The organism is Catellatospora vulcania (assembly GCF_009720385.1).
Taxonomy (GTDB): Bacteria; Actinomycetota; Actinomycetes; order Mycobacteriales; family Micromonosporaceae; genus Catellatospora; species Catellatospora vulcania.
In genome coordinates this window covers 169,141-226,811 of record NZ_ML769301.1, presented here as the reverse complement: position 1 = coordinate 226,811, position 57,671 = coordinate 169,141, and the positions used below count along the sequence as shown (strand labels likewise).

Sequence of the window (57,671 nt, the reverse complement as noted above, 5' to 3'; positions counted from 1 at the left end):
CGGGCAGATGCACATCAACACCGGCTACCGCCGCCAGGCCCGCAACCTGGTCCGCCACCACACCGACGTGTTCGAGCCCTACGACGCGATCGTCGCCCCGTCCGGCTCGTGCGTCGGCTCGGTCCGCCACCAGCACGCCGTGATCGCGCGCGGCGTGGGCGACGAGCGCCTCGCCGACCGCGCCGCGCAGCTCGCCACCCGGACCTGGGAGCTGTCGGAGTTCCTGATCGACGTGCTCGGCGTGGAGGACGTCGGCGCGTACTTCCCGCACCGGGTCACCTACCACCCCACCTGCCACAGCCTGCGGATGCTGCGGGTTGGCGACAAGCCGCTGCGGTTGCTGCGCGCCGTACGCGGCATCGACCTGGTCGAGCTGCCCGCCGCCGACCAGTGCTGCGGCTTCGGCGGCACGTTCGCCCTCAAGAACGCCGGAACGTCGGCCGCGATGCTCGCCGACAAGATGGGCCACGTGCTGGCCACCGACGCCGAGGTCGTCACCGCCGGCGACGCGTCCTGCCTGATGCACATCGGCGGCGGCCTGTCCCGGCTGGAATCCGCAGTCCGCCCCCTGCACCTGGCCGAGGTCCTCGCCGCCACCGACGGGAGCAGGCCATGACCACGTTCCTGGGTATGCCGCACGCGCCCCGCGGCGTCGGGCAGCTCCGCGGCGACGAACCCTTCCCCGCCGCCGCCGACAAGGCCCTGGCCGACCGGCAGCTGCGCCGCAACCTCGGCCACGCCACCGCCACCATCCGCGACAAACGCGCCCGCGCCGTCGCCGAGGTCGCCGACTGGGAGCAGCTCCGCCTCGCCGGTGAGGCGATCAAGGCCGCGACCATGGCCCGGCTCGGCGAACACCTCATCGAGCTGGAGGCCGCGGTCACCGCCCGCGGCGGGCACGTGCACTGGGCCCGCGACGCCGTCGAGGCCAACCGGATCGTCACCGACCTGGTCCGCGCCACCGGCGCCACCGAAGTCGTCAAGGTCAAGTCGATGGCGACCCAGGAGATCGGGCTCAACGAGGCCCTGGAGTCCGCGGGCATCACCGCCGTCGAGACCGACCTGGCCGAACTCATCGTCCAGCTCGGACACGACAAACCCAGCCACATCCTGGTCCCGGCCATCCACCGCAACCGCACCGAGATCCGCGACATCTTCCTGCGGCACATGCCCGGCGTCGACCCCGACCTCACCGACGACCCGCGCCGGCTGGCCATGGCCGCCCGCGCCCACCTGCGCGCCAAGTTCCTCACCGCCCGGGTCGCGATCTCCGGAGCGAACTTCGCCGTCGCCGAGACCGGCACCGTCACCGTCGTGGAGTCCGAGGGCAACGGCCGCATGTGCCTGACCCTGCCCGACACCCTCATCACGGTCATGGGCATCGAGAAGGTCGTACCCGCCTGGACCGACCTGGAAGTCTTCCTCCAACTGCTGCCCCGGTCCTCGACCGGCGAGCGGATGAACCCCTACACCTCGACCTGGACCGGCGTCACCCCCGGTGACGGCCCGCAGGAGTTCCACCTCGTGCTGCTCGACAACGGGCGCACCGCGGTGCTCGCCGACGAGGCCGGACGCAGCGCGCTGCACTGCATCCGCTGCTCGGCCTGCCTGAACGTGTGCCCCGTGTACGAACGCACCGGCGGGCACGCCTACGGCAGCGTCTACCCCGGACCGATCGGGGCGATCCTGTCCCCGCAGCTGACCGGCATCGAGGACAACGCCTCCCTGCCGTACGCGTCCAGCCTCTGCGGCGCCTGCTACGACGTGTGCCCCGTCCGCATCGACATTCCTTCGATCCTCGTGCACCTGCGCGGCGAGCACGTCGACGCGCGTGCCCAGCGAGCGCTGCCCTCCCCCGAGGCGCTGGCCATGGCGGCCGCCGCGTGGACGATGGCCGGTCCGCGCCGGTTCCGGCTCGGCGAGCGCCTGCTGCGGCTCGGGCGCCTGCTCGCCCGCGGCGGCCGTATCCGCCGCCTGCCGCCGCCGCTGTCGGCCTGGACCGCCGCCCGGGACCTGCCGGAACCGCCCGCGCAGACGTTCCGGCAGTGGTGGCGCACCCGGCCCGGGGACGGCCGCCGGTGAACGCCCGCGACGAGATCCTGAGCCGGATCCGCACCGCGACCGGCCCCTCCCCGGTGATCCGGCCGGTCCCCCGCGATTACGCCGTCGCCGGCGCTCACGCCCCGGGCGCGCCCGAACTGCTGGACCTGCTCGCCGAACGCCTGCGGGACTACCGGGCAACCGTGCACCGTTGTACGCCGGGCGACCTCGACGCCACCCTCGCCGAGGTGACCCGGGGCTGGCGGGTGGCAGTGCCGGACTCCTCGGCGATCACCGTGCCGGGCGCGGTCGCCGACCGGCCCGCCCTCAGCCACGCCGACCTCGACGGCGTCGACGCGGTCCTCACCGGCTGCGCGGCGGCCTGCGCCGACACCGGCACCATCGCGCTGGACGGCGGCGCGGACCAGGGCCGGCGGGCGCTGACACTCGTCCCCGACCGGCACGTCTGCGTCATCCACGCCGACCAGGTCGTGCAGACCGTCCCCGAACTGCTGCGGCGGCTGGACCCGCGGCGGCCGCTGACGTTCATCAGCGGCCCGTCCGCGACCAGCGACATCGAACTCGACCGGGTCGAGGGCGTGCACGGGCCGCGCACGCTCATCGCCGTCGTCGTCGGGCCGGCCGGCACGACTGGCAATAATGTCCACCGTGAGCAGGGATGAGGAAGCGATGGCGGTGACCGGCATCAAGGAGGTGGCACGGCGGGCGGGAGTGTCCCTGGGCACCGTCAGCAACGTGCTCAACCGCCCCGACTCCGTCGCCCCCGCCACCCGCAAACGGGTGCTCGACGCGATCGACGAACTCGGCTACGTGCGCAACGACTCCGCCCGCCACCTGCGCGCGGGCAGCAGCCGTACGGTCGCGATCGTGGTGCTGGACGTGTCCAACCCGTTCTTCACCGACGTCGTGCAGGGCGCCGAGGCCGTCGTCGAGGCCGCGGGCGGGATGCTGGTCGTCTGCAACAGCGGGCAGGACCCCGCCCGCGAGGGCCGCCACCTTGCCACCCTCGAGGAGCAGCGGGTCCGCGGCCTGCTCATCACCCCGGTCGAGAACGGCCGCCACGAACGCCTGGAACGCCTGGTGGACCGCGGCATCCCGGTGGTGCTGGTGGACCGCGGCTCCGGCCAGCTCAACCGGTGCTCGGTCGCGGTCGACGACGTGCTCGGCGGTCGGCTCGCGGCCACCCACCTGGCCGAACTCGGCCACCGGCACATCGCGTTCGTCGGCGGGCCGGTCGCCATCCCGCAGGTCGCCGACCGGCACGCCGGGGCGGCGGCCGCCCTCGCCGAGCACGGCGGCGGCGTCGATCTGGAGGTCTTCGAGACGAAGTCGCTGTCGGTGACCGCCGGGCGGCAGGCCGCCGAGGACATCTGCGCCCTGCCGCACAGCAGGCGGCCCACCGCGATCTTCTGCGCCAACGACCTGCTCGCGCTGGGCGTGCTGCAGGGGCTGACCATCGGCGGGCTGCGGGTGCCCGAGGACATGGCCCTGGTCGGCTACGACGACATCGAGTTCGCCGCCGCGGCCGCGGTGCCGCTGACGTCCGTACGCCAGCCCCGCGAGCAGCTCGGCCGCACCGCAGCCCAGCTGCTGCTCGAGGAGGCCGACACCGACGCCGCCCACGGCCACCGGCACGTCGTCTTCCAGCCGCAGCTGGTGGTGCGCCAGTCGACCGCCACCGCCGGGCCACGCCGACGAGGCCGCTGACCTGCCCGGAGCTGATCACGGGGTCCCCCACCGTGCGGACACTAGATCGTCCGGCTCGCGCTCCGGTATGCTACGGCGCCTCCGCTCATCCGGGTGACATCACACCGCAGGACGAACGCTTGTCCCACAGCTTTACGCCGCCTACCTGGCGGTTGTTCGCCGACGCGCCGGGCGGGCCGCCGTCTCGCCGCGGACGACGTACCTTTGCGGGATGGGTTTCGGTGTTCGGTTGAAGCAGAAGCTGCGCACGTTCATGCAGCGCCCCGGTACGACGGTCAGTCTGGACCGTTATGAGGCAATCCTCCCGAGGATCCGGGACCTGGAGGATGAGCTGGCCGCGTTGACCGACGCGGAGTTCACCGAGCGGGCGCTGTCGCTGCGCGACGACGTGAGCGGGCCGGTCGACGGCGAGCCGCTGGTGACCCTGACCGAGCCGCGGCCCATCGACGAGCGGGACCTGATCGAGATCTGCGCGATGGGCCGCGAGGCCGGTCGCCGCGCCCTCGGCGAGCGTGCCTTCGACGTGCAGCTGCTCGGGGCGATGGCGATGCTGCAGGGCAACGTCGTGGAGATGGCCACCGGCGAGGGCAAGACGCTGGCCGCGGTCGTCGCCGCCTTCGGCTACGTCGTGCGCGGTTCGCGGGTGCAGGTGCTGACCGTCAACGACTACCTCGCCGACCGCGACGCCCGCTGGATGGGACCGGCGTACCGGCTGCTCGGCCTGACCGTGGACGCGGTCGGCGAGAGCACCGGCCACGACGAGCGCGCTGCCGCGTACCGGTGCGACGTCACGTACGTGTCGGTGAGCGAGGCGGGCTTCGACTTCCTGCGCGACCAGCTGGTGCTGCGCGCCGAGGACGCGGTCATGCCCGGCCTGTACACCGTGATCATCGACGAGGCGGACTCGATCCTGATCGACGAGGCGCGGGTGCCGTTGGTGGTGGCGGGCAGCCTCGCCGACGGCGGGTCGGACGCGAGCGCCGCGGCGCTGCTGGTGGCGGGGATGCGGCCGGGCCGCGACTTCGAGGTGGTCGACGAGGGCCGCAACGTGCAGCTGACTGATGCCGGCGCGGCGCTGGTCGAGCGCGCCTGGGGCGGCATCCACCTGTACGCGCAGGACAACCTGCACAAGCTCACCGCCGTCAACCAGGCCCTGCACGCGCGGGCGCTGCTGGCCGTGGACGTGGACTACATCGTCAAGGACGGCCGGATCGCGCTGGTCGACGAGTTCCGGGGCCGGGTCGCCCGCCGCCGCCGCTGGCCCGACGGGCTGCAGGCGGCGGTCGAGGCCAAGGAGGGGCTCGCGGCGACCGACGAGGGCGAGATCCTGGCCACGATCACCGTGCAGGCGTTCATCGCGCTCTACCCCACCAAGGCGGGCATGACCGGCACCGCCTCCACCATCGGTGACGAGCTGCGCGAGTTCTACCGCCTCGAGGTCGCGGTCATCCCGCCGAACACGGCCAACGTCCGGGTCGACGAGCCGGACCGGGTGTACGCGACCGTCGAGGAGAAGGAAGAGGCGCTGATGGCCGAGGTGGCCGCGGCGCACGAGACGGGACGGCCGGTGCTGATCGGCACGCTGGACGTGGCCGAGTCGGAGCGGCTCGCCGCGGCCCTACAGGAACAGGGCATCGCGTGCGCGGTGCTCAACGCGAAGAACGACGCGCACGAGGCCGCCATCATCGCCGAGGCCGGAAGCAGGGGCGCGGTCACCGTGTCCACCCAGATGGCCGGGCGGGGCACCGACATCCGCCTCGGCGGCAGCGACGGGCAGGACCGGGCGGCGGTCGCCGAGCTCGGCGGCCTCTACGTCATCGGGGCGGGCCGGCACGACAGCCGCCGGGTCGACGACCAGCTGCGCGGCCGGGCAGGCCGGCAGGGCGACCCGGGCGGCTCGATGTTCTTCGTCAGCCGCGAGGACGAGCTGATCATGCGGCACGGCGACGGCATCGGCGGCACGACCGCCGGGGACGGCCGGGTGACCGGCCCGGCCGTGCACTGGGCGGTCGGGCACGCCCAGCGCGTCGCCGAAGGGGTCGACTTCGAGATCCACCGCAACACCTGGCGGTACGGCGTGCTGGTCGAGCAGCAGCGCCAGGTGCTCGCGCTGCGCCGCAAGGCGCTGCTGACCACCGACGCGGCGGCGCAGTTGCTGCGCGACGACGAGATGCCGATGCCCGCCGACCCCGACGCGGTCAGCGCCGCGGATCTCCCGGACGACGCCGACGCCGACGACATGACCCACGCCGGGCTGGAGATGATCACGGTCGCGGAGCGGTATGCCGAGGTCGTGGAGACGATCGGCGAGGAGGCGGCCGCGGAGGCCGCGCGGCAGATCGCGCTGTACCACCTGGACCGCGGTTGGGCCGACCACCTGGGCATGCTGGCCGACGTGCGCGACGGCGTGCACCTGCGCGCGCTGGGGCGGCAGGATCCGCTGGACGAGTTCCACCGCCTGGCGGTGCCCGCGTTCAGCCGGATGCTGGCCGACGTCGACAAGGCCACGGCCGAGACATTCATGGCCGCGCGGATCGACAACCCGGACTGGACGCCTGCCGAGGCGGGCCTGGAGCGGCCGAGCGCCACGTGGACGTACATGGTGCACGACAACCCGTTCGGTTCGGAGATCGAGCGCCTGATCTCCGGCATGGCCAAGGCGCTGCTGGGCCGCTGACGTACCCGTCGCGGTGCGGCCTCCGTCCGGAGGCCGGGTGGAAGATCGCTGTTTCCGATCATGATCTGCGGTGTGACGCCAGATCATGACCGGAGACAGCGATCTTGCTTTCCGCCTCACGTACCGTGCGCGACCTGCGCCGGCTGCTCGGCGCCCAGGTGTTCATGCGGTCTGCGGGTGGCCGGGGAGCAGACCGATGAGGGTGTGGGGAGCGCCGTCGCCGAAGCACAGCGCGAAGTCGCGGGCGGCCTCGGCAGCGGCCTCGGCGCTGCGGGGGAACAGCGTCCGCTCGTACTCGCCGAGCGCGACCGCTAGGTCACCGGGGTGTGCGGCGATGGCCTTGCCGAGTTCGGCGCCGTCGTACATGGCCGACGCGGCGTCCGCGCTGTTGAACTACATCCTCGGCGTCGCCGGGCAGCACGCCGCGAACGGCCGCGCCCAGGAAACCGGGCACCAACCGCACCGACGTCCTGGAGACCGAGGCTGCGATCTGGGCGAACCTCGATCCCGGCCGCTACCCCTTCACCCGTGACGTCGCCGACCAGTTACGCGACCACGACGACCGAGAGCAGTTCCTCGCCGGCATCGACCTCATCCTCGCCGGCGTCACCCGCCCACGGCGTCAGACGACGAAGCTGTAGACCAGCGTCGCGATGCACACCACCAGCATGCCTGCGGCGTTGACGAACAGGTTGCGTCCGAAGTCGCGGGCACGGACGTGCATCGCGATCGCCGTCACGAAATAGCCGACGAGCGCGGCGCACGTCAGCACACCCAGGTACGGCACCCATATCCCGACAGTGAGACCTGCCGCGGCGGCGAACTTCACCGGCGACATCAGCCACCAGTATCGCCGCGGCCAGCCGACGTCACGCAGGCACTCGGCGATGAACCGCACCGGCCGCAGGCACAGCGCCCCGTCGGCCACCTGGATCACGGCCAGCACGACGACCGGCCACACAGGATCGGGCAGCACCTCGGCGACCTCCGATCTGGACACTCCGCTCCACCATATGCCGCCCGTAAGGTGACCGCGACGCCACCTTCCTCACCGCGCACCTCCGCCGCCCGCCCGGCGCCTGATGCGACGCCGCACCAGCCAGCCCACCCCGGCGAGGACGGTGAAAACCACCAGCGCCGCGTACCGGAAGCGGGGCGGCCACGGACCGCGGTCAGGTGACCCGGCCTCCCGTACGGACAGGCCGGGCAGCAATCCCGCCGCGACCGACATCTCCCACGGCACACAGCGCTGCATCCCCAGCTCGCACCGGTAGGAGTCGTCGAAACGGCTGAGCACCCGCGGTGCCGCCCCGTCGAGAGGCACAGCCCACAACGCGCCGGTGTCGGAGCCGTAGTCCCAGGACTGGCCGAGGATCTCCGTGTCGGACAGCCAGCCCAGGAACGTCTCGGTGTCGGCGGTGCCGCGCAGCACGGACGGCTCGTCCAGGCTGACCGTGCGCACCGCGCCCTGCTTCGAGTAGTCGCGGACGTAGGCGCGATCGGTCCCCCAGTCCTCGACCGCCCACGGCACCACGGCCAGCAACCGCCCCGACGGCGACCAGGCGTTGTGCATGGTGAGGCCGTAGCCCTGCGGCACCATCACCTCCTGCTGCCGGCTGCCGTCGAGGCCGACCAGCCACGTCTGCAGCCGGGACTGCACCACCAGCCGCTGCCCGTCCGGCGCGAACGCGGCCGCGGCCACCGGCCCGACCCCCGTCGCGGTGGCCTGCCCGGTACGCAGGTCCAGCAGCACCAGCTCGCTGTGCTCGGTGGAGCGCTGCTCGATGACGTTGCCGACCCCCATCGCCAGGTCCCCGGCGATCGGCTCGGTGTCGATGATCGAGTACGCCAGGGTGTTGCCGTCCGGGGACAGCGCCAGCGGGACGACTCCCCCGGCGCGCGGCAGGCGCACCTGCCGGGTCTGCCCGGTCTGCAGTTCCACGACCTGCACCTCGGCCACCGCGGCGCCGGGCGTGGACAGCACCACGGTGCGCCCGTCCGGGGCCAGCAGCCACGACCCGGACCGGTCGGGCCTGGCGTCGAGCTGCCGGTAGACGTCGCCGTCGGCGGACAGCACCAGCGTCTGGTAGGTGCGCAGCGTCTCGCTGTTGCCGTACCCGTAGAGCAGCAGCGCCCGCCCCGGCGGGGCGTCGCTGACCAGGCCGGTGAGCGGCGAGTAGCCGGCAACCTCATCGGGCAGTGCGGCCGCGCTCGGCGACGGCTCGGCGGGCCCGGCGTCGCGGCCGCCGGTGGGCAGCAGCAGAACGCCGGTGCCGAGCAGCAGGGCGACGACGGTGCACAGCGCGGCAGTGGCGCGGCGGCGGCGGATGTCGCGCCGGGCCGCCGGGACCAGGCCTTCGAGCAGGCCGGGCGGCAGCGGCGGTTCGGGGTCGCGCGGGGCGGCGGACAGCAGGGCCGCGAGCTGCTGGTCGTTCATGCGCGGTCTCCTACGTAGTTGGGCAGCAGGCGCCGCAGCGCGGCGATGGCATGCGACGTCTGGCTCTTGACGGTGCCCGGGGAGCAGCCCAGCGTCCGGGCGGTCTCGGCGACGTCCATGCCTTCCCAGTAGCGCAGCACGATCACGGCACGCTGGCCGGGCGCGAGCCTGGCCAGCGCGGCCATCAGGTCGAGGCGGTCGGCGACGTCCTCGGCCGGGGTGGGCACGTCCGGCGGTTCGGGGAACGGCCTGACCCGCCGCGCCCACCAGGTCTGCCGCTGGTCGAGGAAGGTGTTGACGAGCATGCGGCGCACGTAGGCGTCAGGCGAGTCGGCCGCGCTGACCCGCGCCCAGTGCCGGTACAGCCGGATCAGGGCGGCCTGCGTCAGGTCGTGCGCCTCGTCCCAGTCACCGCACAGCCGGTACGCCGTGCGGCGCAGGTCCAGCACCCGCGCCTGCGCGTACTCGGTGAACGCCTGTTCCTCGTCGGCCCGCATGCGACCCCTCTCGTCCGTACCCCTGACCGGAGCATCCCGCCGGACGGTTGTGCCGTGCGGTCATCGAATTCAGACGGCTTTGACGGGCTGCCTGAGGATCGTCTTGAGCTTGGCAGGCTCGGTGCGCCGCACGTCGCTGAGGTAGACCTCGTGATGATCGCCGTTGAAGGTCAGTCCGTGCTCGGGCAGATAGCGGTGGTGCAGCCGGTCCAGGGTCGGCCCCTCGTCGTCGTAGGAGCCGATGTGCAGGATCTGCACACACCGGCCCTCGGTGAGGCTGATCAGCCGGACGTCGGCCAGCGCCGGGTTGTCCTTCTTCCCCGCAGCCGAGGTGACGGCTGCCCGGACCATGTCCTCGGTGATCCAGTCCGGCTGGCTGATCATCATCGTCCACGCCCACGCGCCCTTGTCCCGCGTGACGAACGCGGTGGGGTCGTCGGCCCGCCACAGCCCTTCCAGCGGCCCGACCACGAAGTCGCGGTCGAGGGTCTTCTTGCTCGCGAACTTCAGCGTGTACGCCACCGTGAACAGCGCCTCGACGGCGGCGGTGTAGGCCTCGGACGTGTTCGGGTCGCCGTGGCCGTCGACCGCGATGTATCGCAGCTCGGGCACGTCGACGACGGAGAAGTCCTTCGCCGACGGCGCGTACAGCTCGCGACGTGCCTTCTTGATGTCGTACTTGTCCATCGAGTTCTCCTTCGTCAGCGCGCCGAGCGTGGCCTCGGTCCAGGCGGAGTCGGCGAGCAACATGGCTTCGCAGTAGTCGAAGATCGCCACGGCCGCGGTGGGCAGCGGCTCCTGCCCGGCCCTGGCCGCGCGCACCTCGGCGAGCTGGTCCCGCAGAGCCGCCAGACGCCGGCTCAGTCCCGCTGCCACGTCCTCCTCCGGCAGGCCCGGACTGTTGGCCATGCCGACCAGCACCCGGGAGCGCACCGGTGTCAGCGCTGCCAGCGCGTCCCTGGTGGCTTCCGCGCACAGGTCGCGGCCCGCCGCCGTCACCCGGTACGTGGCGCGCGACTTCGCCGACGGCCGCTCGGCCGGCGTCGTGGCCGCCTCGATCAGGCCGCGCCCGGCGAGCTTGTCGAGCAGGTAGTAGATGGACGAGAAACCGAGCGCCGTCCAGGTGCGCACGCCCCGCTCCTCGATGACGCGCTCCAGCTCGTACCCGTGGCGCGGCTGTTCCAGCAGCAAGCCGAGGACGGTCAGCTCGGCATCGGTCAGGATCGGCGGCATGGCGATATTCTAGTGCCAGAATACGGCCCTGCTCGACACGGGCCCCGGTGAGGAACATCGGGCAAGATGGTGCAGTGCAACGAATGCCGCAAGACGACTCCAGGCGCAAGGGACCGGGCAAATGACGACGATGCGCGCGGTCGTGCTGACCGGGCCAGGCCCGGTGGAGAACCTGGAGATCCGCGAGCTGCCGGTCCCGGAACCGCGACCCGGCTGGGTGCGGATCGCGGTGCGGGCATTCGGGCTCAACCGCTCCGAACTGCACCTGCGCCTCGGCCTGGCCGAGGGGGCACGGCTGCCGATCGTGCCCGGCATCGAGGCGGTCGGCGTGGTCGACAGCGCACCCGGCAGCGATCTTCGCCCCGGACAGCAGGTCGCAGCGCTGATGGGCGGGATGGGCCGCACCTTCGACGGCGGCTACGCCGAGTACACCGTCGTGCCCCGCAGCCAGGTCATCCCGTTCAGCTCGGACCTGCCGTGGGCGGCCCTGGGCACGGTCCCCGAGACACTGCAGACCGCGTACGGCTCCCTGACCACCGGACTGGACCTGCGAGCCGGGCAGACCCTGCTGATCCGTGGCGGCACCTCCGCGCTCGGCTACGCCACCGCCGCACTCGCCCGCGATCTCGGCGCCACGGTGCTGGCCACCACCCGGCAGCAGGAGCGGCTGGACACCCTCGCGGCACATGGCGTCGAGCACCCGATCCTGGACGACGGGTCGATCGCCGAGCAGGTCCGCCGGATCGTCCCCGGTGGCGTGGACGCCGCCCTGGAACTGGTCGGCACGCCGACCCTGCCCGACACCCTGGCCGCGACCCGGGTCCACGGCACCGTCTGCTTCGCCGGGATGCTGTCCAACCAGTGGACCGTCCCGGACTTCTACCCGATCGCGTACCTACCGCGCGGAGTGCGGCTCACCGCGTACGGCGGCGACGCCTCCGACCTGCCCGCCGAGGTCCTGCAAAAGGTCCTCGACCGGATCGCCGACGACACGGTGATTCTCGGGCCCACCCATGTCTACCGGCTGGACCAGGTCCGCCAGGCGCACCGTGACATGGAGAACAATGCCGTCACCGGCAAACTCGTCGTGCTCACCGCGCCGGACGGCCCATGACGGTCACCCCGGCGAACTCACGAGCCGATAGCCGACGTCCGCCGTGTCAGCCGCACCCGGCCGGCCGTGGCGCTCCTGCCAGGTCCCGTCGGCCAGATCGGCTCGCAGCCGCCGCATCGCCTGCTCGACCCGGGAGGGGTCGAGCTTGGCCAGCGAGGAGATCGAGGCCCGCGCCGCCGGGTCGAGATAGGCGTGCGGCCGGTTCCAGTACGCGGCCAGAAAGCCGTCGCTGCAGTCGTGCGGCACCGGCACCTCTGTCACCCGCGCCGGAGCCAGGTGCTCGGCGATGAAGTCTCTCTCGGGCAGTTCGCGCTCCGCCTCGGCGATCTCCGGCAGATAATCGGCGACCAGCCAGAAGCGCGACATGACCGCGTGATCCCAGGTGAGCACCACCTGTCGGTGCGAGACGCGGCGCAATTCGGCCAGACCGCGCGCGGGATCGGTCCAGTGATGCACGGTGAGGATCGCCAGCCCGACGTCGAAGCACTTGTCGGCGAAGGGCAGCCGCTCCGCGACGGCGCGCACCACGGGCGCGCTGCCCTGCGGCCGCTGCGCGATCATGACCGGTGAGGGCTCCACGGCGAGCACGCTCCGGTCGGCCGGCTCGTAGGAGCCTGCCCCGGCCCCGACGTTGACCACGGTGCGCGCCCTACCCAGCGCGTCGTCGATGAGCGCGGCCAGGCGTGGGTCCGGTCGACGCTGCCCCGCGTAGCCGGTGCCCAAAGTCCGGTAAGGATCATTCACGCCTGCCTTCTTACCAGCATCGAGCCGTACACGGTGTTCCACGCTGTCGACATGGCAGCCCGGGCGGCGCCGTCCCGCAGATCCGGTGCGCCGTAGGCCATCGCCGCCTCCCGCAACGCGCAGTACGCGGACTCCCACGGCTCGGCCACCACGTCCTCGCCGTCGGCGTCCACGAGCCAGGCCCGCGGGCCGCCACGGGATCGCGCACTGTGCCGTACCACCTGGTGCAGCAGCCCGAAGCCGGACCCGATCGGCGAACCCGCACCGGCTGCTCGCGGCTCGGCCAGCCAGTGTCGCCACGCGGCCCGGAAGAACTCCGGGGCGTCGCGGTCCCGGGCCCCGGCCAGCCGGTGCGCGGTGGGTTCGTCCAGGGTCTGCGCGGCTTCGACCACCCGCACCACCGCGTCGCCGTGCGCCCCGAACAGCAGCGCCGGGGACAGCTCCGCCACCACCTCGACACAGGTGGCGTTGGTGTGGCCCGCACCCAGCGAGATGCCGGCCACCATCGCGGCCAGGGCCGCCGACTCCTGCTCCGACGCCGCGGGCACCACGTCCACCCGCAGCAGCCGCCCCGGCCACCGGTTCACCAGGATCCGGCCCGGCGTCTCGTACACCACCAGCCACGGCGGCGACATCGTGGGCATGCGGACCCGGCCGCCGACCCGGGCCGCACGCTCATGCTCCGGAGCGGCATGGTCGACCCACAGGTATCCCGGCATGATCGGCCTCCCCGGCAGGTGTACGCGCCAAAGCCTAACGATGCCCACAGACGTCGGGGCCCCGCCTGCACCAGGCGGGGCCCCGACGTCGACCACGGTCACGGGCCGACGAACACCACCTTCGCCCGCCAGTCGACGCCGTCGACGGACGGCCCGCTGCGCAGCGTGAACGACCCGGTCGGCAGCCCGCCGGCCCAGGCGGTGGCAGCCAGCTCACCGGTGCTCCGGTTGACCTTGTAGAGGGTGCTGCCGGCCAGGAAGAGCCCGCCTGCGTCACCCATGCCGCCGACCCCGGCGACGGTGAACTTCTCCGCGCCGACGACCCCGCTGTCCGGGGTGAACCAGCGCCAGTGGAGCCCGCTCTGCCCGACGAGGGTGTAGTACACCCGGCCCGCGTTGTAGAACATGGCGGACACGTTCGGGATCTCGGCGTAGAAGTCCGGCGTCACCCCGGCGTACGTCGGAGAGTCGGTGCCCGATTCGACGGTGTCCCAGTAGGCGTCGTGGTACGGGTCGACCAGCGCCGCCGTGCCGAAGGCCGAGCCGTTGAAGGTACGCCGCCACAGCGCGCCGTTCATGCCGTAGAACAGCGTGCCGCCCACCCAGAAGCCGCCCCGGGCGGTCGACCAGGCCGTGCTGTCCGGGTTGGCCACGGCGCTCGCCGCGCCGACCGTGGTCGCCCCGTCGTACGACCGGACCTGCGCCTCGTCGCCGTTGCCGGCCGGCGGCGGCCCGGTCTTGACGATCTCGATGCCGTTGATCAGCGGGTTCTCCACCACGTGCCCGAAGTCGAGGTCCACCGAGCCGTCGCTGACGACGGTGAACGAGCGCATGGTGCCGACGTTGTGCCCGACCGCACCGGACAGGTCCAGGTTGGCCAGCACGGTCGTGCCGTCCAGCGCCACGTTGAAGACCCGGGAGCCGGGCGACGCGGTGCCGTCGTAGCGGTTGGCCAGGTACAGCCGGACCTCGACCTCGGTGCCGACCGGCACCGGGAACTGCCAGCTCATCTCCGGCGCGCCACCGGAATCCCAGCGCTCCGAGGAGTACAGCGCCGCCGGCGTGCCTGCCGGCACCGTGCTGTCCACGCTGGGCACCGTGCCGTACCCGGCGGTGTTGCTGACGTTGTTGTGGTAGGCGCTCGGGCCGCTGTCATCGGCCGCCCAGTCCGGTCCGCCGTCCGACGCGGCGACCGCCGACCCGCCGGCGTTGATCCGGTAGAGCACGTTGGTCGGCACCGGGACGCCGGCCTGGTACACGTTGCCGGGCAGGGTGGCCGTGGTGGTCGCATGCGGGGCGTTGCCACCGGCCGTCGAGAAGAACGCGATCCGCTCCCGGCGGTACTGGTAGTTGCCGATCCACTGGGTGTCGGAGCCCAGCCACACCCCGGCCGGGGTGACCAGGATCTCGGCGACGCCGACGCCGCGCGGGTGCCGGCCCGGGTTCCAGGACATCGGCAGGCCGTTGAGCGGATCAAGGGCGGCGATGCTGGCCCGGCCGACCGCGCCGGGGCCGGCGCTGTCGCCGCCGAAGCTGTTGTTGAGCCAGCGGATGTGACCGCCGACGTAGACCGCCTGCTCACTGATGCCGACGGAGAGCAGGGTGTCGCCACCCGCGTAGTCGACCCAGGTCGGCTGGAGTTCGGTGCCGGTGGCGGCGTTCTCCCAGCGGGCGGCGGCGTCGCACAGCGTGCCCGAGTTCGGCGCGCCGGTGGTCACCACCACGAAGTAGCTGCCGTCAGGCGAGTACGCCAGGTCCCGCATGTAGGAGTCGAACGCCCACCAGGCACAGCGCGGGGTGTACCGGCTGGTGTTCCAGTCGGCGACGGCGGCGCTCGCGCCCAGGTCCAGCTTCACGATCTGGTCGTGGAGCACCCCGTTGGCCTTCTTGAAGTTACCGATCACGACCAGCTGCTGACCGTTCGGGGACAGTGCCAGCTTGGTCGCGCCGACCCCGGCGCTGGCGCCGCTGACCCCGTCGTAGTTGTGGTTCTCGGTCAGGCTGGTGGTCAGGTAGCTGTCCAGCGCGCCGGTGGAGGCGTTCACCGAGGCGAGCCCGCCGCGCGCGAGGGTCGCGTTGCCCGCGTTGGTGAAGATGCCGCCGACCAGCAGCCGGCTGCCGGCCAGGGCGATGTCCTTGACCGCCCCGTTGAAGGCAGGTCCGGCGAAGCCCGTGACCAGCGCGCCGGTGCTGACGTTGAGCAGGGCCACCTTGCGCCGGGTCACGCCGTTGACGGTGTTGAACTTGCCCGCGATGAAGACCGTGCCCGCGGTGGGCCCGGCGATGACCGCGGAGACCTCGTCGCTGACGGTCGGCGCGAAGGCGGTGTCCACCGTGCCGGTGGCCTTGTCGAAGGCGAGGATGTAGTTGCGGGTGATGTCCACCTCGCTGCCGCGGTTGCGGACGGTGGTGAAGTCACCGGCGGCGATGATCTTCGTGCCGGCGTCGTGGACGGCGTAGACGGTGCCGTTCTTGATGTCCGGCGAGGCGGCGGAGGGCACCGCCGTGACCACCGTGGTGTGATCGGGCGCGGCGGTGGCCGGCCCGGCGGCGGTGAGGCCGACGGCGGTGACGGCGACCGCGGTCAGCGCCGCCAGGACACGACGGGTCAGCGTCGAACGATCAGGCATGGGCAACTCCGATATGACGCGGAAGACCGGCGAACCTGCGGTGAGACGGTTGCGGTCGCAGCCGTCACACCACAAAGGACCCGGGCGGGGTATGGCGCAATGCACACCCTCCGGCACCGGTCATCCGCCGTCCAGCGGCGGAGGCGCTTTCTGTCCGTACACACTGCCGAGCCGGTCTGAGAACCCGAGTCGGCACGACAGGACAGCCGAAAGGGATACACGAAAAGACGGCCGCAATGGTTATTCGGTGGACCCGCACAGGACGATTAGGGGCGGCTACTCGCTCGTCGGCCGCGGTCCTGATCGCGACCTTCTGCCGCCGGACGTGCGCCGGACGACGTCGATGATCACCTCGTCGGCCTCGAGCCGGCGGAGCGAGGGCACGTAGTCGTCGAGTTCGCCCGGCTCGAACCGGCACAGCCGCAGGCTCCACCACAGCGTGTCCCGGGGGTCGCCGTCGAGCTTGTAGGAGCCGTTCGGCAGCAGCACGGCGTAGTCGTCGTCGCGCAGTCCGAGCAGTGCCGCCCGCTCGGCGCCCGTGGCGACGTCCCAGATCCGGGCGGTGCGGTCGGCGGACACCGTGGCCAGCAGGCTGCCGTCCGGGGAGAACGCGACGCCGGTCACGAAGCCGGTGTGGCCGGCGAGTTCGGCCAGCACCTCGCCGGTTCGGACGTCCCAGATCCGGGCCGTCTTGTCGTGGGAGGCGGTGGCGACGCGGCGGCCGTCACCGCAGAAGGACACCGCCGTGACCGGTCCGGTGTGGCCCTTGAGGAGGTGGACCACCGTTCCGGTGACGGCGTCCCAGATCCGGGCGGTGTCGTCATAGGAGGCGGTGGCCAGCTTCGTTCCGTCGGAGGAGAAGGCGACCGCGGTGATGAAGCCGGTGTGACCGGGCATGGTGGCGGTCGGCTGACCCGTCGCGACGTCCCACACCCGCACCGACCGGTCGTCGGCCGCCGTCGCCACCCGCGTGGAGTCGGCCGCGAAGGCGATCGCGGTCACCGCGCCGTGGTGGTCCAGGGAGAGCGGCGCCGCCGCGCCGCCCAGGAACCAGACGCGTGCCGTGTGGTCGTCGGAGGCGGTGGCCAGCATGGTGCCGTCGGTGGAGAAGGCCGCGGCCGTGACGGTGCCGGAATGGCCACGCAGCTCCTGCCGCGCGGTGTTGCCGCTGCCCCCGTTGACGTCCCACACCTGCACGCGGTGATCGGGCATGCCGACTGCCAGCCGGTCGCCGGCCGGTGCGAACGCCGCCGAAGCCGCCCGCGCCGCGTGCCCGGCGAACGTGCTGCGCAGGCGGCCGGTGGCCACGTCCCAGGTGCGGGCCGGCCCGTCACGCGACACGGTCAGCAGCGTCCGGCCGTCGGCGGTGAACGCCACCCCGGACAGTGAGTCGGCCGTCGCCGAGACCGTCGAGCGGACCTGGCCCGTCGGCAGGTCCCAGACCCGCACCGTCTGGTCGGCCGATGCGCTGACCAGCAGCGCGCCGTCGCGGGTGAGGGCGAGCGATTTCACCGCGCCCGTGTGCGCCACCAGCGTGGACTGGCGCTGGCCCGAGGCCGCGTCCCAGACCTGCACCGTCGCGTCGTAGGAGGCGGTCGCGACCGTGCGACCGGTGGGATGGAACGCCACCGCGCTCACCGCGTCGGTGTGGCCGACCAGGGTCAGTCGCGACGTGCCGGAACTGACGTCCCAGAGCCGCGCGGTGCGGTCCTGCGACGCCGTCACGATGCGATTGCCCGCCGGGGCGAAGGCCACCGCGGTGACGAGCCCGGAGTGGCCCTTGAGCACGTGCACGGTCCGGCCGCTGCCGAGGTGCCAGATCCGTGCCGTGCGGTCGTGGGACGCGGTCGCCAGCAGCCGGCCGTCCGGGGAGAAGGCGACGCCGCTGATCGGCCGGCCGTGCCCGGCGATGGTGGCCCGAACCGCACCGGTGCCGGTCTCCCAGAGGTACACGGTGCGGTCATGCGAGCCCGTGGCCAGCAGCCGGCCGTCCGGGGAGTAGGCCACGGCCGTCACGATGGCGTCGTGCCCGCGCAGCACCAGCGGCCCCTCGTCACCGAACACGTCCCACAGTCGGGCCGTACGGTCGTCGGCCACGCTGGCGAGCTTGCGGCCGTCGGGTGAGAACGCGACCGCCGAGACGAAACCGGCGTGGCCGGTGAAGTTGCGCAGCGTACGGCCGGACGCGCGGTCGACGAACTCCACGGTGTTCATCCGCGCGACGGCGAGGAACCGGCCGTCGGGTGAGACGGCCACGGCCGCGGCGGCACCGCCGGAGGCGATCTGCACCTCGGCCGGATCCCGGCCGGGCAGCGCCACGTCGCGCAGGTGCGGATGCGCGGCCACGTCCAGGCCCACGTCGCCGAGGATCGCGGCCATCTCCCAACGGCTGTCGGCCAGCCGGGCGGCATGCAGGCTGCCGCCGATGAAGCGCACCCCGGTGAGGTCTGCGCCGTCCAGGTTGGCCCCGGCGAGATCGACCCGCAGCAGTCTCATCCCGCGCAGATTCGCCTCCCGCAGATCAGCCTGGCTCAGGTCGCGGCCGGTGAGGTCCTGCCCGCGCAGGTCCACGCCCACCAGATGCTGCTCGGTCGGCGGGTTGCCGAGCAGTGCGGCGGTGCGGTTGTGCACCTTGAGCGCGTTCTGCTTGGCGACCTCGGAGGCCTGCGGGTCGCCGAGGCTCCGGCGGGCCCAGTCCGAGGCCACCTGCGGGCCGGCGAGGTCCACGAAGAAGTCGATCATCAGGTCCGAGGCCTGGTTGTCCAGCAGACCGGACGGCGCCTGGTAGCGGCGCAGCGCCCCCGCGGCCATGTCCGCGACCAACCACTCCATCACCGACTGGTGCACGAAGCTGAACTGGCCGTCGTCGGTGCGCACGAGCAGGCTGCCCGTCCCGATCGCGTGGGCCACGTGGGAGGTCCGGATCCGCAGGTCGGTGAGCGCGGTCAGCATCGTGGCCACCTCCGCGAGCTCGTCGGCGCCCACCCCGGTCCGGCCCGACGACCACAGCCGGCTGGCGAGCAGGTCGCAGGCGTCACGGCGGGACTTGTCGAAGCGCCGCAGGACCGCGTCCTGCTCGCGCTCGTGCTCGACGCCGAGCCAGAAGTCGATCAGCTCGCGGTAGAGTTCGGCGGCGCTCAGCCGGCCCTCGCGACGCTGCACCTCCCTGAGCCGGCGCTCGTCCAGCTCGACGATGAAAGCCAGCATCCGCGGGTTCTGCGCCAATTGCAGCAGGTCTTTGACCTCGTCGAGGAGCTGGAAGCGGGTGCGGGCGGCGGCGGTGTCCCCGCCGTAGAGGTGCTCCAGGTACGCCATGATCTGCTGCTGGCTGAAGGGCTCCAGCGAGACGATGCGGCTGCCGGGCAGGTTCGCGACCCGGGCGCCGAAGGCGGTGCGGACCTGCTCGGTCGACTGGAAATGCTGGGTCCGGCTGGTGAGGACGAGCTTGGCGTCCTCGGTCACCGAATCCAGCAGGCGCTGCAGGTACTCCGCGGCGTTGTCGTAGCCCACCCGCTGTTCCAGCTCGTCGAATCCGTCGAACAGCAGCGCCAGGCGGCCGCTGGCCACCATGTAGTGGATCCGGGTGGCGGTGATGTCCTCGACGTTGTTCTCGATGAGGAACTGGGCCAGCAGCTCGTCGATGGTGTTGCGCCGGTTGAGGTGCCGCAGTTCCACCAGGATCGGCAGCAGGTCCGGCAGCTCGTCGGGCAGGGCACGGGCGAGCTGGCGCAGCAGCGCGGTCTTGCCGCGTCCGAAGTCGCCGAGGACGATGATCAACCGGGCGTTCTTGGCGCCGAGCCAGGTGGTGATCGCGCCGGCGAGGTCGTCGCGGACGCCCTGGTCGCGGGAGGTCAGCAGCCGGTACCGCTGCGGGATGTAGAAGGCGGGCGAGTCCACCTGGTCGTTGGCCAGCCGCGCGGTCTGCCGCTCGACCAGTTCTCGCAGGTCGATGAGCCCCTGGAACTCGATGAAACTGCGCAGCCACACCCCCCGGCGGCGGGCGGCCGCCGTCAGGGACCGCGAGACGGGCGGCCCGGTGTGGACCAGCTCGGACAGGATCATCGGCCGGTTGAACTCGAACTGCGAGTGGACGTCGGCGATGAAGGCGTCGACGGCGGCCTGGTCGGCGGTGCCGTTGACGATGCCGACCGGCCAGACCTGGACCCCGCCGCCGTCGGGGACGGGATTGGTGACCCGCAGGTAGCCCGCGTCCGGCCGGTCCTCGATCTGGGCGTGCGGGAACCGCGCCCGCAGCGCGCGGATGACCTGGGCGAACAGGCTGCTGTCGGTGGGTGTGCGCGGCGCGGGCACGAGCGGGTCGGCACCGTCTGCCGCGGTGTGCGCGTCGGCCTCGACGGAGCCGGTGTCGGGCTCGGCGGCGCTGAACGTGACCTGGCACCCCACCAGCTCGTGCGGCTCGCTCGCCCAGGTGTCGAAGCCGGTGGAGCTGACGCGGGGGTCACCCATCCAGCGCCGGCGGCCGGTGACGTACTGGCGCGCGTACCGGGTCAGCTCACCGGGTCGCAGGGTGATGAGCTGATACTGGTTGGGCACCTCGGCGAGGCGGTCGGCGACGTCGACCGCGGCGCTCCCGGTCGACAGGGTCAGCAGCCCGGAGGCGAGCCGGAGCGGCCGTCCGCTGTGGCCGTGCCCGTGCAGCAGGACGTTGAGCAGGTGGGCGTGGCCGAGGATCCGGTCGAGCGCGGCCGCGTCGCGCAGGTTCTCCGTGTCGTCCGCGGCCGCCCGGGGCACGTTGTGGTGGACGGCGCCCAGGCGCAGCCAGCCCTGGTTGCGGTACCCCCGCAGGCGCTGGGCGAACCAGCGCAACTGCCGTTCGGTGACCAGTCCGTGGTGGTCGGAGTCGAGGTGGCTTTCCGCCATCGTCGAGTTCATCCCCGCGACGACCAGCCGCAGCTCCGGCATTTCGAACAGGGTCCACTGCTCTTCGGGTGGGAACGCGAAGTCGGCTTCGCCGGCGTAGAACTCCTCGAACGCCTCTTTGAAGAAGCGCCACTTCGGGGTGTACGGCCGGTGCGGTTCCCGCTCGGCGCTGGCCTGCTCGGCGAAGTAGGCCTGGCAGGCCAGCCGGCTGATGTCGTGGTTGCCGGGCACGATCGCCACGTGCCGGCGCGGCACGCCGGCCTTCTCGGCCGCGGCCCCGATGAACTCCATCGCTCTGGCCAGCTCACTGGGGCGGCCCTGCTCGGCGAGGTCCCCGGTGACGACGATCAGGTCCGGCGCGATGCCGCGCTCGTCACGCAGCTGGTCGAGGTCGTCGTGCAGTTGCCCGAACAGGCTGTCCTCGTGGTCGCGGCGGTTGGCGCCGCCGTTGCCGCCGAACAGGCTGTCCTCGCCGAACCTGGCGTCCGACAGGTGCAGCACGGTGATCTGGTCGTTGTTGCGGTGCGCCTCGCCGCCGGAGCGCGGATGCGGCACGCGACCGCCGGAGGTGTCGAACAGCTGCGGCCAGGCGTGCCTGATCCGGTCGATGTTGATCGCGTAGCTGTCCCGGTTGTCGTCCTGCCCGGGCGCGGCCGCGACCAGCAGGCCGTCCACCGCCCCGGTGGCCTCGTCGCACAGCGGCGTGCCCGAGTATCCGGGCTGCACCCGCAGCGCGGAGTCGAGCGGGGAGTCCAGCTGGATGCGCTGGCCGCCGACGAGGCCGCGGACGGTGGTGGTGACCCAGCCGCCGTCCGGCCGCGGGGGCACGCCCGGGTAGCCGAAGAGGCGGACCTGGTCGCCCGGGGCGGGATGGGCCGCCGCCAGCCGGCCGGGCAGCGCGCCGACCGCGGCCGGGTCCTCCTGCAGGATCAGTCCGGCCAGGTCCTCTCCGTCGGTGCCGCGCTCGGCGGGCGGATGCCACACGTCGAGCACCGCCTCGAAGTGGCGCACCGCCTGCCGTCCGGTGGGGCGCAGCAAGGGGAACTCGACGGTGATCGGACCCTCTGGCCGGTCCTGCGCGTTCGCGGGCCGGCCCAGCGCCGCATTGACCACGTGCGCGCAGGTGACGATCTGGCGCGGCCCGAGCAGGACACCGCAGCCGACCGCGCGTCCGGCGCGGTTGAGGACGGCGACGACGAAGGTTTCCGGCCGCATGGTGACGGCCAAGGGTCACGCCTGGTCTGCGGTGGCCGCCGGGCGGGTGCCCGGCCACGTCACGTGGACGGTGAAGTGGACCTCGCTCTTGCCCGAGGCCACCACCAGGTCGGATTCGACTCCGAGCAGGATGCCGAACTCGACGGAGACTTCGGCCGCCCCGGGTGCGACCAGATTGGCGTGCAGCGCGGCCAGCGCGGGTTTCAGTCTGGCCAGGCTCTTCTCGAGGGACTCGGCCACCCGGACGATCGAGGACGGTCCGGTCGCGGCGAGTTCGGGCTCGCGCGCGATCATCGCCTTGGCGGGCTGGACGAGCATCCGCCCGCCGCTGTCGACAGGGATCTCGATCAGGTATGTCACAAGCTGCTCCACCCGTCGGACATGCGTCGTCGCTGGTAGCTGAAGTGACAGCGTTTCGCGAGTCTATAAGAGACCGTGATCGGCTGTCGAGATGTCATTGCCCGAACGGGGCGCCCAGCATTGTCGAATCCTCGATCTCGACCCCGCCCTCGTCGGGCGAGATCCGCACCGAGACCAATTGCGCCCGGCCGGGCGAGGCCGCCGCGGCCGCTTTCCAGACGGTCGGCCGCGGACGGGTGAGCTGTTCGTCGCCGAACCGGTCCTCCGACCCGTGCAACACGACGGAGAAGGAGTCAGCCAGCATGCGCCGCACCCGGGCCTCGTCGCGCAGCTGCTGCGGCGGCTGGCTGATCAGCCCGATCCGCAGCCAGTTGTCGGCCCCGAATTCGCTCATCTCCTCGGCGAACCATCGCGTCTGGTGAACGCCGAGCCAGCCGTAATGATCAGAAGCCCGATGGCTCTCGGCGATCGTCGAATTGAGTCCGGCCACGACGATCCGCAGATCGGGAATCGAGAACAGGCTCCAGGGCTGACCGGCGACGAAATCGGCGCCTTCGACGCTGGAGTAGACGTCGGAGAAGAACCGCCGATAATGGCGCCACTTGGGCCAGTACGGCGGTTCCGGCTCGACCTGGTCGGCCTCGCAGTTGTCGAAGTACGCCTGCGACGCCGCCCAGGTGACATCACGCGGGCCCGGCACCACGGCGATCCGGTGCGCGGGCAGGCCGAGTCCGGCGCGCAGCCCGGTGACGAAGGCGCGTGCCTCGTCGAACTCGCGGATGCTGCCGGTGTTGGTGAGGCTGCCCGAGATCGCGACGATGTCGGGTCTCGGCTGCCCGGCACCGTCGGCGAGAGCCCGGACCAGGTCGTCCGCGTCGCGGGCGCCGGCCCCGGTGCCGACGTGGGCCTTCTCGTAGCCGGGACCGGCCACGTGCAGCACGGTGCAGCGCCGTGACTCAAGGTCCGCCGGCGGGAACGGCACCTGGTCGGCGGCGAGCCCCCGCGGGTGTCGCCGGCGCGTGTCCGCGGGACCTTCGACGCGGGCCGTGCCGGCTGCCCCGGCCGCGGGCCGGTGCGGAGGGAAGGCCGGCTCGACCTCGGGTTTGGCGCGGCCGTGCACGGCGTGCCCGATCCGGTCGAGCAGCAGCCGGCGGGCCTGCGCGCGGTCGGTCGCCGAGGCCAGGTCCACGAAGGTGATCGTGGCCAGCAGCCCGACCAGGCGGCACTCCTCGATCCGGACGGTGATGAGCCGCTGTTCCGGGGCGTCGGGCGAGGAGCGCAGCGCCGCCTGCCATTCCATCCGCCCGTACCGGGAGCGCAGGTAGTTCTCCGACAGCACCGCGATCACGGCGCCGGACTGGCTGACGCCGCGGTCCATGAACTCGATGAAGTTGGAGCCGGCGACGAAGTCCCACGCCTGCAGCATGACCCGGTAGCCGGCGACCTCCAGTTCCCAGGCGATCCAGACCGCCCATGCCTCGTCCATCGGCGAGTAGCTGATGAAGAAGTCGAGCAACGGGTTTGATCGATAGCGGTCGACGGATCGGTCCATCTCGCCAGTGTGCCCGACGACCCACCATATCCGTAACATTCTCAACACTTCGCGTCACCACGGCGGATGTCCGGGAAGATCGCTCCGCCCTGGATCGAGCAGCGCTCCGGTCACGACCGCGATTGCTCCGTTCACGATCCACTGCTCCCCCGCCTTGGAGACACACTCGAATGGATGATCGGAGCAACTTTCCCTCAGCTATGGCGTTGTGCTCCGATGGATGCTCTCCTATAGGTTCGGCTCCGGCATCGGCCACGAGGAGGCCCCGGTGGACAGTCACGTCGATGCCCGCACCGTCGGCAGCCGCATCCGCCAGCTACGCCATGAGCGCGGCTGGTCGGCGCAGAAGCTGGCCGACGAGTGCGCCCGCCTGGGCATGAGTTCGCTCACCCGGGGCACCATCGCCAAGATCGAATCCGGCAGCCGGGCGAAGGTGCCCCTCGACGAGGTGGTGATCCTCGCCCGCGCCCTCGGCATCACCCCCGACGAGCTGCTCGCCGAGCACGGCCTGACCATCCTGCACCTGTCCGACCTGATGCTCGGCCCCGGCAAGGTCTTCGGCGCCGAACACAGCAGCCCCTGGCGGCAGGTCCTGGACGACCTCTGCGGCTGCGTCGACACCCAGCTCAACAACGGCGACTTCGGGCCGAAGATCGACCTGGTCCTGGTCAGCGGGGGCCTGACCATCGGCGGCATGCCGGCCGAGTTCGACGTGGCACGTGAGTTCCTGGAGGGCCTCACCCGCCACCTCGGCATCGGCTTCGACCGGGTGGCCGTGGTGCCGGGCAACCACGAGGTCAACCTCGCGGCGTGCCGTGCCTACTTCGCCGACTGCGACGCCGACGAGATGGAGCCGGTCGAGCCGTACTGGCCGAAGTGGCGGCACTTCACGAAACTCTTCCAGTCCTGGCCGGAGCAGGGCGCCAAGGTCCGCATCGAGGCTGAGCAGCCGTGGAGCCTGTTCGAGATCGCCCCGCTCAAGGTCGTCGTGGCGGGCCTCAACTCCACCATCAAGGACAGCCACCGGCAGACCGAGCGCTTCGGCTGGGTCGGCGAGCAGCAGGCCGAGTGGTTCGCCGACCAGATGGAGCGGTATCGCCACCGCGGTTGGCTGCGCGTGGGCATGGTGCACCACCACCCGCTGGGCCGGGCGGGCAGCCCCGAGGAGGACCTGCGCGACGCGGCGAATCTCGACGAGCGCCTGGGCCGGGGCCTCAACCTGCTGGTCCACGGGCACGGCGACGACGCCGCGGAGTCCCGCTCCGGGCTGCCCGTGCTCGGCGCCGGCAGCCCGGCGGCGCCCGCGGCCGGCAGGCCGCCCGCCCACCGCAACACCGCACAGCTGCTGCGGGTGCACGAGGACGGGTTCCGGCGGGTCGCCTGCCTGTACGACACGGCCCGCGAGCGCTGGATGGCCGGCCCTGCGGCCTGGCAGCAACGCGCCTGGGCCGACACCCATGCCACATTCCCGCGCTCGGCCGGCCACCCGCCGGCGATCGCCCCGGCCGCACCGAGCTCGACCTGGCACAACGGGAACGCGCCGAGCGTGCCCGAGGACCGCGGCAGCGCGCCGCCGCACGGCCTGGACGCGCGTCGCACGCTGCTGGACTCGATCGTCGACGTCTGCGTCGCCCGGCATGCCGGGGCCGTCGTGCAGCGTATCGACGGGCAGCCGCCGTACCTGCGGGTCACCTATTCCGACGGCGACGTCACCCGCCAGTTCCGGATCGGCGCCTGCGCGGGGCGGTTCGACCAGCCCGACGTCGACGCGTTCCTGGCCCGGGTGCACGCCGCCGACCCCGAGATCGATTCGGAACTGGTCTACCAGAGCGGCGTCTTCGAGCCGCCGGCGACGCTGCGCGACTACGCCATGCGGCGCGGCGTCCGGCTGCGCAGTTTCACCCAGTTCCAGGGGCTGCTCAACCTCGGCAGTTATGTCGCGGCGCAGACCGAGCAGCTGCGCACCGACCGCATCTACCCGCCCGCCGGTTACGTGCCGCAGCGCTACACCGACCTCGGCGCGGTGAACCGCCCGGTCCGCGAGGACCTGGTCAAGGAGATGCTGCGCACGCTCGACACCGACGACGGCCGCTTCCTGCTGCTGCTTGGCGACTTCGGCCGGGGCAAGACGTTCGCGCTGCGCGAGCTCGCCCGCCGGATCCCCGAGGTGCTGCCGCGGCTGACGCCGATCTTCATCGAGCTGCGCACGCTCGACAAGGCGCACACCATCGAGGGACTGGTCGCGGCGCACCTGGCCAACCACCGCCACGACGAGATCGACCTCAAGGCCTTCCGCTACATGCTCAGCCACGGGCGGATCGTGCTGATCTTCGACGGGTTCGACGAGCTCGTCGCCCGCGCGACCTACGCGCGGGCCGCGGAGCACCTGCAGCGGCTGCTGGCCGCCGCGGAGGGCCAGGCCAAGATCGTGGTGGCCAGCCGCACCCAGCACTTCCAGACGCACGCGCAGGTGCTCAGCGCGATCGGCGACGCCCGCGGCCTGCCGCAGCGGCGCATCCTCAGCGTGGAGGACCTGTCCCCCGAGCAGATCCGCAGCCTGCTCGTACAGCGCTACGGCGGTGACGCGCAGGCCGCCCAGCGCCGCCTGGACCTGCTCGGCCAGATCGGCGACCTGGTCAACCTCGCCCGCAACCCCCGCATGCTCGGTTTCATCGCCGACCTCGACGAGGACCAGCTGCGCGCGGTCGTCGCGGCGCGCGGCACGGTCAGCGCCGCCGCTCTCTACGGGCACATCCTCAACTCCTGGCTGCGCCACGAGGAGGCCCGCACCCAGGACATCGCCGGGGTCCCGGTGGGTCTCGGCCTCGACGACCTCTGGGTCGCCGTGACCCGCCTCGCGATCCGGATGTGGGAGAGCGACGAGGCGCTGATCGGGCTCGACGAGCTGGGCGACGTGGCCCGGACCCTCACCGGGCTCGCTGCCGGGCACCTGTCCGCGGAGCAGATCGCGCACGCGGTCGGCGCGGGCTCGCTGCTGTGGCGCACCGACGAGGGCCTGTTCGGCTTCATCCACGGCTCGGTGATGGAGTGGCTGATCGCGCGGCACATCGCCGACCTGCTGCACCACGATCCGGACCACGCGCTGCCCAAGCTGCTGGAGTGGAAACCGCTGTCGCTGCTCACCATCGACTTCGTGGCCGGCCTGGCCGATCCGCGGCTGTGCCAGGAATGGATCCAGCGGGTGCGCCGCGACGCCGGCGCGACCGACGCCGCCCGCTCCAACGCCAGCCGCATCAGCGCGCGGCTGAGCTCGTACCCGCAGTCCGACATGCGCGGCGCGGTGCTCAGCGGCCAGGATCTGACGCTGCGATCCTGGCACGGCATCGACCTGACCGAGGCCGACCTCGCGGGCGCGCAGCTGTCCGAGGCCGATCTGAGCGGGGCCACCCTGTGCCGGGCCAACCTGGCCGGCGCCGTGCTCGACCGCGCGGACCTGACCGGCGCGGACCTGACCGGCGCCGACCTGACCGGGGCGAGCCTGGTCGAGACCACGCTGACCGGCGCGCGCCTGGACGGCGCCCGGCTGGCGCGGGCCAGGTTCATCCGCGCCCAGCTGGCCTCGGCCTCGGCGCAGGACACCCGGTGGCGGCGCGCCGCGCTGGTCAACGTGCTCGCCGAGCAGCCTCTGCTGGACGCGGCGCAGCAGGCGGGGGCCGCGGTCATCCCCGGCCAGCGGGTGGAGAACGCGACCATGCCGGCCACGGTCGGCGTGCTGTTCGGGTTCCAGGAGGGCCGGCTGCCGCGACCGGTGGCCTTCGACGCCGACGGCGGCCTGCTGGCCATCGGCAACGAGGACGGCACGGTGCTGGTCTGCGACGCCGAGTCGTCCCAGCCGCTGCGGTCGCTCGTCGGCCACGAGCAGCGCACCTACGCCGTCATGTACAGCCCCACGGAGCCGGTGCTGGCGACCGGTTCGCTGGACCGCACCGTACGGTTGTGGAACGCCGACACCGGCGAGTGCACGCACGTGCTGACCGGATCCTCCGGCTGGGTGTGGCCGATGCTGTTCAGCACGGACGGTTCGCTGCTCGCCGCCGGCGACGACGAGGGCACGATGCGGATCTGGAGCGTGGCGGACGGCAGCCTGCGGGCCACGCTGCGCGACCACCGGGCGCCTATCTGGACGGCGACCTTCCACGCCTCGAACCGGCTGCTGGCCGTCGGCGACGAAGGCGGCGGCGGCCGGATCTGGGACCTGGAGACCGGCACGGTCCGCCATGAGCTCAACACCAACAACAGCATCCTGTACTGGCTGCGGTTCGACCGGGACAGCATGCTGCTGGCCGGCGGTGGCGACGACGGCGTGCTGCGGGTGTGGAATCCGGACAGCGGCGAGCTGACCCACGAACTGGTGGGGCACACCGGATCCATCTACGCGTTCGACTTCGACTCCACCGGTGGCGGGATCGTCAGCGCGGACACCAAGGGCACCGTGCTGAGCTGGGATCTGAGCGCCTCGTCGACGCCGCGCCCGCTCGACCGGCACGAGGGTTCGGTGTACCGCATCACGTTCAGCCCCGCCGGCAAGTACTTCGCCTCCGGCGACAGCGAGGGCGCGGTGCGGCTGTGGGAGGCCGAGCCGCGCTCCATCCACTATGAACTGACCCGCCACCATGCCTCGGTGTGGCCGATGATGTTCCGGCCGGACGGGGAGCGGCTCGTCACCAGCAGCAACGACTTCACCACGAAGGTATGGAACACGGTCAGCGGCAATCTCGTGTCCACGATCACCGGCCACAACCGCAGCGTGTGGAGCGTGACGTTCAGCAACGACGGCGCCATGCTCGCCACCACGAGCAACGACGGCCGGGTCCGGCTGTGGAATCCCCGTACCGGGCGGCTGCTGCGGGAGATCCGGCGCCCCCTCGACCGCCTCATCTCCGCGGTGTTCAGCGCCGAGACCTCGGTGCTGGCGACGGCGACCAACGACGGCCGGGTGCTGCTGTGGGACACCGAGACCGGCGAGGAGGGCCGGCACCTCGAGATCGCGACCGACGACGTGTGGGCCGCGGTGTTCAATCCGGACGGCACAATGATCGCCGCGGCTACCGACGAGAACACGATCCAGGTGCTCTACCGCAAGACCGGCCGCACCTTCATCACGCTGGGCGAGCACCGGGGGCGCGTACGCGCGCTGGCGTTCAGCCCGGACGGCAGGCGGCTGGCCGCCGCGGGCGACGATTCCGCGATCCGCCTGTGGGACTGGGAACGGGGCACCACGAAGGCCGTGCTGTCGCGGCACACCGGCCGGGTGTACGCCCTGGCGTTCCACCCGCACCACGCGGAACTCGCCTCGGCCAGCACCGACGAGACGGTGCTGATCTGGGATCTGGAGACCCAGACGGTCAAGAAGGTGATCGAGCCCGGGCAGGGGCGGCTGTGGTCGGTGGCCTACCACCCCGGGGGCGCGATCCTGGCCACGGCCGGCGACAGCGGGATCATCGACATCTGGGACGCCGCAGACGGATCACACCGCCAGAAGCTCGCCGTGCACCTGAACCGGGTGTGGTCGGTGGCCTTCTCCCCCGACGGCGGGCTCATGGCCAGTAGCAGCAGCGACGGCACGACCTTGCTGTGGTCGGTCGAGGACGGCGCGGTCACCCCCGTGGCCACCTTGATCGGTATGCGTGACGCCGAATGGGTGGCGTTCACCCCCGACGGTCGACACAAAGGCAAACAAGGACATTCCGGCGATTTTTGGCATATCGTTGGTATGTCCCGATTTGAGGCTGGCGAGCTGGCCGCCCACATCCCCCAGGTGACGCAGCTCGACCTGGACGCGCCGCTGTTCTGAGCGAAGTGAATCATGCGGAGCGCGCGGAATCGCCCCGCCCTATGAGGAGATGTCAGTCTATGAACCATTCGGGCCTGGAGCGGGCCATCCGAAACCGCTCCGCACACGACGTCCTGGACCTCCTTCTCGCCGGAGGCCTGCAGGACATCGCCCACGGACGCTCCGAGCTGCGCGCCGTACGGCACCCACTGGGTTTCATCTGCCTGCCGCTGAGCCGCGACCAGTCCGACGTCGGGGTCTGCGTGCACGTCTGGTCGGATGCCGACGTCGCGACCCGGACCACCTCGGCCGTCCACTGCCACAGTTGGGACCTGCTCAGCTTCCTGCTCAGCGGCTCCATCCTGAACCAGACCTACCAGGTCGACGACGACCCCGAAGGCCCGCTGCGGGTATACGAGATCCGGTCGGCAGACGGCCACGACGAGATCCTGACCTCGGCCCGCCGGGTTCGCATCACCGCCGGCCACGCCGACATCCGCAGCAGCGGCGAATACTACGAGCTGCCGGCCGGCCATTTCCACGCCTCGCTGACCCGCAGCCCGGAATCGGTGACCGTGGTGCTGGGCAGGCTGCGCGAGCACGCCAGCGACCTCAGCCTGGGCGCCCTCGACGTCGCACCGGCCGCCCGCCCCCGCATCCGGTTCGACGCCGAAGACACCGTCACGATCGTCCGCGACCTGCTGGCCCGGATGTCGACAGGCGCGCTGACGCCATGACGGCCCTGCTGACCCGGCAAGGCCCGGCACCTGCCGCGGCCGACACCAACCTGCTGAGCAGGGCTTTCGTCGAGGCGAACGTGGCGGTCTACGCCGACGGCCGACACGTCACCGCGTACGTGGGCGACCCCTACCACGCGGTTCGCCGCGACGCCGCCCGCCGCCTGCTCCACACCATGCTGGCAGCCTGCCCGCCCGGACCCGTGCTGGAGATCGGCGCCGGTGGCCACACGCTGCTGGACCGGCTGCCCGCCGCCCGGTTCCCGATCTCCGCCGACATCAGCGCCGACGCGGTCCCCGCCGGCGGCGGCGTGCAGCTCGACGTCGAACGCCCGCTGCCCTTCGGCACGGGCTCGCTCAGCGCCATCGTCCTCGGCGAGCTCATCGAGCACCTGGTCGCGCCGCCGGCGGTGCTGCGCGAACTGCACCGGGTGCTGAAACCGGGCGGGATCGTGGTGCTCACCACCCCGAACCTCGCCACGCTGCAGGACAGGCTGCGTTTCCTGCTCGGCCGATCGCCACGCCAGGTCGACTGCGAGCACCCGTACCTGCGCCTGCACATCCGGCCCTTCACCGCTTCGTCGCTGCGCCGGCTGCTGCGCAACACGGGATTCGCCCCGGCCGCGCTCCGGTCCAACTACGTCGGCTGGCAGTTGCCGACCGGCCGTTGGCTGCAGAGCAGGTCACTGGCCCGGCTGCTGCCCTCGATGGGCGGCTCGCTGGTCGTCGGGGCACGACGCGTCAGCTGATTCAGGCGGTTGCACCGACACGGAAGCCGGGCCGCGGCCCGGCTTCCGTCGTCCCCGACCGCCGACGGGCGCCTAAACCGCGTCGTCGGACTTGGCGTACACGTGGGTGAGATCCCGCCGCAGCATCGCCGCGCCGTGCAGGTACACGTGGGTGATCTCGTCGCGGGCCAGGTCGGTCTCGACATGCGCCATCAGGCGGACGACCCGGGGCATGGCGCCCGCGATGTCCAGCTCCTGTGCGCAGATCAGCGGCACGTCGGCCATCCCCATCTGGCGGGCCGCGTACGCCGGGAACTCCGAGTGGATGTCCGGGGTCGCGGTGAAGATCGCGCTCACGAAGTCCTCGTCGGCGAGGTCGTTGGCGTGCAGCACTTCCTTGACGAGCTCGGCTACCCGCTCCAGCAGGTGCTCGCGCTCGTCGACCTCAAGCTGGGTGGCGCCGCGTACGGCCCTGATCGACACGGGTTCAGTGTAGGCGGCAAAGTGCCGCGGTGATCGGATCAGCGGCAGCTCTGTACGGCGGCTGCCGTCGCCACCACCCGCGCGATCTCCCGCAGCACCGGGTCGGGCTCGTCGTGCAGGAAGAAGTGGCCGCCGCCGAACACCCGCCGGAGCAGGCCCCGGCTGGTGTGGGCCTGCCAGCCCTTTTGATCATCCGGTGCGGCCAGCGGATCCCCGGTCCCCGCCAGCGCGATGATCGGAATCGCGAGCGGAGCCGCAGGCGGCCGGTAGCCGGCGAACAGGGCCAGGTCGGCCCGCAACGCGGGGAGGACCATCGCCATCAGCTCGGTCTCCGCGGCCATCTCCGCCGTCAGCCCGCCGAGGCGCACCAGCGTCGCCACCAGCGCGCCGTCGTCGAGACCGCGCAGATCGACGGCGGACTGCCGGTTCGGCGGCCGGCAGCCGGAGACGAAGACGCAGACCGGCCCGGGGCGGGCGGACGCCGCGAGACGGCCGGCCAGGTGGTAGGCCAGCAGGCCGCCCATGCTGTGCCCGAACAGCGCATACGGGCGGCCCGTTTCGACGGCGTAGCCGTCCACCACCTCGGCGAGCTGTTCGGTCAGCACCTCGAGTTCGGCGACGGGCGCTTGGGTGATCCGGCTGCCGCGGCCGGGCAACTCCACCGGAACGAAGTCCACACCGGGGTAGGCCGTGGAGTTTGCCCAGCTCCAGTAGGAGCGGGCAGCTCCACCGGCATGTGGCAGGCAGAACACCGTCACCCCACGGCCGGCGGCCGGGAACGGCAGCCACGGCGAGGCGGCGATGCCAGGTACGGTCAACGGGTTCCCCAAGCGTCGTCGAGCGGCCACAATGCATGCTGCGCCGGGCACCGACAGGGCCGGTGCCCGGCGTTCACCTTACGTCGAACGCTCGTCCACCGACGACTTCTCGCTGGCGGGGCACCCCGGCCACCTGCCTGGGTGCCCTCGGGGCCGTCGTCGCCGAGGACGCCGCCCCAGAGGGTGTCGTCCAGGTCCGGCGGCTTCTCGACGTGTCCTGAGCTCCGGATCGGTGACGCCGCGCGGCACGCTCAGCCGATCGGCCGTGTCCCTGCCGCCAAGTGGCTCGTCCGCGACCGGGCACCCCTTGCCTCCGCCGAGGAAGAGCCGCCGACCCGGCAAGCGCACTGAACCGGGTGCGGTCGTGCCCCGTCGCCCGCCCGCGCCACGTGCCTGGCGCGGGAGGCCGAAGAGGCGCATCCGCTCGGGGCCCGGTCGAGCTGGTTCAGGAACCCGGTGGCCCACGCGTTCACGTCGTGGCGGCGCAGGTGCGCCCGCATCGGTTCCATCCTGCGGCGCTGCTCGGCGGCGTCGGCAGCCGCGGCATCGGCGAACGCGTCCTTGAGCGCGTCGACGTCGTGCGGGTTGACCAGCCAGGCCTCCCCCAGCTCGGCGGCCGCGCCGGCGAACTCGCTGAGCACCAGCGCGCCCGTCCCGTCGGCGCGGGTGGCGGCGTACTCCTTGGCGACCAGGTTCATCCCGTCGCGCAGCGGTGTCACCGCCATGACGTCGGCGGCCAGGTACAGCGCCGCGAGCTCGGCCCGGTCGAAGGACTGGTGCAGGTAGTGCACACACACCCGGCCGATTCCCGCGTGGTCGCCGTTGATCCGGCTGACCTCGCGCTCCACCCGTTCCCGCAGCGCCTGGTACTGGTCGATCTGCTGCCGGGTCGGCACCGCGACCTGCACCATCACCGTCTCGGCCGGGTCCAGCCGCCCCTGCGCCAGCAGCTCGCCGTACGCCCGCAGCCGGCACTCGATGCCCTTGGTGTAGTCGAGCCGGTCCACGGCCAGCATCACCGTCCGGGGGTCGCCCAGCTCCCGCCGGATCTCCGCCGCACGGGCACGGACCGCGGGGTCGGCCGCGAGCCGCTGCTGCTCGGCCACGTCGATGGAGATCGGGAACGTCTCGGCCACGACGTCACGGCCCTCGTACCAGATCCCGCCGTCGGTGACCTTCGCGCCGGCCAGGTCCGCCGCGAGCATCCGGAAGTTGCGGGTCCCCTGCGCGTGCTGGAAGCCGACGAGGTCGGCGCCGAGCAGACCGCGCATGATCTCCTCCCGCATCGGCATCTGGCAGAACAGCTCGACCGGCGGGAACGGGATGTGCAGGAAGAACCCGATACGCAGGTCGGGGCGCAGGTCGCGGAGCATCCCGGGAACGAGCTGCAGGTGGTAGTCGTGCACCCAGACGAGTGCACCGGGCGCGGCCACCCGTGCCGCGGCCTCGGCGAAGCGGCGGTTGACCGCGCGGTAGTGCTCCTGCCAGGACCGGTCGAACGACGGCGGCTCCACGGCGTCGTGGTAGAGCGGCCAGATCGTCGCGTTGGACTGCCCCTCGTAGTAGCCGGCGACGTCGTCGTCGGTGAGCGCGATCGGGTGCAGGTGGATGCCGTCGTGGACGAACGGCGTGGGGGCGGGTCCGGACCGGCCGTGCCAGCCGATCCAGGCCCCGGCCCGGCGCTTCATGATCGGGTGCAGGGCCGTGACCAGTCCACCGGGGCTGCGCCGCCAGCATGGTCGGCCGTCGTCGTCCGTCGCGTGGTCGACGGGGAGCCGGTTGGCCAGCACGACCAGGTCGTAGCGGCCGTCCGCGGCCCGCCGAGGGAGGATTGCGGTGTGATTTGCCAATGCCATGTCATCCTCCGCGGTGATGCCGACGACCCAGGGGCTGCGCTGGGCACGCAGGCTGGCCATACCCGCGGGTGACGGTGGCGGTAACCCATGGCGCGAAGGTTTTGGATCACAGTCGCCTTCAGTTCACGTCCGGCCACGCCGCGGGTCGGCCATCCGGGGCGCGGGCGCCCCGGTGGCAGCTCTCACCAGCCGGACGTTCCCGGGCCGCCCTTGAACGGCCCGAGCACCTCACCGGTGATCCAGCCACCGTAGAAATCCCCGGACTGCGGTGTGACGGGCTCGCCGTCGACCGAGCATCTGTCGAGCTTGGACGGATAGAACGCCAGCATGCCCGCCAGCGGCTCGTATCCGGCGGTCGGAGCCTCGTAGGACCACGCCGCTTCGCCGACGACGGCGCCGTCGACGATCAGGTCCCAGTAGGACGCGACGCCCTTGAACTCGCAGTGGCTGGTCCGCCCCGCCGGTCGCAGCGGCGGGCGCACCGCGCTTCGCGGCACGTAGTACACCGGCGGGTGCGACGTCTCCAGCACCCGGATCGCCTCCTGGGTGTCGAAGACCGTCTGGTCCGCGTGCATCGCCACGACTCTGCGCCCGCATCGTTCCCAGCGGGGCGGCCGTGGGTAGTCCCACACGTTCTCAGTCATGATCATCATGGTATGCGCTGCGCCTGGAAGCGCGGGTCCGAGCGCTCAATCGCTGCACGAATCGACGCAAATCAGGCACGCCGGTCGCAGGAGAGCCGCCCGAGGTCGACGATCGATGGTGAGGGGTCAGCCAGAGCCGGCCCAACGATCATGAACGGAAGAGGCCATGACCACAGCAGTTCGCGACGACCTTCAGTTCGCCGACTTCGGCAAGGAGATGTGGGACTTCCTGACCGGCAGGAATGCCAGTATCTCCTACCACTTCCGGGACATGGAGATCCACGTCCCGCGCAGCACCGGCGCCGACTCACCCAGAGCCACGTGGGTGCTCAACGGCACGCTTGACGTCACCACCAGCGACGGCGGCAATGGGGCGCGACGGTAGGCGCGAGGCGCCGGCGCCCCGGGTGGGCCTGTCGGGCACCTTGGACCTCACGGTGGCGGCGTACGGGCGCGAAACCGCGGGCAAGCTTGAGGCGTCCGCCGGAGGACCGGTCGTCGTCACCTTCGAGGATCCCGCCTTCGCGCTCGCCCAGCTTCCGCGGCCCGCCTCCGTACGGGCCGCGGCCGCCCGGCTCGCGTCGATCGGGCGGCTGGAGGTCCGTCGGCCGGACGGCACCTGGCTGGTCCGGCTTTACTGGCACGGCGGCCGCGGTCACTGGTGGTGGAGCCCCGCCGGGTTGAGGATGCTGCCTCGGGCAGCCTTCCTCCGGGCTCGACGGAGTCCTGGCGGTCGTGCCGACGGATCCGCAGCGCGCGCAGTCCCGTAGAGCACGCGCGGACGCTAGGTTGGGCGCGTGAGCGAAGTCTCTGCGCCCCTTACGGCGGATGTCGCGCCCCGTGTCGTCACCGTGGCCCTCGGCAACATCATCGTGCGGTACCGCGAGTACGGCCGCCCCGACGCCCCGGCGCTGGTGCTGCTGCACGGCGGTGCCAGCAGCTCGGCGACCTGGGACCGGCTGGCATCGGTGCTGGCGCCGGAGGGCTGGCGCACCATCGCGGTGGATCTGCGGGGGCACGGCGGCAGCACCCGCGCGGTCTCCTACCCGCTGGACGCGTACCGCACTGACATCGTCGGCCTGCTCGACGCGCTCGCCCTCGACCGGGTGGCCCTGGTCGGCCACTCGCTGGGCGCACACGTCGCGTCGCTGGTCGCCCACGAGCGGCCGGACCTGGTCAGTCACCTCATCCTGGAGGAGCCGCCCGTGCCGGCCCGAGACGCCACCGACGAGGACGGCCTGCTGGCACCCCGGTTCCTGCTGGAGAGCCTGGCGCTGCTCGTCTTCCGGCGGGGTTACCACCGGCGGGCTGTCGTGTCGGCGCTGCGGCAGTTGCGCCGGCCCCAGCCCGAGTGGTGGCGGCAGCTCACGACGATCCGTGCCCGGACGCTGGTGGTATGGGGCGGCCCCGCGAGCCACCTCTCGCTTGAACGGCTGGCACTGGTCGCCGCCGCGGTGCCGGGTGCGGAGCTGGTGACGATCGAGGCGGGACATCTGGTCCACAGCCGCCGACCGGAGGAGTTCTACCACGCGGTCGCCGCCTTCCTGGCGAGCTGAGCGGCACCGTCCTACGCCGACGGGTCGCCCGGCCGACGCGGCAGATCCACCCGGATGGCCGTGCCGCCACCGGGCCGGTCCTCGACGTGCATCGCACCACCGGCGAGAGCCACGCGGGTCCGCAAGCCGCGCAGGCCCGCGCCATCCGGATCCGCGCCACCGCGGCCGTCGTCGGCCACCTCGATGCGCAACGCGGTCGGCTCCGCGGTGACGCGCACCCTCATGCGCTGCGCCTCGGCGTGCTTGACGGCGTTGGTCAGCGCCTCCGCCACGGCGAAGTACGCCACCGCTTCGACCCCGGGTGCGAACCTCTCGTCGACGACGTCGATCTCGACCGGGCGTGGCAGCTTGGATGCCAGATCTTCGACGGCCGCGGCGAGGCCCCGCCGGGTCAGCAGGACCGGCGCCCGTCCTGCCGCCACGCCGCGCAGGTCGTCCAGTGCGATCCGGAGGTCCTGCACGGAGGTCTTGAGCAGGTCGCCGGTCGCGGGGTCGGCGACGGTGTGGCGGGCCATCTGCAGGTTGAGCGCCAGCGCCAGGAGCCGGCCCTGGACCCCGTCGTGCAGATCGCGTTCCAGCCGGACCCGCTCGGCCAGGGCCGCCTGCTCGGCCCGTTCCCGCTCCTGGACTATCCGCTCGGCCTGGTCGCGTACGGTGGCGCGGAAGACCGCCCGTTCGATCAGCACGCGCAGTTCGTCGACCACACCGGCGGCGCCGGCCCGGTCGGCCGCGGTGTCGGAGCCATGCAGGAAGTAGGCGATGACCTGCCCACCCGCGCCCGCGACCAGCTCGATGTGCCCGTCGTGGCGTTCCAGCGGCCCGGGCGCGGGCCGGTCGTCCACGTCGACCCAGCCCCGGTTGTCCGGCAGCGCCAGCATCAGGACCGCGTGCGGATCGTCGAACGCCGCGCGGATCGTCTCCTGGGCGACATGCCCGGCGGTGCCCGACGGTGGTTCGTACGGGGTGTCTGCCATCATCCGGCGCAGATGTTGGGTGGTCAGGGCGGCGGCGATCTGGCGGCGCGGATCGGCACGCCGCAGCAGCCAGCGCTGCCACCGTCGGCGGAGCGGGTCGACTGCCACCGCCGCGGCCAGCGTGACGACGATGACGGTCCAGACGGCCTTGCCGTCGGCCGCCACGGCGGTGCCGAGCCCGACGGCGATCGCTGCCATGGTCGTGAGCAGGCCCGTCAGCACCGTGATCGCGCGGCCGGGCACGCCGGTGTGCCGCCCGCGGGACGGCCCGACCCGGGGGACATGACTGCGTTTCGCGTTCGGCGCCACGGCCGAGTCTCCCATTGCCGCGCGGCGTGGGGCGGCTTCCGTTGATCGCAAGCGAGTGAAGTCGATCACGCACCCGGGCCCGATCCTCCGCCCACGATCCAGGCGCCCCGCAGAGCCGCCTCGGCGCGACGCGGGTCGATGACGATCTTGGCGTGGTCGTCGGGCCTGCCGAGCACGCTGAACGCTGTCGGCACGCCGGACAGCCCGACCGTGCCGGTGATCAGCATTTGACCGCATGGTGGCTGCTGAACCGCCGACGCTGGCCCGCCTGACAGCTCAGCCGGCCGGGCGGGCCGCGCTCATCGCAAGCAAGCGAACGCGCGGTGATCCGCCGCACCACCGTCGACGTCGACCCCGCGGCCGTCGGCCGGGGCGTGTCCGCGTTCGTGATGGTCAGCGCCAACGTGTGGGTGGGCGACGCGTCCACCCGCGACGCGCTGCCGGCCATCTCCGGCATCCAGGAGGCGCACATCGTCGCGGGAGCCGCGTCGCTGCTGGTGCGGATCCGCACCGCGACCACCGAGGACCTGCAGGCGACGCTGCGGGAGATCTTCGCCGTGGACGGCGTGACCGGCACCCAGACCGTCGTCGTCCTGGAGACCTGCTTCGAACGACCCGTCGACGTCGGCTGACCGCCGGCGAAGGGGTCCGCCCCGGGTCCCCTTCGCGGCGTGTACGGCGCACGCTCGCGAAGCGGGGACCCGGGGCGGACGTTCATGGCGTCAGCGGCGAGACCACCTCTGGTTCGCGGCTGCGGCGCAGGGCCTGGGCTGTCACGGTGCGGCGTTCATCAGGTCGAGTGCGCTGTGCTGGCGGGCGGCGTCGGTGGTGTCGACCGGTCCGGCCCAGCGCAGGCCGTAGGTGTCCAGCGCGGTGCGGTCGCGGGTGTAGGCCGTGTCGGCCTGCAGCCGCAGGTAGGCGTCGTAGGGGTGGTCGGCCAGCAGGGCGTTGAGCCGGCCGAGGCCGCGCACGTGCGCGCCCTTGAACGAGGTGCCGTCGGCGCCGCAGTTCCCGCTCTCGCACGGGTCCCGCAGGATGCCGCCGGAGTGCAGTTGCGAGGTGGTGGTGGCGGCGTTCGCGAGCTGGCGCGCCCGGGTCAGCAGGGCCGCGTCGCCGGTCGCGCGGTACAGCTCGGCCAGGCCGGCCAGCAGCACGCCCTGGTTGTACGACCACACCGTCGAGCCGTTGTTGCGGCAGGTCGACAGGCTGATGCCGTCGTTCACCAGGTTCGAGCTGTTGATCATTCCGGTGCCCTGGAACCAGTTCCATTCCTGCTGGGCGCGCTGCAGGTAGACCGTGTCACCCGGGATGCGGTTGTGCAGTGCCGCGCTGACCTGCAGGTAGAGGCTGTTGGCGATGGCCGCCTTGTAGGTGCGCGCCGTGCTCCACCAGATGCCGCCACCGCAGGTGCCGTCCCAGTACGCGGCCATGTGGTCGGCGGCGACCCGCGCGGTGGCCAGATAACGGCTCTCCCCCGTCAGGTCGTACGCCGAGATCCAGGCCATCGCCCACCAGCCGGTGTCGTCGAGGTACTCGTTGCGGAACTGGCCCAGCCGGCTGTTGACGTTGCGGTCGTAGGTGTTGGCGATGGCGTAGCGGTAGCTGCCCATGCCCGAGATCCGGATGTTGTCGATGACGGCGGTGAGCGCGTTGGCGCTGTTCCACCAGCCGGTCGTGTCGAACAGGCCGGTGCCGTTGTGGTAGCTCATCATCAGCCCGGTCGCGGCGGCGGTGCGCCGGTTGCCCGCGTTCCAGGTGGTGCGGGCCCAGGCGGTGCAGACCGACTCGGGCCGGTCGCCGGCCTTGCCGCAGGCCCGCAGTGCGCCGACGGCGTTGGTGCTCCACTGGTCGACGTTGTACATCGGGGTGCGGGCGGTGCGGCTGCCGCCGGGCGTGGTGGCCACGCCGAGGCGGCTGTCGGTGACGGTGCGCCCGCCGTCGAACGAGCGGTCCAGCCATACCTGGTCGCCGGGGTTGCCGTTGGCGATGACGCCCCAGGACATGGCGTCGGTGTCGTTGAAGTGCAGGCTGATCTGGCGGCCGTAGATGGTCACGGTGAGCGGGACCCGGTCGGTGGGTGCGAGCGCGGCGTCGCGCCCGTCGCAGTAGCGGTTGCAGATGACGGCCAGTGGTGCGGCGGCGGTCGGCGCGGCAGGGGCGGGCGCCGCGACACCGAGTGCGGCGAGCAGCGAGGTCGCCGACAGCGCGGCGAACCTGGGCAGGGAGCGGGACATGGCGGTCTCCGATGGTGGGTGAGCGGTTCTCTCCTCTGAGCCGGTGGATCAGGCGCGCGCCGCCGCGCCGGGTGCGTCGTGGGCGTGTTCGCTGACCAGGGAAGGCATGGCACCGGCCTGCGGGACGTACACGCAGCCCAGGGACGGGGCAGAGCATCGGTGCGCACTGTGGGACGTTGCCAACACGGCTCCTCCGGGAGAGCGGAGCAACGTGCGCGATCGTCCGGCGGCAGCCCTCACGACGCAGCGGCGTGCCTGGTCAACGATCGGACAACGTTGCCATGTCCTGGTTGGCCCGGCACGCCGTTGCCCGGCAACTGCCACCATATGATTGTTATGTATACATGTCTAGATGTTTACGTGAGATCGACAGAAGTTTTCGATGTTCCAGCAAAAGCAAGAGGGCGGCGCCGACCCGGCGCCGCCCCTCAGCTCTTGACCGCGCCGGCCATCAGGCCGCCGATGAACCACCTGCCCAGCAGGACGTACACCAGCAGGGTGGGCAGCGACGTGATCAGCGCACCGGCCATCGACGCCGCGTAGTCCGGTGACTGCGCACCGGCCAGCGCGTTGAGGGCGATGGTGATCGGGCCGTTGCGGGTGTTGGACAGGAAGATCGCGAACAGGTAGTCGTTCCACGACGACGTGAACTGCCAGATGACCGTGACGACGAAGGCCGGCCCGGACAGCGGCAGGATCAGCATCCGGAACGTGCGCAGCAGTCCCGCGCCGTCGACACGCCCGGCCTCGATCAGCTCCACCGGCACCGTGGTGGCGTAGTAGTTGCGGAAGATCAGGGTGCAGATCGGGATGCCGTAGACGACGTGGACGAAGATCAGCGTCGGGATGCCGTTCGGCAGCCCGATGGACTGCACCACCTCGCGCAGCGGGATCATGACCGCCTGGTACGGGATGAACATGCCGAACAGGATCAGCGTGAACACCACGTCGGCGCCGGGGAACCGCCAGCGCGACAGCACGAAGCCGTTGGCCGCGCCGATGATCGAGGAGATCAGCGCGACCGGGACGGCGAGCTGGAAGGTGCGCAGGAACGAGGGTCCGAGCGCGGTCCACGCCTTCTCCCAGGACGCGAAGGTCCACACCTCGGGCAGGCTCCACTGGCCGTTGACGCCGATCTCCCGGCCGGACTTGAAGCTGGTGACGACGAGGACGTACAGCGGCATCAGCACGATCAGCAGGAACAGCAGCAGCAGCACGTGCCGCACGAGCTGTCCGACGGGTGACGGCTTCGCCCTCCGGTTGCCTGCCGCCGGGGCGGGTCCGCTGCGGACCTCGTCGGGCGTCATGGTCTGGCTGGTCATGAACGCTTCTCCGCCCGGTTGACGTGGATGAGGTAGGGCACGACCACGATCGCCACGACGACGAGCAGGAACACCGAGATCGCGGCCGCCTTGGCGTAGTCGCTGGTGAGCAGGGTCTGCCAGACGTAGACCGCGGGGACCTCGGTGATCCATTGGGCGCCGGAAACCGACATGATCAGGTCGAACATCTTCATCGACATGTGGCCGGTGATGATCATCGCGGACAGCACGGTCGGCGTGAGCTGCGGGAACAGCACCCTGCGATAGAGCTGGAAGTTGCTCGCGCCGTCCATCGCGGCGGCCTCACGCAGCTCGTTGGGGATGCCGCGGAAACCCGCCAGGAACAGCGCCATCACGTACCCGGACAGCTGCCAGATCGCGGGCACCGCCATCGCGGCCATACCCCAGTCCGGATCGGTCCACCACGGGTTCTGCAGGAAGTCGAGTCCCAGGCCGCCGAAGACGGCGTTGAGGCCGCCCGCGTCGTCGCCCTCCCCGGGGTTCATCAGCCAGCGCCACACCACGCCGGACGCGACGAACGAGACGGCCATCGGGAACAGGTACGCGGTCCGGAAGACGCCCTCGGCCCGCGCGCCGCGTTCCAGCAGCAGCGCCCAGATCAGGCCCATCACCAGCGTGCCGACCATGAACACGATCGTGAAGACCAGCAGGTTCTTCAGGGAGTGCGTGAACCGGTCGTTGATGTCGGCGGTGAACAGGTTGACGTAGTTGTCCAGGCCGGCGAACCCCTTGGACTCGCGGGCGTTGTGCCGGTCCTGCATGGACAGGTTGACGGTCCAGGCGATGAGCCCGTAGACCAGGACGCCGAGCAGGATCAGCGAGGGTGAGATCAGCAGCAGGCCGGATAGCCACGGCCGCTTCCAGCTGCGCATGGTGGTGCTCCTTCGCACAGGGGTGTTCGGCGGGGCCGCGGCCACGGCGTGAGTGCGCCGAGCCGCGGCCCCGCCGGGGGCGTTACTTCTTCGCGGCGAACTGCGCTGCGGCCGCGGCGAGCGCGTTCTGCAGCGCGGCGACGTCACCGTCGGTGGAGAACTTGCCGGCGGCGCTGACGATAGCGCCCTGCAGGCCCTGGGAGCAGGCCGAGCCGTGGGCGCAGGACGGCACCTGCTTGTCGCCCTTCCAGCTGGTCATCGCGGCCTGCTGGTAGGCCGGGAAGCCGTCCGAGCTGACGTCGGTGCGGGCCGGGATGGAGCCCTTCTTGACGTTGAAAGCCTTCTGGCCCTCGGCGCTGCCGACGGTCTTGAGCCAGCACTTGGTGCCCGCGACGTTCTTGGCGCCCTTGGGCAGCACGAACGCGTCGGCCAGCCACTGGAAGGTGCCGGTGTTGCCCGGGAAGACCGAGTAGCCGTAGTCCTTGAAGCCCTTGGCGTCGAGGTCGGCCGCCTCCCAGTCGCCCATGAGCTGGTAGGCCGCCTTGCCGTCCATGATGAGCTTCTCGGCGTCGGTCCAGTCGTAGGTGTCGCGGTCGGCGTTGCTGTAGGTCAGCAGCTTCTTGAACTTCTCGATGGCCGCCGTGACGTCGGCGCCCTTCCAGTCCGTCGAGCCGTTCCACAGGCCGGTGAACTTGTCCGCGCCCAGGTCGCTGATCAGCACCGACTCCAGGAGCATGACCTGCGTCCAGTCCTTGCCCAGCGCCAGCGGCGTGGCCACGCCCTTGGCCTTGAGCTTGTCCAGGTCGGCGATGAAGGCGTCCAGGGTGGTGGCGTCGGCGGTGATGCCCGCCTTGGCCAGGACGGTCTTGTTGCTCCACAGCACGTTGGCGCGGTGGATGTTGGCCGGCACGGAGTAGATCTTGCCGTCGACGGTGATGTTGTCGATCAGACCCTTGGGGAACGCGCTGGTCAGGCCCCACTCGGTGTACTCCGCCGAGATATCCTCGACCTGGCCGGCGTTGATGTAGTCCGACAGCTCCGCGCCCGCGTGGGCCTGGAAGGTGCTCGGCGGGTCGTTGGTCTGCAGGCGGCTGGCCAGCACGCTCTTGGCATTGGAACCGGCGCCGCCGGCCACCGCGCCGTTGACGAACGCGAAGTCGGGGCAGGCGGTGCCGAACTGGGCCACGAGCCCGTCAAGGCCGGCCTTCTCGCCGCCGTCGGCCCACCACGTGAAGACCTCGACGTCCTTCTCCGCCGTCGCGGGGTCGTCACTCGACGAACACGCTGTCGCGGAGAACAGGGCAGCGACGGCCAGCAGGGCCACCGCTGTTTGCCTGGTAAAACGCATGGTTCCTCCGATCACACAGGTTGACTTCTGCAATGCGAAACCCACCATCGCTAGTTCTGGCAACGTTGTCAAACACGATGGTCATCGATGCGGGTAAACGTTTAGCAACACTCGGTCACCGCACGATCACGGCATCTCAGCCCCACCGGCAGGCACGATCGACTATCCTCGATCGCTGCGCGCACCGCGACGCGGTGAGCTGGCGCACCAACCAACAGGGTCCGACAACTTCCCAAATCTTGGTTGGACGCCCATCGATGGCTCCATCGCCGCCGACCACGAAGTTCGCTGCTGCGACTTTACGAAACTGCAACATTGACGTACCGCCGTGAGACATGCCCACAGGTCGATGGCGGCACCGACCCGCCATGCATCCACACAGTTCAGAAGGCGCAGCAGAACCAGTGGCCGCCGTCGACGACCCACTCGGTGATACGGGCGGACCGCCGCGGCAGACGCTCACCAACCAACAATCGCCTCAACACCGGAACACCGATGGGGGCACTCACGTGCGAAGCTTGGTCGCACCCGCGATCAGCTGCACCCAGTCATGGCCGCCGTGCGCCCACCGCCCAGCCGGTAGCATCGTCGGCGTGGATCTGGACGACACCGCCGCCCGGCTCGGGGTATCCGTCGAAGACGTCGAGCGCGTGCACCGGCTGGCCGGCGACCTGCCGTCCGCTCCGCTGCCCGCCAAGGACGACGCGCCCGCGATCCTCGACCGGCTCGCCGTGCGATCGGACGACGCCGCCGAGATCATGGCGGGCTGGCCCGACCCCGACTCACCGCTGTGGACTCCCGAGCTGCGGTGGCTGCTCGACCGCTCGATCGCCCTGGTCCGCGCCGATCTCGGGGGGCACGGCTGGCTGTCGCCCGGCCCGGAGCTGCCGCGCGGGCGAGGCCCCGCCTGGCGGCACCTCTACGTGTACGCGTACCTGGCCCTGGTCGACGTCGTTTTGGCGTACCACCGCGACCACGGCATCGCCGATGCCGTGTCCTGGGCGACCCTCGCCGACCTTGGTCGCAACCTGGCGATCGACCGGCGGATGGACCGCGAGGGCTGGCCGGTCATGCAGAGCTGGCTGACGCTGCACTCGCGCGGCGGCCTCTACGAGCTGGGCCGGCTGCAGCACCACCGCGGCGACACCGCCATCAGCCTGCACATCCCCGAGTCAGGGCCGCTGGCCCCGGACGCGATCACGGCGTCGCTCGACGAGGCCCGCGCGTTCTTCCCGCGCCACTTTCCCGACGAGCACTACACGGCGTTCTCCTGCGGCTCCTGGCTGCTCGACCCGCAGCTGCTGGAGTACCTGCCCGCAGACTCGAACATCGCCCGGTTCCAGCGCAGATTCGAGCTGGAGGCCTACGAGGAGCCGGAAGGGCTGGACGCCGACGTCGAGGTGCTGCGGTTCGTGTTCCGCAGCCTGACCACGCCGCTGGACCAGCTGCCACGCCGTACCGTGCTCGAACGGGCGGCCGTCGACCACCTCAAGGCCGGCCGCCACTGGCGCTGGCGCCGCGGCAGCTTCCCGATCTGACCGCGCCCCGGGTGCTACTCGGTGAACAGGTTTGTCAGTCGCCCGGCGAAGAGCTGGGCTTCGATGTCGCTGATCTCATCGCCCAGCTCGCGGACCAGCTTCTGCTGACTGCAGAGCGCCACGTCCGCCTCCGTGAGCTGGGCCTCGGGAATCACCACGACCTCGCCGTCGACCACGGCGAGGACTGGATCGACCTCCCGTGACCGCGCGAGCACCCGCACGTCGTTCGCCGTCACCGTGGTCATGGTGCCACGGTACCGAACCGCACGTCGCCGGCGGGCGATGATCGCCCACCCTCGATATATCGACCCGCCGGCGGTGTTCCCCAGCTCCAGAGCAGCCTAGTGGTGAAACAGCCGGAGCCCCGTGCGGGCAAGGACGATGCCGTGGTCCCGGCAGGCCTGCTCGACCTCTCCGGAACGGATGGACCCGCCCGGTTCGACGAGGTAGCTGACGCCGTGTCTGCGCGCGTGGTCGACGTTGTCCCGGAAGGGAAGGGCGCCGTCGGAGGCGAACGACACCCCGGACAGCCGGTCCTGCCAGTGACGACGTTCCTCGGCGGTGAGCGCCGTCCCAGGCGGCTCGGCGAGCGCCTCGCCCATCCTGCGCTGCTCGTCGTCGGTCAGCTCACTGTCGATGAACCGGATCTGCCAGTTGATCCGGTCCTGCAGGCGCGTGCCCTCGGTGAACGACAGCGATCGCACCGCCGGATGCCGCCGCAGCCACCAGGTGTCGACCTTGGCGCCGGCGAGCCGGGTGCAGTCCACCCGGGACTGCTGGCCTGCACCGATGCCGAGCGTCTGGCCGTCCTTGACGTAGCAGACCGAGTTCGACTGGGTGTAGCGCAGCACGGCCAGACCCAGCAGCAGATCATCGCGGGCCGACGGCGGCAGCACGCCGCCGTCGGCCCGCTGCGGCAGCTGTGCGGGGAGCGCGACCGGATCCCCCACCAGCGGAAGCCCCCACCCCAAGACCTCGCGGTTCTCCCACCGGGGCGGGACGAAGGACGCATCGGCCTCCAGCACCAGGAAACTGCCCCTCTTCTTGCCGCTCAGGGTCGCCACCGTGCCGTCCTCGTAGCCCGGGGCGACGATCCCGTCGCAGACCAGGCCCGTCAACAGCTCCGCTAGGCCGCGGTCCACCGGCCGGGAGACGGCGACGAAATCGCCGTACGAGGACTTCGGATCGGCGTCGCGCGCCCGCAGGTACGCGCCGGCCAGCTCGCCGACGGCGGATCCCCGCAGGCCGTACAGCTCGGCGACGGAGTCGTCCAAGGGTCCGCTGACCGCGGCTCCGGCCGGTGACACGTGCTTGAAGGACGCCGCGGCCGGCCGGCCGAGCGCCCGGTCGGCTTCCCTGACGAGCTGCCAGCTGTTCAGCGCGTCGAGCATGTTGACGTAGGAGGGACGGCCGTTCAGGACGGCGACCGGAGACGACTCCGCGACCGCCTCCGCGACCGCGGCCTGCTGCGGATTGATGCCGTAGCGCAGATCCACTCGTGGTCTCCTCAACCAGATCGGGTGGATGCAGGCCCAGGCGGTCGACGCTGTCATCGAGGTGATCGCCGCTCCCCGGTGGTGACCCACCCGCGCCAGTCGCAGCCGAGTGCACTTTAACGGAGGCTCGCCGGGCGTACGGCGCCGCTGCCGGCCTCGCCGCGTCAGCGACCTACGTCGAGCATCAGCCGGGGCGTGCGCCACCGGCCGATCTCCGCCAGCCATCGCGTCGGCGGGTAGGCCAGCCGTACGACGAAGTAGTTCAGGTATTCGACGACGCCGAACAGCCAGGCGCCCGCGACGAGCGACACCGCGATCGGCCCGTCGGGAAGCCAGTGGACGGCGCCGGCCAGCCCGGCCGCCAGCAGCGCGAGGTTCAGCGGCCGCAGTGCGCGGTACAGGACCGCCAGTGGTTCGGGCATGTCGGCGCGGCCGACCCAGCGTCGGGCCAGCAGCCAGTAGAAGCCCGCCTGAACCAGGATGGCGATCAGCGGGAGGAACGCCGAACCCAGCGCCAGCCGGTCTCCGGTGTCTCGCAGCCGCGGGCCGATCGTGGCGACGGCCAGAAAGACGAAGACCGTGGCGGCGGCCAGCTCGCCGATGCCCAGGCTCAGATATCGTCGGCGCAGAGTACTGCGCCGTGGCGGCGAGCTCGCCGCGACCGCCTCGCCGGAGGTTTCGGCGCCCACGTTGCTGCTGTCCATACAGCAGTAGTCGCCAGAAGCCGCTCGGGGCAAACCGGCTCGGGTCGCCGGTGTCGCGGCACACCCGGGTCTTGGCTCGAGTCTGATCGAGGTCTCGGCGTGCGGTGACTCGGGCGGCCCGGCTTCAGCCGGCGGCCCTGGCGCCGGGACCGCCGCCTGCCCGCAACAGGCGTCGCCCGCATTCGAGCAGGTGCTGTCGCCGGGTACGGTCGTCGAGCAGCGCCATCACCGGGTCGCGGCTGGTGCCGGAAAGCCCGTTGATGAACATCGCCAGGCCGGTGCGCGACTGGGTGTCCGGGTCCGGCCCGAGGATCAGGGTGCTGGTGTCGTCCCACCACTGGCGCATGGAGGCCTGCTGGCTGAGCAGCCGGGTGAGGTAGGGGTCGTTCATCAGCACGGCGAAGCCGGAGAGCTCGTACAGTGCGATCTCGATGAGCCCGCCGAGAACCTCGTCGACGCGCGCGGTGTGGGTGCGGTGGGCCTCGGCGCGGCGGGTGACGGCCGGCAGCGCGTCGAGCAGGGGCTTGAGGACGTCGAGGACGATCTCGTCCTTGGTCTTGTAGTGGTAGTACAGCCCCGCCTTGGTGACCCCGGCCTCGTTGGCGATGTCCTGCAGTGACGTGGCCTGGATCCCGTCGCGGGCGAACAGGTGCAGCGCCGCGGCGAGCAGCTGTTCACGGCCGGCACGGCGACGTCGCTGCGGCACGGTGTTCAACGCGGGCGGCCCTCCTCAGATCAGCGCCAGGCGGTCAGTGCGGGGCCTTGAGCTGCGATTATGCGGTGCGGGCGGTGGAGCGACCACCAAATGTGGGGTATACCTCTCGACTAACCAAATCTTAGCCGAGCGGCTTAGTCAGCTCCTACTGTTCCTGCTTGCGGGCGATCCACCCCGATCGCGGTCCGCACCCCCGAACGTGGCAAGGAACTGATCATGGCAACCCTGCTCTACCGGCTGGGCCGGTTCTCCTTCCGCCGCCGCGGCCTGGTGACCGCCCTGTGGCTGGTGCTGCTCGCCGCCGTGGGCGTCGGCGCGGCGACGCTGTCCGGGCCGACCAGCAATGCGTTCACCATCCCCGGCACCGAGTCATCGCAGGCCATCACGGTGCTGCGGGAGAAGATGGGGGTCGGCGCGGACGACGCCTCAGCGCAGGTGGTGTTCACTGCCGGGGACCAGGCGAGGTTGACCGATCCCGCCCAGCGGGCCGCGATCGCCGAGGCGGTCTCGGCACTGCGGGCCGCGCCACACGTCGCGCAGGTCGGCGACCCGTTCCAGAGCCAGACCGTGTCCCCCGATCAGCGCACCGCGTTCGCGTCGGTGGCCTACGCGGTCGCGCCCGGTGACCTGACCGACGGCGACCGGCAGGCCCTGTACGCCGCCGGGCGCACGGCTGAGGACGCCGGCCTGGGGGTGGAGTTCGGCGGCACGGCCACCCAGCAGCAGTCTGCGGGCGGGGCCGCCGAGGCCATCGGCATCGCCGTCGCCGCGTTCATCCTGCTCATCACCTTCGGGTCGCTGGTCGCGGCCGGACTGCCGCTGCTGACCGCGCTGCTGGGTGTCGGGTTCGGCATGGCGGGCATCCAGATCGCCACCGGGTTCTTCGATCTGTCGACCTCCACCTCCGCCCTGGCGACCATGCTGGGCCTGGCCGTGGCCATCGACTACGCGCTGTTCGTCGTCTCCCGGTTCCGGCACGAACTGGCCGACGGGCACGATCCCGAACAGGCCGCCGGACGTGCTGTGGGCACCGCGGGTTCCGCGGTCGTGTTCGCCGGGCTCACGGTCATCATCGCGCTGGTCGCGCTGTCGGTGACCGGCATCCCGTTCCTCACCGCGATGGGCGTGGCCGCCGCCGGCACGGTCGCGGTCGCCGTCGCGATCACGCTCAGCCTGGTGCCCGCGCTGCTGGGCTTCGCCGGGACCAGGATCCTCACCAAGGACAACCGCAAGGGCATCGGCCGCCACCGCTCCCCCGGCACCATGCCCATGGGCGGCAGGTGGGCCCGCGGCGTGCTCCGCCGTCGCGTGCCCGCGCTGCTGGTGGCACTCGGCCTGGCCGGTGTCATGGCCGTGCCGGCGCTCGACCTGCGCCTCGCGCTGCCCGACGACAGCACCGCCGCCGCCGACTCCACCCAGCGCAAGGCGTACGACCAGCTCAGTTCCGGTTTCGGCGCCGGGTTCAACGGCCCGCTGCTGCTGGTCGTCCAGGACTCGCTCGGTGACGTCGGCACCGCCGCCGAGCAGGCACGGCAGACCGTCTCCCGGCTGCCCGACGTCGTCGTGGTCACCCCGCCGACGATCAACCCCGCCCGCGACACGGCCCTGCTGACGGTCGTCCCGGCAAGCGGCCCGAGCACCCAGGCGACCAAGGACCTGGTCGCGGCGATCCGCGACCACGCCCCGGCACTGGCCTCGTCCACCGGCGCGGACCTGGCCGTCACCGGTGCCACCGCCGTCAACATCGACGTGTCCGACAAGCTGACCGCCGCCCTCATCCCCTACCTGGCGATCGTCGTCGGCCTGGCGTTCGTGCTGCTCATGCTGGTGTTCCGCAGCGTCCTGGTGCCGCTGAAGGCCACCATCGGGTTCCTGATCAGCGTCGCGGCCGCGTTCGGCGCGCTCGTCGCGGTCTTCCAGTGGGGCTGGCTGGCCGACCTGTTCGGGGTGCAGTCCACCGGGCCGATCGTCAGCGTGATGCCGATCTTCCTCATCGGCGTGCTGTTCGGCCTCGCCATGGACTACGAGGTCTTCCTCGTCACCCGCACCCGGGAGGAGTACGTGCACGGCGCTTCCCCCGATGACGCGATCATCACCGGCACCCGCCACGGCGCCCGCGTGGTCACCGCCGCCGCGCTCATCATGATCTCGGTGTTCGCCGGATTCATCCTCACCGACGACACCATCGTCAAGTCGCTCGGCTTCGCGCTGGCCGTCGGCGTCGCCGTCGACGCGTTCCTCGTCCGCATGACCATCGTCCCGGCCGTCCTGTCACTGCTGGGCAAGGCCGCCTGGTGGCTTCCGAGGTGGCTCGACCGGGTCCTGCCCGACGTCGACGTCGAAGGCGAGCAGCTGACCCACCGGCTGGCCGCAGAACAGCTCCCCTCCCAGCAGGCGCCTGCCGCGCCGGCCCCGGCCGCTCCGGTCGAGGAGCCGACGCCGACGTGCGAGTGCGGTTGCCACTGCCTGTCCGCCGCCGACCGCGCGCCCGAACGCGAACTGGTCTCCGTGTGAGTCGCCTGTGGACGCGGACCGCCGGTCAGCGTCCACAGGCGAGCAGGTCCGCCCGCGGTCAGCCGGTGACGGCGATGTCGGTGACCTGGCTGCCGCCTGCCATGGTCAGCCAGGACGTGTGGGTGCCCTGCTTGGCGTAGTAGGCGCCGCTGCCGACGAACGCGAACCAGTCCTGGCCGGTCACCGCGATGTCGCCCACCTGCCCGCCGCCGGCCATGGTCAGCCACTCGCCGTAGACGCCGTTCTTGACGTAGAAGTTGCCGCCCTGGACCCACCCGATCCAGTTGCCGCCCAGCGCCACCCTGCTCGCGCCGCCCGCGTTGACGGCCTGCCACGCCGCGTACGCGCCGTCCTTGGCGTACAGAACCCCGGCCGTGTTGACGAAGGCGAAGCGGTCACCGCTGACCGCGATGTCGCGCACCTGGTTGCCGCCGGCCATGGTCAGCCAGCCGCCGTAGATGCCGTCCTTGGCAAAGAACGTGCCGTCCTGGAGCCAGGTGATCCAGTTGCCGCTGAGCTCGACGCGCGTGGCGCCTGCCGCGTTCATCGCGCGCCACGGCGAGTACGCGCCGTCCTTGGCGTACAGGACCCCGGCCGTGTTGACGAAGGCGAAGCGGTCACCGCTGACCGCGATGTCACGGACCTGGCTTCCGCCCGCCATGGTCAGCACGCCACCGTGAATGCCGTCCTTGGCGTAGAACGTGCCGTTCTGGAGCCAGCCGATCCAGTTGCCGCTGAGCACCGCCTTGGTGGCCCCACCGGCGTTGACGGCCTGCCATGCGGCGTAGGGGCCGTCCTTGACGTGCAGCACGCCGGCCGTGTTGACGAAGGCGAAGCGTTCGACGGCGGCGCCGACGGCAGGCAGGTCGGCGAACGGCAGGTTGAGGGCAGCGCCCTTGGTGACCGTCCCGTGGCAGGCGTAGGCGGGGCTGATGTCGTAGAGCGCGCTGTTGCGCCAGATCTCGAAGTGCAGGTGCGGTCCGGTCGAGTTGCCGGTGCTGCCGACGTAGCCGAGCAGCTGGCCCTGCTGCACCGCCTGGCCGGCGCTGACCGAGGGCGCCTGGACCATGTGCAGGTACCTGGTGACGTACCCGGCGGCGTGGGACACGGTGACGGAGTTGCCGCCACCGGAGGTCCAGCCGGCGAAGGTCACCGTCCCGGGATAGGCGGCGCCGATGGCCTTGCCGCCGTTGCCGGCGATGTCCACGCCGTAGTGGTCGCTGTCGGTGCTGCCGCACCTGTTGGGCAGCACGCCGGTCACCGTGCCGTCGACCGGCTGTGTCATGGCTCCGGCCTGCGCGTACGCGGGAGCAGCGGGCAGCAACAGCCCGCTCACCACGATCGCTGCCGCCAGGGCCAGACGACCTGCCGTCGCCGTCTTTCTGATCTCCACCTGAGTCTCCTGATCCGCCGGGGCATGGGCCCGCGGAAGGTATCAAGAGACATGTACATGTCTGGCACATCGACATACATCGTCCGGCGGCGACGCCGAGCAGGGTCACGCCGTGGCGCGCACTGAGCGGACGGGTGCGCGGCACGGCGCGCATGCGGAGCGGTCTCAGCCCGCCTTGCGCCGGCGGCCCGCGGCCAGGTGGGCCCGCGCCCGTGGAAAGTCGTAGAGTTGCTGCTGGTAAGCGTCGAGCACGAGGTCCACTGACGACGGCGGGACACCCCGGGTGCCCAGTACGACGCGAAGCCAGTCCAGGAACGTGGTGAACAGTTCGGGGTCGTCGACGAACAGCCCCGCGCAGAGGAATTCGACGATCTGGCCGAGGTCGTACTCGGTGGCCTCCCGCTGGTGCGCCGTGTAACCGCCCAGTGCGGGGAACCGCTGTGCCAGGTCGTCCATCGCAGCGGCGACGAGCTGCGTGTTGCGCTTCGCGATCAGGACGTGCTCGTCGTCGCTGACGAACGACTCCCGCAGCGGGTCGAACCCGGTCACGGTGGGCAGCGGCCAGGACCGCAGCACCTCGACCGCCTCCCCGGCGCCGGCGGCCACGCGGTCGGCCCCGAGCCGCAGACCCCAGCGCGCTGCCGGGCCGAACCCGCGGCCGCCGGCCAGCACCGGTATCCCGGCAGCCTGCGCCGCCTCGATGACCCGATAGGCCGCGACCAGCCGGGTGGGCACCGAGCAGCTGACCGCGACGACGTCGGGCCCGTGCCGGTGCAGGTAGGAGATCAGGTGCGGTCCGGGAACGCTGGCGCCCAGGAAGCGCACATCCCAGCCGTCCCAGCGGGCGACCTCGGCGAACATTCGGGCGGGTAGGGCGTGCCACTCGCCGTCCACGCACGCCACCACGAGCACCCCTCGCCCGGCGGGCGGGCGGTGGCGGGCGGCCAGCGCGGCGACCACCTGTTCGCTGACGTGCGTCGCCGCGTGCTCCTGAGCGACACTCCATTCGTTGCGCGCCCACAGCTCTCCGATGCGCGCCTGGGTCGGCGCGACCAGGTCCAGGACGACGTCTCGAGGCGGCACGCCGCGTTCGGCGAGGCCGAGCGCGAAGTCGATGGCAGGCGTCTGCGCGCCGTCGCCCACGAGGTCCAGGTACCGTTCGCGGTCTGCCGGGGACACGGCTGCGGTCATCTGCGGCTGTCCTTTGCGCTGCCTGCGGCGTCCGATGGGCCCGCGGCCTGGATCACGAGCACCGCTATGTCGTCCTGGAGCCGCTCGCCGACCCAGTCGGTGACCCGCTGCGCGACACGTTCGGCGATGACGGCCGCAGGCGCGCCGCGGTACGCCTGGATCTCGGCTGCCAGCCGGTCGGGGCCGAAGAGGGGGTTGTCGGCGGACCGGCCCCGGGCCTCGGTGACACCGTCGGTGTAGAGGACCAGTGTCTCGCCGGGCCGGAGCGTGAGGCGGGCTTCCCCGAACGGCGCGTCGGCGATCAGCCCGATGGCCGTGCCCCCAAGGTCGACCTCTGTCACCTGGCCGTCGGCGTGCATCAGCATGGGCGGCGCGTGACCGCCGGTCACGAGCGTCACGGCGACCTCGGCGGTGGGACCGGCGGTCATCGTGCCGATGACGAGGGTCGCCATGGTCGGCTCGGCGCCGGTGAGCATCGCCTGGTTGAGCAGTTCGAGCAGCCGCAGCGGGCGGGGCTCGGTCAGCCAGAGGGCACGCAGGCTCTGCCGCGCGGTGCCGGACTGCACCGCCGCCTCGATGCCCTTGCCGCACACGTCGCCGAGCACGAACAGCCAGTTGCCGCTGCCGTCCGGGGCTTGGCGCACGTCGTAGAAGTCGCCGCCGACGCGCAGCCGTTCCCACGCGGGGCGGTACGCGGCGCCGAGTACGACGCCGGGCACCGCAGGCAGCTCAGGCGGTTCGACGCTGCGCTGCACGGCTTCGGCCGCGTCGGCCTGTGCGGAGTACAGGGTGGCCGCGCTGATGGCCGCGCCCGCCCGGGCGGCGAACTGGCGCACCAGATGCACTTCGACCGTTTCGAACGGGGCGCGGCCCGCGTGCCGGGCCAGGATCAGCGCCCCGGCCGGGCTGGTGTGGCCGGGCAGCGGGACGACCATCGCCGAGCCGACCGTGCCGAATCCTGGTGCCAGCAGTGCGCCGATGTCGTCGCCGAGCCGGGGATCGTCCAGCACGCTGAGGCCGGCCATGGCCTGGTCCAGGGCGCTGTCGGGCCGCAGTGTCCGGCGGAGCAGCGAGCCTGCGGATTCGGTCCGTTCCTCGGGGCCGACGTCGACACGGAACCAGGCAAGGTTCCGCTCGTCGTCGAGAACCGCCACGGCGCAGTCGGCCAGCGCGGGCACGGCCAGCACCGCGGTGGTGCGTGCCGCGCGGACCCGGTTGAGGCAGGATCCCAGCCTGCGACCGGCCTCGGCCAGGAACGCCGAGCGCCACCGCTCGGCAAGCAGCGCGTCGACGCGCATGACCTGGTCGGTGACGTCGCGCACGTACCAGGAGGTCCATTCGCCGATCGGCGCCCCGCGTCCGCGCAGGCGGCGTTCGTCGAGGTCGAGCTCAAAGGAGCCGGGAGGTCCCTGCAGCACGGTGGCCATCGGCAGCATGGTCACGGTCTGGCCGATCGCCAGGCCGAGGGTCTGCACGGCCGCGGCGTTGGCGACACGGACGAAACCCGCACGGTCCACCATGAAGATCATCTCATCGGAGCCGTCCAGCAATTCGGCCCATGGCGGCCCTTCGCGCCCGTTCGCCACACCGGCAGGGTGCGGCTCGGTGGCGTCGGCGCCGGCGAGAACGTGCGCGGCCAAAGGATCAGACGTGGGTGGATGGGGCGACCGCATCGTCGTGATCTCTTCTCGCATACCCCTACCCTGCCACGGTCGCCACGACACCACCGAAGGCCGGGGAGTCCTCGGGCGGATACCCCGACCGCCGACCACCCAATCATGGCGCCGGCCACTTTCTCGAATCGGTACCGAAAGACCCTCGGATCGGACAGGCGGGTGATGGCGTCTGACCTCGGCCGTACACTGCCCGCCGTGAGCCGGAAGAGCTTCTACGACCTGCGCTTCGGAGTCGCCCCGGGCGGCGCCCGCAAGGACGCCCACTACATCCGGGGCACGCTCGACGAGGTCAAGGCAGACCTGGCGACGGAGCTCGCGGACGGCGCGAACCTGTACCTGCTCTGCTGGTACGGCGCGGACCTGGCGCTCGACGTCTACCAGCACGGAAGTCTCACCCGGTCGATCGACCTGCACCCGTTCCTCGCCATCGAGGTCGAGGGATACCCGCGGATCACGTTCACCGGGCCGGGCGAGCCCGTCGGTCACGACTTCAGCTCCGACGAAGAGCGCGACGTCGACGACGGCAGCCTCTCCGACCTGTTCTTCATGGGCGAGCTCGAACAGGTGACGAGGGTGGAGGTCGACTGGGACGGCATCGCCGCGCCCGCACTGCGCGGGGAGCCGGCCCGGCCCGGCGACCTCGTCGTCTTCGGCGGTCCGCTGGTCGGGGACGCCGAGGCGGACGCCGCCGCCGAGCGAGCGCCGGACGAGGCCGGCAACCTCGGCTACGGGCACATCGACTTCGAGGCGTGAGGCCGGTCAGCAGAGGTATTCGCCGAGCACCATCATGGCGACGACGACGGCGACCGTACGGAGGCCGTGCCAGATGCTCCAGCGGCGGGCCGCCACCTTCGCCACCCCACCGGAGGTCACGGAGTCGGGGTCCAGATGCGACTGCATGAGAAAGAGGCGAGCAGCAGCAGCGTGGCACTCGTGGCGCGATGCACACGGCCTCGGGGTCCGTCGATGCCGTTCGGGCGCGGAGCCGGCCCTGTGCCGGTCAGCTGTCGCGCGGGGTGACCAGGCCGGATTCGTAGGCGATGACCACGAGCTGGGCGCGGTCGTGGGCGTGGAGTTTGGTCATGGCGCGGTTGACGTGCGTCTTGGCGGTCACCGGGCTGATCACCATACGTTCGGCGATCTGGTCGTTGGACAGGCCTCGAGCGACCAGCACGACAGCCTCACGCTCGCGGGTGGTGAGCCATGACAGCTGCGTGCCGGCCTCCGGGCGCGGCCGGTCGGTGACATACCGGTCGATGAGCTTTCGGGTGATCGACGGCGCCAGCAGCGCGTCACCGCGCGCGGCGACCCGCATGGCGTGCAGGAAGTCCTCGGGCTCGACGTCCTTGACGAGGAAGCCGGCCGCACCGGCCCGCAACGCGTCGAACACGTACTCGTCGATGCCGTAGTTGGTGAGGATGACCACGTGCACTCCGGCCAGGGCCGGGTCCGCGGCGATGCGCCCGGTGACCTCGATGCCGTCCATGACCGGCATCTGGACGTCGACGAGCGCGACGTCGGGCACGTGCTGCCTGACCAGCGCCAGGCCCTGCTGCCCGTCGGCGGCTTCGGCCACCACCTCGATGTCGTCCTCGGCATCGAGCAGCGCGCGGAATCCGCTGCGCAGCAGCGGCTGGTCGTCGACGAGCACGACACGGATCATGACGGGTGGACCGGAAGTTCGGCGTGCACGGTGAAGCCACCCTCGCTGCGCGGTTGCGCGCGCAGGCGCCCGCCGAGGGCGGTGACCCGTTCGCGCATCCCGAGCAGCCCGACACCGGGAGTCGGGGCGGCGTCCGGGGTGGCTGCGCCGTCGTCGTCCACCCGGATCGCGAGGGCGTCGGGACGGTAGTCGATCCGGACCGACGCCGTGGCGGCCCCGGCGTGACGGGCGATGTTGGTCAGCGACTCCTGCACGATCCGGTACGCGGTCCGGTCCACCGCGGCCGGCACGTCGTGCCGCCGTCCCTCGACCGTCAACGTCGCGTCAAGGCCGCTCGTGCGAGCCCGCTCGACCAGATCCGGGACCTGGTCGAGCCCCTGCGGCGGGACATCGACATCCTCCCGCAGCGCCTGCAGGGTCTCCCGCAACTCCCGGGCCGCCTCACGCCCGGCCTGCTCGATCGCCAGCAGCGCCTCGGGCACCTGCTCGCCTCTTTTACGGGCCAGGTGAACGGCGACCGCGGCCTGCACCTTGATGACCGAGATCTGGTGGGTGAGCGAGTCGTGCAACTCCCGCGCGATGTGCAGCCGCTGCTCGTCGGCGCGCCGCCGCGCGGTCTCCTCCCGGGTGCGCTCTGCCTCGTCGGCCCGCCGCTCGGCCTGCCGCAGCGCCTCCCCCGCGGCACCCGCGGCGACCAGCCACGCGATCTCCAGCGCGCCGCGCGACCGGGCGAGCACGTCACCGACAGCCAGGTCCGGCGACAGGGCCAGCAGCGTGAGCGGCAGCGCCGCCAGCATCGTCACCGCCGCCGCGGCCGTGACGAGGCGGTGGCCCGCCCGCACCGCGGCGTACACCGCGAACAGGAACGCCACCGCCGGCACGTCGAAACCGAGCGCCTGGTAGCCCACCGCGCACAGCCCCGTGACGGTCAGGACCGCGACCGGAGCCCGGCGGCGCGCGGCCAGCGCCAAGCCGCCGGCCACCAACAGCGCACAGCCGAACAGGCCGGCGCCCCCGGCGGGGTGACCACCGGACAGCCCCGCCGACAGCAGCGACGCCGCGACGCCGACGGCTATCGCCCCATCGGTGACGCGAGCCGGCATGCCCGACCATCCAGTGCGCATGAGCGCACCATAGCCGGGTCCCGCCGCGGCCGACTCCTCCCCGCAGGCGAGCAGTCGGTACCACACACGCAGTACCTTCCCGGCGCCTGCTGCGCCCGCGGCAGCCGGATACGCCGCCCGCGGCAGCGGGAAGA

General features: G+C 71.7%; 45 protein-coding genes, 1 pseudogene and 1 riboswitch (1 of these 47 running past the window's edge). Of the genes and pseudogenes, 15 read left to right on the top strand and 31 right to left on the bottom strand.

The window, feature by feature from the left end; translation table 11 throughout:
* The 5 genes from F6W97_RS01045 to secA2 all read left to right on the top strand — a co-directional run.
* A protein-coding gene (locus F6W97_RS01045) for a (Fe-S)-binding protein (protein WP_155368198.1) crosses the window boundary here: on the top strand, window positions 1-616 show its 3' portion. Its footprint begins 125 nt before the window's first position; 616 of the gene's 741 nt are visible here — the last part of the coding sequence; the start codon falls outside the window, past its left edge; its stop codon occupies window positions 614-616.
* Window positions 613-2,082, top strand: a complete 1,470-nt coding sequence (locus F6W97_RS01040; RefSeq protein ID WP_155368197.1) for a LutB/LldF family L-lactate oxidation iron-sulfur protein — start codon at window positions 613-615, stop codon at window positions 2,080-2,082. The genes F6W97_RS01045 and F6W97_RS01040 overlap by 4 nt, the downstream gene beginning before the upstream one ends.
* Window positions 2,079-2,723 carry a LutC/YkgG family protein gene (locus F6W97_RS01035; RefSeq protein ID WP_155368196.1) on the top strand — a complete coding sequence of 215 codons (645 nt, stop codon included), beginning with the start codon at window positions 2,079-2,081 and terminating at the stop codon, window positions 2,721-2,723. Before F6W97_RS01040 ends, F6W97_RS01035 begins: the two co-directional genes overlap by 4 nt.
* On the top strand, window positions 2,710-3,768 hold the full coding sequence (locus F6W97_RS01030) for a LacI family DNA-binding transcriptional regulator (protein WP_230686301.1): 1,059 nt from the start codon (window positions 2,710-2,712) through the stop codon (window positions 3,766-3,768). The genes F6W97_RS01035 and F6W97_RS01030 overlap by 14 nt, the downstream gene beginning before the upstream one ends.
* A 211-nt stretch (window positions 3,769-3,979) precedes the next feature.
* Window positions 3,980-6,445: an accessory Sec system translocase SecA2 gene (secA2, locus tag F6W97_RS01025; protein WP_155368195.1), complete on the top strand. Its 2,466-nt coding sequence runs from the start codon at window positions 3,980-3,982 to the stop codon at window positions 6,443-6,445.
* A gap of 162 nt (window positions 6,446-6,607) precedes the next feature.
* Here the strand turns inward: secA2 and F6W97_RS01020 are convergent, their stop codons facing one another.
* The 5 genes from F6W97_RS01020 to F6W97_RS01000 all read right to left on the bottom strand — a co-directional run bounded on the left by F6W97_RS01020 (window position 6,608) and on the right by F6W97_RS01000 (window position 10,612).
* Complete coding sequence (locus tag F6W97_RS01020) at window positions 6,608-6,811, bottom strand: hypothetical protein (RefSeq protein ID WP_196278920.1); 204 nt, start codon at window positions 6,809-6,811, stop codon at window positions 6,608-6,610.
* 256 nt (window positions 6,812-7,067) lie between these two features.
* Window positions 7,068-7,445, bottom strand: coding sequence for a DoxX family protein (locus F6W97_RS01015; RefSeq protein ID WP_230686300.1), 378 nt, complete (start codon window positions 7,443-7,445; stop codon window positions 7,068-7,070).
* Between the two features lie 48 nt (window positions 7,446-7,493).
* Window positions 7,494-8,882: a TolB family protein gene (locus tag F6W97_RS01010; RefSeq protein WP_155368194.1), complete on the bottom strand. Its 1,389-nt coding sequence runs from the start codon at window positions 8,880-8,882 to the stop codon at window positions 7,494-7,496.
* A complete protein-coding gene (locus F6W97_RS01005; RefSeq protein WP_155368193.1) occupies window positions 8,879-9,379 on the bottom strand; it encodes a SigE family RNA polymerase sigma factor in 501 nt (166 codons plus the stop codon). The genes F6W97_RS01010 and F6W97_RS01005 overlap by 4 nt, the downstream gene beginning before the upstream one ends.
* A 69-nt stretch (window positions 9,380-9,448) precedes the next feature.
* The gene (locus F6W97_RS01000) at window positions 9,449-10,612 is read right to left on the bottom strand and encodes a GyrI-like domain-containing protein (protein WP_155368191.1); all 1,164 of its coding nucleotides are present in this window, start codon (window positions 10,610-10,612) and stop codon (window positions 9,449-9,451) included.
* 121 nt (window positions 10,613-10,733) lie between these two features.
* Here F6W97_RS01000 and F6W97_RS00995 point away from each other — a divergent pair, with 121 nt between their 5' ends.
* Window positions 10,734-11,726 carry a zinc-binding alcohol dehydrogenase family protein gene (locus F6W97_RS00995; RefSeq protein ID WP_230686299.1) on the top strand — a complete coding sequence of 331 codons (993 nt, stop codon included), beginning with the start codon at window positions 10,734-10,736 and terminating at the stop codon, window positions 11,724-11,726.
* Window positions 11,727-11,729: 3 nt separating this feature from the next.
* Here the strand turns inward: F6W97_RS00995 and F6W97_RS00990 are convergent, their stop codons facing one another.
* The 6 genes from F6W97_RS00990 to F6W97_RS00965 all read right to left on the bottom strand — a co-directional run bounded on the left by F6W97_RS00990 (window position 11,730) and on the right by F6W97_RS00965 (window position 23,827).
* Window positions 11,730-12,470 (bottom strand): class I SAM-dependent methyltransferase, encoded by a 741-nt coding sequence (locus F6W97_RS00990; RefSeq protein ID WP_155368189.1) that lies wholly within the window; start codon window positions 12,468-12,470, stop codon window positions 11,730-11,732.
* Window positions 12,467-13,189, bottom strand: a complete 723-nt coding sequence (locus F6W97_RS00985) for a hypothetical protein (protein WP_155368186.1) — start codon at window positions 13,187-13,189, stop codon at window positions 12,467-12,469. The genes F6W97_RS00990 and F6W97_RS00985 overlap by 4 nt, the downstream gene beginning before the upstream one ends.
* Window positions 13,190-13,287: 98 nt before the next feature.
* On the bottom strand, window positions 13,288-15,819 hold the full coding sequence (locus tag F6W97_RS00980) for a malectin domain-containing carbohydrate-binding protein (RefSeq protein WP_155368184.1): 2,532 nt from the start codon (window positions 15,817-15,819) through the stop codon (window positions 13,288-13,290).
* Window positions 15,820-16,095: 276 nt separating this feature from the next.
* Window positions 16,096-21,927 carry an NACHT domain-containing protein gene (locus tag F6W97_RS00975; protein WP_155368183.1) on the bottom strand — a complete coding sequence of 1,944 codons (5,832 nt, stop codon included), beginning with the start codon at window positions 21,925-21,927 and terminating at the stop codon, window positions 16,096-16,098.
* A gap of 3 nt (window positions 21,928-21,930) precedes the next feature.
* Window positions 21,931-22,275 (bottom strand): CU044_2847 family protein, encoded by a 345-nt coding sequence (locus F6W97_RS00970; protein WP_155368181.1) that lies wholly within the window; start codon window positions 22,273-22,275, stop codon window positions 21,931-21,933.
* A 94-nt stretch (window positions 22,276-22,369) separates the two neighbouring features.
* Window positions 22,370-23,827, bottom strand: a complete 1,458-nt coding sequence (locus F6W97_RS00965; RefSeq protein ID WP_196278919.1) for a TIR domain-containing protein — start codon at window positions 23,825-23,827, stop codon at window positions 22,370-22,372.
* Between the two features lie 220 nt (window positions 23,828-24,047).
* Here F6W97_RS00965 and F6W97_RS00960 point away from each other — a divergent pair, with 220 nt between their 5' ends.
* From F6W97_RS00960 to F6W97_RS00950, 3 genes are read left to right on the top strand one after another with little or no spacing between them, the layout of a single operon-like run.
* Complete coding sequence (locus tag F6W97_RS00960; RefSeq protein ID WP_155368178.1) at window positions 24,048-29,642, top strand: WD40 domain-containing protein; 5,595 nt, start codon at window positions 24,048-24,050, stop codon at window positions 29,640-29,642.
* 59 nt (window positions 29,643-29,701) lie between these two features.
* Entirely contained in the window at window positions 29,702-30,358 is a 657-nt protein-coding gene (locus tag F6W97_RS00955) for a hypothetical protein (RefSeq protein ID WP_155368176.1), read from the top strand.
* Window positions 30,355-31,107 (top strand): class I SAM-dependent methyltransferase, encoded by a 753-nt coding sequence (locus F6W97_RS00950; protein ID WP_155368174.1) that lies wholly within the window; start codon window positions 30,355-30,357, stop codon window positions 31,105-31,107. The genes F6W97_RS00955 and F6W97_RS00950 overlap by 4 nt, the downstream gene beginning before the upstream one ends.
* 72 nt (window positions 31,108-31,179) lie before the next feature.
* Here F6W97_RS00950 and aroH read toward each other — a convergent pair whose 3' ends face one another.
* The 4 genes from aroH to F6W97_RS00930 all read right to left on the bottom strand — a co-directional run bounded on the left by aroH (window position 31,180) and on the right by F6W97_RS00930 (window position 34,887).
* Entirely contained in the window at window positions 31,180-31,569 is a 390-nt protein-coding gene (gene aroH / locus F6W97_RS00945) for a chorismate mutase (RefSeq protein WP_155368172.1), read from the bottom strand.
* Between the two features lie 38 nt (window positions 31,570-31,607).
* Complete coding sequence (locus tag F6W97_RS00940) at window positions 31,608-32,387, bottom strand: thioesterase II family protein (RefSeq protein ID WP_196278918.1); 780 nt, start codon at window positions 32,385-32,387, stop codon at window positions 31,608-31,610.
* Between the two features lie 251 nt (window positions 32,388-32,638).
* Entirely contained in the window at window positions 32,639-34,243 is a 1,605-nt protein-coding gene (locus F6W97_RS00935; protein WP_155368168.1) for an alpha,alpha-trehalose-phosphate synthase (UDP-forming), read from the bottom strand.
* A gap of 182 nt (window positions 34,244-34,425) precedes the next feature.
* Complete coding sequence (locus tag F6W97_RS00930) at window positions 34,426-34,887, bottom strand: DUF427 domain-containing protein (RefSeq protein ID WP_230686298.1); 462 nt, start codon at window positions 34,885-34,887, stop codon at window positions 34,426-34,428.
* A 166-nt stretch (window positions 34,888-35,053) separates the two neighbouring features.
* Here F6W97_RS00930 and F6W97_RS00925 point away from each other — a divergent pair, with 166 nt between their 5' ends.
* A complete protein-coding gene (locus F6W97_RS00925; protein ID WP_155368164.1) occupies window positions 35,054-35,272 on the top strand; it encodes a hypothetical protein in 219 nt (72 codons plus the stop codon).
* Window positions 35,273-35,684: 412 nt separating this feature from the next.
* Window positions 35,685-36,443: an alpha/beta fold hydrolase gene (locus tag F6W97_RS00920; protein ID WP_155368162.1), complete on the top strand. Its 759-nt coding sequence runs from the start codon at window positions 35,685-35,687 to the stop codon at window positions 36,441-36,443.
* A gap of 11 nt (window positions 36,444-36,454) precedes the next feature.
* Here F6W97_RS00920 and F6W97_RS00915 read toward each other — a convergent pair whose 3' ends face one another.
* A complete protein-coding gene (locus F6W97_RS00915) occupies window positions 36,455-37,726 on the bottom strand; it encodes a sensor histidine kinase (RefSeq protein ID WP_196278917.1) in 1,272 nt (423 codons plus the stop codon).
* A gap of 65 nt (window positions 37,727-37,791) precedes the next feature.
* The gene (locus F6W97_RS39945) at window positions 37,792-37,953 is read right to left on the bottom strand and encodes a hypothetical protein (RefSeq protein ID WP_196278973.1); all 162 of its coding nucleotides are present in this window, start codon (window positions 37,951-37,953) and stop codon (window positions 37,792-37,794) included.
* An 87-nt stretch (window positions 37,954-38,040) separates the two neighbouring features.
* Between F6W97_RS39945 and F6W97_RS00910 the strand changes: the two are divergent.
* Window positions 38,041-38,358: pseudogene (locus F6W97_RS00910) on the top strand (Lrp/AsnC family transcriptional regulator); the annotation flags it as partial.
* Window positions 38,359-38,499: 141 nt separating this feature from the next.
* On the opposite strand, the gene F6W97_RS00905 reads toward F6W97_RS00910, so the two are convergent.
* From F6W97_RS00905 to F6W97_RS00890, 4 genes are all read right to left on the bottom strand, one after another.
* Window positions 38,500-39,960, bottom strand: coding sequence for a glycoside hydrolase family 76 protein (locus F6W97_RS00905; RefSeq protein ID WP_155368158.1), 1,461 nt, complete (start codon window positions 39,958-39,960; stop codon window positions 38,500-38,502).
* 428 nt (window positions 39,961-40,388) lie between these two features.
* Entirely contained in the window at window positions 40,389-41,267 is an 879-nt protein-coding gene (locus tag F6W97_RS00900) for a carbohydrate ABC transporter permease (protein WP_407924534.1), read from the bottom strand.
* Window positions 41,268-41,278: 11 nt separating this feature from the next.
* The gene (locus tag F6W97_RS00895; RefSeq protein WP_407924533.1) at window positions 41,279-42,064 is read right to left on the bottom strand and encodes a carbohydrate ABC transporter permease; all 786 of its coding nucleotides are present in this window, start codon (window positions 42,062-42,064) and stop codon (window positions 41,279-41,281) included.
* A gap of 193 nt (window positions 42,065-42,257) precedes the next feature.
* Entirely contained in the window at window positions 42,258-43,523 is a 1,266-nt protein-coding gene (locus tag F6W97_RS00890) for an ABC transporter substrate-binding protein (protein WP_155368153.1), read from the bottom strand.
* Window positions 43,524-44,116: 593 nt separating this feature from the next.
* On the opposite strand from F6W97_RS00890, the gene F6W97_RS00885 reads away from it, so the two are divergent.
* Window positions 44,117-45,061 carry an acyltransferase domain-containing protein gene (locus F6W97_RS00885; RefSeq protein ID WP_155368151.1) on the top strand — a complete coding sequence of 315 codons (945 nt, stop codon included), beginning with the start codon at window positions 44,117-44,119 and terminating at the stop codon, window positions 45,059-45,061.
* A gap of 14 nt (window positions 45,062-45,075) precedes the next feature.
* On the opposite strand, the gene F6W97_RS00880 is transcribed toward F6W97_RS00885, so the two are convergent.
* The 4 genes from F6W97_RS00880 to F6W97_RS00865 all read right to left on the bottom strand — a co-directional run bounded on the left by F6W97_RS00880 (window position 45,076) and on the right by F6W97_RS00865 (window position 47,967).
* On the bottom strand, window positions 45,076-45,306 hold the full coding sequence (locus F6W97_RS00880) for a hypothetical protein (RefSeq protein ID WP_155368150.1): 231 nt from the start codon (window positions 45,304-45,306) through the stop codon (window positions 45,076-45,078).
* Window positions 45,307-45,402: 96 nt separating this feature from the next.
* The gene (locus F6W97_RS00875; protein ID WP_155368148.1) at window positions 45,403-46,557 is read right to left on the bottom strand and encodes a phosphoribosylaminoimidazolecarboxamide formyltransferase; all 1,155 of its coding nucleotides are present in this window, start codon (window positions 46,555-46,557) and stop codon (window positions 45,403-45,405) included.
* A 27-nt stretch (window positions 46,558-46,584) separates the two neighbouring features.
* A riboswitch (ZMP/ZTP riboswitch) is annotated at window positions 46,585-46,670 on the bottom strand.
* Window positions 46,671-46,721: 51 nt separating this feature from the next.
* Entirely contained in the window at window positions 46,722-47,261 is a 540-nt protein-coding gene (locus F6W97_RS00870) for a hypothetical protein (protein ID WP_230686297.1), read from the bottom strand.
* A gap of 124 nt (window positions 47,262-47,385) precedes the next feature.
* A complete protein-coding gene (locus tag F6W97_RS00865; protein ID WP_230686391.1) occupies window positions 47,386-47,967 on the bottom strand; it encodes a TetR/AcrR family transcriptional regulator in 582 nt (193 codons plus the stop codon).
* Window positions 47,968-48,192: 225 nt separating this feature from the next.
* On the opposite strand from F6W97_RS00865, the gene F6W97_RS00860 reads away from it, so the two are divergent.
* Entirely contained in the window at window positions 48,193-50,490 is a 2,298-nt protein-coding gene (locus tag F6W97_RS00860) for an MMPL family transporter (RefSeq protein ID WP_155368144.1), read from the top strand.
* A gap of 58 nt (window positions 50,491-50,548) precedes the next feature.
* Here F6W97_RS00860 and F6W97_RS00855 read toward each other — a convergent pair whose 3' ends face one another.
* From F6W97_RS00855 to F6W97_RS00845, 3 genes are all read right to left on the bottom strand, one after another.
* Window positions 50,549-51,883 (bottom strand): M23 family metallopeptidase, encoded by a 1,335-nt coding sequence (locus F6W97_RS00855; protein WP_230686296.1) that lies wholly within the window; start codon window positions 51,881-51,883, stop codon window positions 50,549-50,551.
* Window positions 51,884-52,048: 165 nt separating this feature from the next.
* Complete coding sequence (locus F6W97_RS00850; protein ID WP_155368143.1) at window positions 52,049-53,074, bottom strand: cobalamin B12-binding domain-containing protein; 1,026 nt, start codon at window positions 53,072-53,074, stop codon at window positions 52,049-52,051.
* Window positions 53,071-54,660, bottom strand: a complete 1,590-nt coding sequence (locus F6W97_RS00845) for a SpoIIE family protein phosphatase (protein ID WP_196278916.1) — start codon at window positions 54,658-54,660, stop codon at window positions 53,071-53,073. The genes F6W97_RS00850 and F6W97_RS00845 overlap by 4 nt, the downstream gene beginning before the upstream one ends.
* 285 nt (window positions 54,661-54,945) lie before the next feature.
* Between F6W97_RS00845 and F6W97_RS00840 the strand changes: the two genes are divergently transcribed.
* Window positions 54,946-55,503: a hypothetical protein gene (locus F6W97_RS00840; RefSeq protein WP_155368139.1), complete on the top strand. Its 558-nt coding sequence runs from the start codon at window positions 54,946-54,948 to the stop codon at window positions 55,501-55,503.
* A gap of 6 nt (window positions 55,504-55,509) precedes the next feature.
* Here F6W97_RS00840 and F6W97_RS00835 read toward each other — a convergent pair whose 3' ends face one another.
* The 3 genes from F6W97_RS00835 to F6W97_RS00825 form a co-directional block, all read right to left on the bottom strand.
* Entirely contained in the window at window positions 55,510-55,650 is a 141-nt protein-coding gene (locus tag F6W97_RS00835; RefSeq protein ID WP_155368138.1) for a hypothetical protein, read from the bottom strand.
* A 100-nt stretch (window positions 55,651-55,750) separates the two neighbouring features.
* A complete protein-coding gene (locus F6W97_RS00830) occupies window positions 55,751-56,413 on the bottom strand; it encodes a response regulator (protein WP_155368136.1) in 663 nt (220 codons plus the stop codon).
* A complete protein-coding gene (locus F6W97_RS00825) occupies window positions 56,410-57,537 on the bottom strand; it encodes a sensor histidine kinase (protein ID WP_155368134.1) in 1,128 nt (375 codons plus the stop codon). The genes F6W97_RS00830 and F6W97_RS00825 overlap by 4 nt, the downstream gene beginning before the upstream one ends.
* Between the last annotated feature and the right edge of the window lie 134 nt (window positions 57,538-57,671).

Coding starts and splice junctions, on each gene's coding strand:
- F6W97_RS01005 (WP_155368193.1), bottom strand. CDS start 9,379: ATGCGGGCCGACGAGGAACAGGCGTTCACCGAGTACGCGCAGGCGCGG.
- F6W97_RS00935 (WP_155368168.1), bottom strand. CDS start 34,243: ATGGCATTGGCAAATCACACCGCAATCCTCCCTCGGCGGGCCGCGGAC.
- F6W97_RS00930 (WP_230686298.1), bottom strand. CDS start 34,887: ATGACTGAGAACGTGTGGGACTACCCACGGCCGCCCCGCTGGGAACGA.
- F6W97_RS00900 (WP_407924534.1), bottom strand. CDS start 41,267: ATGACGCCCGACGAGGTCCGCAGCGGACCCGCCCCGGCGGCAGGCAAC.
- F6W97_RS01040 (WP_155368197.1), top strand. CDS start 613: ATGACCACGTTCCTGGGTATGCCGCACGCGCCCCGCGGCGTCGGGCAG.
- F6W97_RS00860 (WP_155368144.1), top strand. CDS start 48,193: ATGGCAACCCTGCTCTACCGGCTGGGCCGGTTCTCCTTCCGCCGCCGC.
- F6W97_RS00825 (WP_155368134.1), bottom strand. CDS start 57,537: ATGCGCACTGGATGGTCGGGCATGCCGGCTCGCGTCACCGATGGGGCG.
- F6W97_RS00895 (WP_407924533.1), bottom strand. CDS start 42,064: ATGCAGGACCGGCACAACGCCCGCGAGTCCAAGGGGTTCGCCGGCCTG.
- F6W97_RS01000 (WP_155368191.1), bottom strand. CDS start 10,612: ATGCCGCCGATCCTGACCGATGCCGAGCTGACCGTCCTCGGCTTGCTG.
- F6W97_RS00965 (WP_196278919.1), bottom strand. CDS start 23,827: ATGGACCGATCCGTCGACCGCTATCGATCAAACCCGTTGCTCGACTTC.
- F6W97_RS00905 (WP_155368158.1), bottom strand. CDS start 39,960: ATGTCCCGCTCCCTGCCCAGGTTCGCCGCGCTGTCGGCGACCTCGCTG.
- F6W97_RS00995 (WP_230686299.1), top strand. CDS start 10,734: ATGACGACGATGCGCGCGGTCGTGCTGACCGGGCCAGGCCCGGTGGAG.
- F6W97_RS00880 (WP_155368150.1), bottom strand. CDS start 45,306: ATGACCACGGTGACGGCGAACGACGTGCGGGTGCTCGCGCGGTCACGG.
- F6W97_RS00955 (WP_155368176.1), top strand. CDS start 29,702: ATGAACCATTCGGGCCTGGAGCGGGCCATCCGAAACCGCTCCGCACAC.
- F6W97_RS00950 (WP_155368174.1), top strand. CDS start 30,355: ATGACGGCCCTGCTGACCCGGCAAGGCCCGGCACCTGCCGCGGCCGAC.
- F6W97_RS00850 (WP_155368143.1), bottom strand. CDS start 53,074: ATGACCGCAGCCGTGTCCCCGGCAGACCGCGAACGGTACCTGGACCTC.
- F6W97_RS39945 (WP_196278973.1), bottom strand. CDS start 37,953: ATGCTGATCACCGGCACGGTCGGGCTGTCCGGCGTGCCGACAGCGTTC.
- F6W97_RS00980 (WP_155368184.1), bottom strand. CDS start 15,819: ATGCCTGATCGTTCGACGCTGACCCGTCGTGTCCTGGCGGCGCTGACC.
- F6W97_RS01010 (WP_155368194.1), bottom strand. CDS start 8,882: ATGAACGACCAGCAGCTCGCGGCCCTGCTGTCCGCCGCCCCGCGCGAC.
- F6W97_RS00830 (WP_155368136.1), bottom strand. CDS start 56,413: ATGATCCGTGTCGTGCTCGTCGACGACCAGCCGCTGCTGCGCAGCGGA.
- secA2 (WP_155368195.1), top strand. CDS start 3,980: ATGGGTTTCGGTGTTCGGTTGAAGCAGAAGCTGCGCACGTTCATGCAG.
- F6W97_RS00890 (WP_155368153.1), bottom strand. CDS start 43,523: ATGCGTTTTACCAGGCAAACAGCGGTGGCCCTGCTGGCCGTCGCTGCC.
- F6W97_RS00960 (WP_155368178.1), top strand. CDS start 24,048: ATGCTCTCCTATAGGTTCGGCTCCGGCATCGGCCACGAGGAGGCCCCG.
- F6W97_RS00870 (WP_230686297.1), bottom strand. CDS start 47,261: ATGGACAGCAGCAACGTGGGCGCCGAAACCTCCGGCGAGGCGGTCGCG.
- F6W97_RS00925 (WP_155368164.1), top strand. CDS start 35,054: ATGACCACAGCAGTTCGCGACGACCTTCAGTTCGCCGACTTCGGCAAG.
- F6W97_RS01020 (WP_196278920.1), bottom strand. CDS start 6,811: ATGTACGACGGCGCCGAACTCGGCAAGGCCATCGCCGCACACCCCGGT.
- F6W97_RS00835 (WP_155368138.1), bottom strand. CDS start 55,650: ATGCAGTCGCATCTGGACCCCGACTCCGTGACCTCCGGTGGGGTGGCG.
- F6W97_RS00985 (WP_155368186.1), bottom strand. CDS start 13,189: ATGCCGGGATACCTGTGGGTCGACCATGCCGCTCCGGAGCATGAGCGT.